This is a genomic window from Nocardia altamirensis NBRC 108246 (assembly GCF_001612685.1).
Classification (GTDB): Bacteria; Actinomycetota; Actinomycetes; order Mycobacteriales; family Mycobacteriaceae; genus Nocardia; species Nocardia altamirensis.
Window position 1 is genome coordinate 1 of the sequence record NZ_BDAY01000066.1, and the last position, 57,671, is coordinate 57,671.

A 57,671-nucleotide genomic window follows, 5' to 3' on the forward strand; every position below is an offset into this window, starting at 1 on the left:
CTCTACACCATGGCAAGTACTGTCAACAACGTTTACGCGGCGATGCCGAAGTCCACCGGCGCGGTGTTCCGCGCACCGCTGGGCACCGCGGGCCCTGCGACCGCCATCGATGCGCTGAACGCGGCGTTCACCGACTGCGGCTACATCGGCGAGGACGGTTTCACCGAGTCGAACACCCGGGAAACCGAGAAGAAGAAGGCCTTCGGTGGCTCCACCGTGAAGGTGCTGCAGACCGACTACACCGCGACCCTGAAGTTCGCGTTCCTGGAGTCGACCAGCGCCGATGTGCTCAAGGCCGTGTTCGGTGACGACAACGTCGTCCTCGACCCCGCCAAGGGCGATATCACCGTGAAGAAGAACAAGAAGGCGCTGCCGCACAACGCCTGGGTCATCGACACCGTCGACGACGCCGTCGGCGCGATCCGCACCTTCATCCCGAACGGCCAGATCACCGCGGTCGAGGACATCGTCAAGGTGCACTCCGACGTGATCATGTACACGGTCACCATGGAGTGCTTCGAGGACTCCAAGGGCAACAACATCTACGAGTACATCCACAAGAACGCGTAATTTCGCGCGCCACTGCGGATCTCGTTCCCGATCCCGCCCGGTGAGGTTCATTCAACCCTTGGACCGGGCCTGCCCTCACCGGGCGGGCTTCGAAAGGCCCTGTCCGCCAAAACAATCCGAAATCTCAGAAAGGTCCGGTCCATGATGGAAAAGTTCAGCTACACCGCCAAGAGCGGCAAGAAGATCACCCTGCCCCGCTTCGACAACATTCCGTTCGGCGTCATCCGCACCCTGCGCAAGGAGGGCGAGACCGAGCAGTTCTTCGGGCTCATCGAAGGCGTGTGCAGCGCAAAGGATCTGGCCGTCGTCGACGCGATGACCCAGGGTGAGGTGCGCGAGCTGATGACCGCATGGCAGCAGGAGTCGAGCACCGACCTGGGGGAATCCTCGGCCTCCTAGAGCTGTGCGATCAGCACGGGGAGGCGATCGAGGCCGATCTGATCCGAGCGGGCCTTCGGTTGCGTGATGTCGGCTCGAAGCGTTTCACCTGGCGTGATTTCGCGGTGCTCGTCCGCGAATCGAGTTCCGACAGCGCACTTTTGCGGGCCATGCATCCCGAGCGATACCGCTGGGGCCAGGTGGAGCACCTGCTCGCCGACCTGGTCGACGTGGCGAATCTGCTGCTGTGGAGCAAAACCAAGGACGGCAGCCACAACCGCAACCGCCCGGCGCCCTATCCGCGGCCCGGTGTCGAGGACAAGACCAAGCGACAGGTGAAAGGCACTGCGGTGCCGATGGATCAGGTGCGCACGCGGCTTGCCGCGCTGCAATCCGGAACAACTCAGACAAGCCACTGACCCCGTCGCGCAGCGCCGTCGCGGCCGCGCCGACCGAAGACCCGAATCGAGGTACCCATGACCGCGGAAGATACCGCAGGAGCAGCCGCCGAAGCCGCCGCAGCGGGCGAACAGATTGCCGCCACGTTCGAGGAGGTGCTGCGCACCTCGCTCACCGAGGCGCGGGCGGCGGTGGGCACCGCCTTCAGCGGGGCGGCGGAAGATGCGGCCCTAGCATTGAAGACCGGTCTCGAAGGCGTGGTCGTCAATGCCTTCACCAGCGCGGCGACGGTGGTCAAGACTTCGCTGCAGGGCGCCTTCACCGACATGAAACCCATTCTGCAGACCACCTTCACGGGCGCGGCGAAGGATGCCATCACCGGTGGCACCAAGGCGGGCGAACTGCTGTCGAAAGGTTTCGAGGAGGGGTTCACCGCAGGCCTGAACGGCTTCGCGGAACGGGCCGGGCTCGGCACCATCGTCGCGCCACTGCTGCAGCTCGGTACCGAGTTCAAGACCTCACTCGAGGAGGTCAAGACCGCGACCAGCGCGACAAGCGAGCAGATGAGGGAGGTGCGCAGCAAGGCCGAGGAGGTCGGGCTCGCCCTGCCGACCGCATCGGCCAAGGATGCCGCCGCCGCGATGGCCGAACTGGCCAAGAGTGGCTTCACCGTCAAGGACTCCATGGCCGCGGCCATGGGCACGGTGGAGCTGGCCGGTGCGGCCAGCATCAACGCCGCCGAGGCCGCTGGCCTGCAAGCGAATGTGCTGAAGTCGTTCGGCCTCGATGCGACTTCGGCAGGCACTGCCGCCGATGTGCTTGCCAGCGCGTCGGAGGTGATGGGCGCCAAGGTGACCGATGTCGCGAGCGCGCTCGCCGCCTCCGGCACGGGTGCTAGCGCGCTCGGCGTGAGCATGACCGATACGGCCGCGGCCATGGCGGTGCTCGGGCAGGCGGGTACACCCGCCGCCCAGGCGGGCAGCATGCTCGCCTCGATGTTCACGGGGCTCAGCTCGGGTACCGAGCCTGCCAAGGCCGCGATCGAGCAGCTCGGACTGACACTGACCGGGGTGGACGGCCAATTCGTCGGCATGCCTGCGCTGTTCGGTCAGCTGCAGACCGCGGCGCAGACGATGGCGCCGGGCATGTACGAGGCGGCGACCTCGGCACTGTTCGGCGCCGATGCCGTCGGCATCGCGTCACTGGCCGCAGAGCAGGGCGCTTCCGCGTTCGACTCGGTCGCCGGTGCGATCGGCAGGCAGGGCGCGGCGGCCGATCTGGCGGCCCAGAATGTCAGTGGCGCAAGTAAATTCATGAAGACGCTGGAAGACGGCGCGCTGTTCGTGACCATCGGGATCAGCAAGCTGTCCGATGCGCTGTCCGACTTGATCATCGCGGGCTTCGGCGGACTGAAGGCCGCCGGGCAGGGCCTGCTCAACTTCTATCGCGAATGGGCCGACATCATCAATTCGGTCGCCGTCGCGATCGGTACGTTCCTGCTGCCGGTGTTGGTCAAGCTCGGCGTCGAATACACCATGCTTGCCGCAAAAACGATCGCGACGACGGTGGCAACGACCGCCCAGACGATCGCGACGAACGTCCAGACGATCGCAACGAACATCGCCACGGCCGCAACGAACGCATGGAAATACGCGTTGACCATGCTCAAGGCGGCGGGCGGGCCGCTCATCTGGATCACCACGGCCATAGCCGCGCTGGCCGCCGGGCTGGTCTACTTCTTCACCCAGACCGAGACCGGCAAGAAGGCCTGGGCAGTGATCTGGGAGGGGATGAAGTCCGCCGTCGCCGCGGCCTGGGAGTTCATCAAACCCGTGTGGGACGGCTTCCTCAACGCCATGAAGTCGGTGGGCGAAACACTGATGTGGTTGTGGGGCACCGTGATCCAGCCGGTCTTCGGGCTGATCGGTGCACTGATCCAGCTGTGGTGGAACGGCTACGTGATGACGGTGTGGAGCGCCTTCACCGCCGCCGTCCAGTTGATCGGCACCGTGATCGAGTGGCTGTGGTCCAGCATCATTCAGCCGGTCTTCGGTCTCATCGGCGAGTTCATCTCGGCCTGGTGGAACGGCCTGGTCAAACCGATGTGGGACGGGTTCGTCGCGGTCATCCAGTTCGTCGGTGAGGCGATCAACTGGTGGTGGACGAGCATCGTCCAGCCGGTGTTCGGGCTGCTCGGTGAGCTCATCTCGGCGGTGTGGAACAACATCATCAAGCCGATGTGGGACAGCTTCGTCGCGTCGATCCAGCTGGTCGGCGACATCTTCACCTGGTTGTGGTCCAGCGTCATTCAGCCGCTGCTCGGTTTCATCGGCGAGACCATCTCGGCGGTGTGGAACAACATCATCAAGCCGATCTGGGACAGTTTCGTCGCTGCGCTGCAGTTGGTCGGCAGCGCCTTCCAGGCGATGTGGGACCAGTTCATCAGGCCGGCGTGGGAGCTGCTGCAGGCAGGCATCCAGGCTGGATGGGCGATCATCCAGACGGCCATCGAAACCGGCCAGAACGTGTTCAACACGTTGCGTGACACCGTGGTCAACGCGGTCAACACCATCCTGGAGTACTGGAACAAGATCAAGGACATCGTCGGAACTGTCGTCGATACGGTCGGCAAGATCGGCAGCACCGTCATCAACGGCGTCACCAGCGTCATCCCCGGCTTCGCGACGGGTGGGCACATCTCCGGACCGGGCACGGGCACAAGCGATTCCATTGTGGCGCGGCTGTCCGACGGCGAGTTCGTCGTCAACGCGAAGGCGACAAGCGAGCACCTCGGCCTGCTGCACGCCATCAACAGCGGCTCGATGTCCGGATCGCCCGAGGGCGGCGGACTACCCGGCTTCGCCCAGGGCGGTCTGGTCAGCGCCGATCAGCTCGTCGAATTCGCCAAGGGCGTCGAGGGTGCGGTGTACAACTGGGGCGGCGTCAACTGGGGCGACTGCTCCGGCGCCATCTCCGCACTGGCCAACTACGTTGCGGGACTGGAGCCTTTCGCTTCCCGATTCGCGACGGGGAACGAGGGCGACGCCCTGGTCGCCCGCGGATTCCAGCTCGGCAACGGTCCCGCGGGCAGCCTGCGGGTCGGCTGGTACAACGGCGGTCAGTTCGGCGGGCACACCGCGGCGACGCTGCCGAACGGGGTCAACTTCGAGATGGGCGGCCAGCGCGGCAACGGCCAATACGGCGGAATGGCCTCCGGCGCCAACGATTCGATGTTCACCGATCACGCCTTCTTCCAGTTCGCCGCCGCGCAGATGGCAGCGCCTACCGGTGTCGAACCGGTCAAGTCGAATCCGGCCACGGTGGCTCCCGCCACCACCACGCCGGCTGCGGCGGCGCCCACCGACAACCGCTCACCGATGGACAAACGGCAGGCTTCGACCTTCGATTCGATCCAATCGAACTTCACGAAGGCCGGAAACGCGTTCAAGAACGGGATGTTCGGCGACTTCCTCAACGTCTTCGGCATCCCCGATCTCGACAGCACGCCGCTGGCGAAGGCGGCGACCGCTTGGCAGAAGTCGAGTGAACAGTTCAACAAGGACCAAGCGTCGCAGGCTGAATGGCTGAAGACCAACAACACCGCAGACCCGGCAACCAGCACATCGATCTACTGGGACACCAGCCGTGGCCCCGAGCAGCTGCTCGATCTGCCCGGGCGACTTGCCAACGCGTTGATGGGCCGGATCTCGCCGACCCGATACGACAACGGCGGCTGGCTGCAGCCCGGTTTGACGTTGGTGGAGAACAAGACCGGGCAACCCGAGCCGGTATTCAACCCGCAGCAGTGGGCGCAGATGTCGGATCTGACGCAGAGCGGCAGCAACGACAACTCGATCAACATCGAGACCATGCACACGGGCATGACCGCCGAAGATTTCCGGCGGGAGATCAACCTGCTGCAGCGGGAACGTTCGCTGGGATTCGTGGGCCGGTGAAAAACCTAGCTGTACCTACTCTTTCGACAAGGACGGATCATGCCTGAGACGCTGATCGAATTGGAGGGCCACAACGGCCAGCGCTTCACGGTGGCGGGTCCCGGCGCGGGGGCCCGTGGGGTGTACCTCGCGCCGGAGAACGACGGCACCGAGTTCGACCTGCTGTACGACGCGCCCGTGAAGACGATCTGGAATTCGACCGCATTCCAGCTCGGCGCCAGCTACGGCGGCATGCGGGAGGAGAAGTACGAATTCACCCTCGCCTTCCACGTCATCGAATCCGCCACCGCCGCATGGCGGGACAACGACTCCGCACTGCGCAAAGCCTTCTCCTACGAGAAGCGCTCGAAACTGTGGGTGCAGGTGGACGATTCACGCCGCAGGCTCGATGTGCAGTTGGCATCGAACCCGCGGGTCAAGGTGGGGACCGATCCCAACGGCCGTCAGTACGGTCTGGTGCTCGTCCCGCTGGCCGCGGCGTATCCGCGCTGGATGGAAGCCGACGTGACCGCCACCTTCGTGACCACCAAGGACACCACGAACGGCAGCACCGAGCTGGGGTCGGTCAAGATCGCCAACCCCACCGACACCGAGATCTGGCTGAAATGGGTGCTCCAAGGCACCGGCGCCATCAAGTGGACACTGCCCGACTTCTCCTTCGGTGACGATCGTTTCGACCGCGCCACCAAGGACGCGGACCGGATGATCGTCATGCCGGAACTGCGGGCGAACGAGAACGTCCGGGTCGACACCGACGAGATGGCGATGGAAGGCCAGGTCGTTTCCTCGCTGGACACCGCGGTGTATCAGCGGATGAACGGCAAGATGTTCCTCTACCCTGTCCCGCCGTACACACCGGAAACCACACTGCCGGTGGCGGTTACGGGCGCACCTCAGGGCGCGGGGCTGCAGGTGCGCGTTCCGCGGTTGTGGACCAGGCCGTGGGGTCTGGAATGAGTACCGTATCGACGATAGATTTCGAGGCCGAGTACGCCGCGATCACCAGGCGGCTCGAGGCGAATCGGATCAAACGGCTACGGCCGCCGGTGGTTCGGATCTGGGATGGCAACTGGGTACTGCGCGGCCAGGTTTCGCACACCTATACCGGGTCGTTCCAGGAGGTCGACTCGGAGACCGGCGTCGGCAAGATCGAAATGCCAGAGGACTACTACCTGTCCAAGTGGATCATCGATCACGACACGCGCAAGACCAAGAACCTGCACGTCACCGTCGACAAGGACGGCGTGCGATGGTCGGGCCGGATGGATTCCTACGAGATCGAGAAGAACTCCACCGGCCAGACAGTCGTGCGGGTGTTCTTCAAGCACGACTACGAAGAGCTCAAGCACATCATCTGCTGGAGCAATCCGTTCCTGCCCGCCGAAATCCAGTTCCCCCGTTTGTGGTTGATGTTCGGACCGGCGAAATGGGCGCTGAAGCTGACGCTGCTGGTGAACATCTGGCGGCTGGAATCGTCGATCTGGATGCTGCCCGATGATCCGCTGGATCCCAAGCAGTGGTTCAACTTCGACCAGACGACCTGGTCGATGGTGGTCAAGCCGCTGAAGATCGAGGACGACAGATCCCCGTTCGCGGTGGTGCATTCCCGATTCAAGGACTTCCACACCGTCGCCAAGAACATTCTCGCCGACGGGCAGCTGACCCCGACGTTCCGGCGCTACCTCGACGGCGACGAGCCGCCGTGGCCAGGTGCCCGACTCAAGCACGGCTGCCTGGTCATCGATATCGAGGACAAGTCCGGGTGGACCTCAGGAACCTCCTTCGGCGGTGATCTTTTCGGCGGTCTGCTGCACGCGATCACCAACATCGGCAGTGACGGCAAGACCGAGAACGTGCAAAGCATCAGCGACCCAGCGTTTCCCGACGAGTACTACCAGCCGGGCTGGAAGGGCACAGTGCCGTCCGCGCCGGGCATCATCTACCGGGAGACCAAACGCAACGGCATCGTCTCCTCTGGGTTCGTCGGAAGGCCCGCCACCGATGTGCAGGTCGTCACCGGTGGCCACAGCATGCCGGGCGTCAACGAATTGATCAGCGCCGCAATCCAAATGGCGGGCGACTTGATCGCGATGATGATCGGCGTTCCGCCGGTCGGCGGTGCGGTCGACGCGATTCTCAAACCGCTCTACACCGACACTCTGTTGGCCTGGCAGGCGTGGAAATCGCCAGCAAGAGCACAGCAGCTCGGTTGGTCGCACTACAAGGAAGGGCTTGCGAGCTCCTCGAGCAAGGCGTACACGCTCTCGGCGCTGATCACGTTGCGCGCCAAGCTGTGGGCCACTCGCGAGCAGTTCTCCCATCAGGTGCAGGTCGCCGACGGCGCACCGTGGCTGATCGGTCAGCGCGGCAAGGGACATTTCTACGTCGGCGATCGGATCGGCACCACGGTCAAGGGCGCGCCCAAGGGAAAGATCTACGTGGAGCGGGTATCCGAGGCCACGTTGTCCTGGAGCCGGGACCGGTCACCGTCCTGGGCGATCACCGTCGGCCACCGCGAAGAACGCGATCCCGTGGTCAAGGCCCTGGAAAAGGTGCAGGAACTGTTCGGAATCGCGCACGACCTAGGAGTGATGTAACCATGCGTCTGCCTACCCAGCAGCTCTGCGATATGGAAAAGCCCGACGAGCACCTGCTCTGGGCGCTCGCACAGATTTCGATGTCGCCGACGCAGCCGATGCTGCTGCAGGAATCCATCGCGCGGGTCATGTCGAAACACCTGTACGAGTGCGGTTTTCGCCACCACCCCGAGTTCCAGGAGAAGAAGCTGCAGGTGCCGCACCGCGGTCAGCAGCACATGCTCAACGGCTCGGCCACCTGGGTGCCGGTCGATGACGATGAGCCAGAGCCGGTGGTGCTGCCGGATATCGCGGCGATGACGACGCACGAGCAGGAGCACATTATCAACCAGCTCAAGGAGCTCGGACGCATCGCCGATCCCGTCGAGGCCGTCGACGTCGCCGAGGAGACGAGCCTGCGTGCACTTCAGGAGGGGCAGCCATGACGACTCCTGGCCAGGGCGCACCCGACGGTGCGTTCGTGGTGCGCAGCCGGTACGGGCAGGACATCACCGAGCAGTCCGCGAAGGCGATCATGAGAGGTGGTGTGGTCAAGTCCTTCTCCGGTGCACAGGACGCTGCGCACAACACCTACAACAACGTGATCGACGATCATTCGCGCAGCATCACCGAATTGCGGGCCGCCTATGACAAATTGGTGTTGCAGGGCAAGGCGATCGTGTTCGCCTCGGACAACAGCTACACCCCGACGCCAGGCACCGTTTCGATCGACCTGATCATCATCGGTGCGGGCGCGGGCGGCGGTGCCGGGTGGGCAGGCGGGCTGCCTGCCTACGAGAACGGCGGGGGCGGCGGAGGCGGCGGAGGAGAGGTCCACGTCAAGATTCCCGCCGCCCTGCTGGCGAAAGACAGTGCAGGCAAGTTCGTACCCATTCCGATCATCGTTGGTAGGGGCGGCGACGGGGGCGTCGCCATCGGCGCTCCCGGACGTGGCGGCGGGAATACGATTTTCGGCAGCGGCGCCCAAGCACTGACCGTCACGGGCGGCACCGGCGGGGGCGGCGGTGCGGAAAACACTATGAATACCGGCCCGGGCGGTCCAGGTGGTGTCGGGATGATTTTCGGCGGCAACGGTGGTCGCGCGTCGGCGCAGTCGCCGTCCGGGGAGTCGTCCGTACCGACCAGGGCCGAGCGCGGCGGATCGTCCATCAGCTCGTATGACCTCTACGGCGGTGGTGGCGGTGGCGGCGGCGGTGGATCAGGTAATCCTCAGGACGCTGGGCGCTGGCTTGGCGCGGACGGCGGCGCGGGCGGCATCGCCGCCGGCGGCAAGGGTGGGGCGAACGGCGCGCCCGGAAATCCCGGAAGCGTGCCGAGCTCCATCCTTGCGACCGGTGGTGGCGGCGGTGGTGGTGGCGGCGTCAACGGTGGCGGCAAAGGTGGCGACGGTGCCGTTCCCGGTGGCGGTGGCGGCGGCGGCGGAGGCGGTCGCAACGACGCCGCGCGTGGCAAGGGGGGCAACGGCGGCAACGGCATTGTGTACGTGATCGAGCGCGGAGCCGAGCCCAAATGATCACCCGGCTGCTGGTGTTCACCGCCAACGCCAGCTGGACCAAGCCGGCCAGGCTGTCATACATCGATGTGTGGCTGCGCGGTGGCGGTGGCCAGGGCGGTGCGAAGACCGGTGGTGGGGGCGGTGCTGCGGTGGAGCGTCTGCGAATAAAGGCCGCCGATCTCCCTGCGACGGTGGCGATCTCGGTTGGTACGGGCGGCGGCGGCGATGGTGGTGCCTCCGTCTTCGGCGAGCCGCAACTGACCGCGCCGGGCGGGGCGGCCGGGACGGCGAGCAGCGGTGGGGCAGGGGGCATTTCGTTCATCGTCGGCGGCCGCGGCGGGGACTCCGGCAAGCCGGGCGAGTCCACCACGTCCAGCGCGGTCCGGCTGCTTGCCGGTGGCGGTGGCGGTGGCGGATCGGCGGCTGCCGGCGGAAAGTCCGGCCTGGCAACCGTTTCCAGCAATCCGCCGTACTGGCAGGCACTTCAGTCGGGAGCGGGCGGCAACAGCGGTCAGCCGGGCGGCTTTCCCGCAGGCGGTGGCGGCGCGGGTGCCAAGGGCGCGAACGGCGTCGTCACCGTCATCGAATATCTAGAGGAGAACTGAGATGACAACCAACAAAGCCATCCTGCACATCGATGCCGTTGGCGGATATATCGGTCCGGCCCGTTGCTACCGCCTCGAGCCTCCGAAGCAGTTCGAGAGCACGGCTGTCGAGTACGTGACGATCTGGCTGCAGCGGCCGTTCGCGCACCAGGCGCCCGAGGTCGGCCTCGTCGCGGCCACCGAAACCGGCGCCGCCGCAGGACAATCGGTGCATCGTATGCCGGGTTCGTTTGTCCTACACGACAACCCGGAGACTCCGGACTACATCGACGGCGCTTACCGTATGGCCCTCGGCCTGCTCGGCGGCTATGCGATCGCCGACTCGACCGAGGCATAGCCCGATCACTCGAGAACGAAGACGGCCCGGAGCAATCCGGGCCGTCTTTGTCGTTTCGGCTACATGCGGTTGAGCAGGTCGTGCTTCTTCGCGGCGAACTCGGCGTCGGTGAGGATGCCGGACGCGTGCAGGTCGGCCAGCTGGCGGATCTGGTCGGCGACGTTCGGTGCTGGTGCTGGTGCTGGTGCTGGTGCTGGTGTAGCGGTTGGCTGGGCCATGGACTGCCGGACCGCGTCGGCCAGCGGCGCCAGATCGTCGTTCTTGACCTTGGAGATCGTCGCGGTGTTGCCGGAGGCGAAGATCTTCAGCTCGCCGGTGCGCCGGCCGGAGCTGGTTTGTACCGAGGAGATGGTGCGCAGCGGGAAGTCTTCGAGGCGCTTGCGGATCATGCCGTGGAAGAAGAACAGCACGCGCTGGTCGGTGAGGACCACGATGCCTTCGTCGCCTTCATAGGTGCCCTGGGCGATGAAGCGGACCGTCTCCTCGGCGCGCAAGTGCTCGCCGAGGTTGCGGATCTCCTGGGTGCCACCCCAGGTGGTGCCCATCCGGACCGTCGCGGCGATGACGTCCGCACGGGCGTCCGGTCCGGCGTAGGTCTGCGCGGCGCGTTGCTTGCTCGCCGCCTCCCGTTCGCGCTGGCGGTCGACGCGATTGGTGCCGGATTCGTAATCGATGGTGCTGGAATCTATCCCCATCGCCTGGTTCTGCTGAACGACCGAGAGCAGCCACTCATACAGCTGCCGGAACTGCGCGGTTTGCTTGGGGCCGAACACAATCGCGTCGGGGTCACTAGCAGCATCGCGACCGTGGTCGACCGCTGGGTTGCCCCCCAATCCGAGTTGCAGATGACCGGCCTTCAATGCGCTCGGTTCTTGGAAGAACACACCTGAGACCGCGCCGAGTGGGACGCGCCGCGGTGCGACCTTGCCGAAGCCGACCCTGGCGTTGAACCCGTCCCTGCTGATGACGATGGCGTCGTTCTCCACTGTGATCTGACCGGTAGACCCCTCGTATCGCAACGCTGTCTTCCTTCGCTCCCGCGGGGACACCAGCCGCCCCCCATCCGCACGAATCATCACACGACCGAATCGCCCTCGCCACTGGCACATTCGTCGCTTTCCGAGTGCTGAGCGGCTGCGGCGTTGCCCACTACTCGCGATGCTGCTGCGGTGTGCCGACGCCGAAGAAATGACCTGGAGAGATGCGGTTAGCATCGATCGGGTGCGACGTCGCCGCTCGATCAGGATCGGGGTCGTTCTCGTGGTGCTCGGCGCCATGGTGATTGCCGCGCTCTGGCCGGTCTATGTTCGTCCACAGACCGATAGTCCGGCGGCCGCCGACGCGATTCTGGTTCTCGGTGGTGCGCACGACGGCCGTGAGCAGCTCGGGCTTCGGCTGGCCCACGAGGGATTCGCGCCCCGGGTCCTGCTTTCCGACCCCTATGCGAACAGCGCGATGATCAATCGAATCTGCCACGGCGGCTACACGTTTCAGGTCATCTGCTTCGACCCCGCGCCACGCACCACCCGTGGTGAAGGCCGGTATCTCGCGCAGCTCGCCCGTGCCAACGCGTGGCGCAGGGTCATCGTTGTCACTTTTACCCCGCATATTTCCCGTGCCCGCTACATTCTCGGAAAGTGCTGGTCGGGGGAGCTGTTGTTCGTCGATCCGCGGCCGCGGCTTTCGGTGGCGCGCTGGGCCTACGACTACGGCTATCAGACCGTCGGTTATGGCAAGGCCTTCTTCGAGGATTGCTAGCCGACGGCTGTTGCCGGAAATGGGAGTGCCCGAGGCTCCCCCCTTCGGAGCCCCGGGCCCGACCGCAACTGTGTTGCTCCAGGTGCGCTACAAAGTTGCGGCCGGTCTATCCCCTCCGTGCCGATCGCCATCGCGTCGGGTGGTCGATGGCGATCATTCCCTCGGTTCTTCCGCTGCTTCTGCCCGTTTCGGGTACGGGCCGGGCGGAAGTTCGGCAGCTCGAACTGCCTCGAACTGCCGGTACATAGTCGTACCACGTGGTGGGATGACGGGGTCGCAGGCGGTTTCAGTGTGAGACCGCGTAGCGGTAACTCATAGCTTGCTGTCATTTGGACAGTTGACCAAAACGTCGCAGTGACGGTTGGAGACCTCCGGTTGGAGCGCGTGTGGTTTCGAGGGCGGCAACGTGACGCTGTGGTTTATTGCAGGCCACCGCGAGGCAACGAGAATCGGATATCTCGGTGAAGGAGTTATTCGCCCGGTGTCGAGTCGATCGAATCAGGGTGGGGCACTTGTTGAAACGTAAGATGTCTGCTGCTGGCGAGCGGGTAAGCAGCTATCGGTGAGTAACTCCCGAGAGAAAAGTCACGAAAATGTTTAGTAACGATCACGGCGGAGTGACGATGCATTCCCGTGCCTCGCTCAATCATGTTCGAGTGCCCAAAGATTGGTGCTGTCAATTGTGCCGAATGTCGAACGTGTCTGTACTTGTCTTGCATGGCAATGCTTTTGGTCGTCACCGTGGCTCGAGGCCGCGGAACGGGTTGTAGCGCTGAAGTACCCGTTCGGATATCTCGCGAATCGAGTCCCCGGCATCCCTTGGTGGTGGCGTCGGCCGAGCTATCGGCCACGGGGTGATGGTCGAGGCAGCCGATCTGCCGCGCACTGATCAATTGCTGGCAGGTGACTTCAGTTTGCTAACCTGGGTGCGACGGGCATACATTCCGTCCCACATCGGCGGTTCGCCGGTGCTGAGGCAATGGCGCACACCCTCTGGGAGGGCTGATGGAATTCGACTGGTCAGCGGCCGATGTGGCGTTTCGGGACGAGGTGCGGGCGTTTCTGGACGCAAACCTGACTCCTGAGCTGCGCAGGGCCGGGCGCTTGGCGACGAGCGTCTACCCGGATCACGAGGCGAGCATGGCGTGGCAGCGCATCCTGCACGAGCGGGGGTGGGCGGCACCGGCCTGGCCGGTGGAACACGGCGGCTGCGCGTGGAGCTTGACTCAGCATTACATCTTCAGCCGGGAATCGACGCTGGCGGGCGCGCCTCCCTTGTCGCCGATGGGGATCAGGATGGTCGCGCACGCGATCATCGCCTACGGCACACCGGAGCAGCAGGCGTTCTATCTGCCGCGGATCCTGAGCGGGGAAATCTTCTTCTGCCAGGGCTATTCGGAACCGGAGGCCGGCTCGGATCTGGCGTCGCTGACCATGGCCGCCGTCGACGACGGCGACGACCTGGTGTGCACCGGCAGCAAAATCTGGACAACCCATGCGACCGAGGCGAATTGGATCTTCTGCCTGGTGCGCACCTCGCGGGCAGGCAAGAAGCAGCAAGGCATCACGTTCCTGCTGATCGACATGACCACGCCGGGCATCGAGATCCGGCCGCTGGTGATGACGTCCGGAGAACAGGTGCAGAACCAGGTCTTCTTCGACAATGTCCGAGTGCCGAAGAGCAACGTGCTCGGGCAGATCGACGACGGCTGGACCGTCGCCAAGTACCTGCTGGTGTTCGAGCGCGGCGGCGGTGCGATGGCCCCGTACCTGCAGGCGATGGCACAGGAAGTCGCCGTCGCGGCGGCCGAACAGCCTGGGCCGGACGGCAATCCGTTGCTCGATGACGCGGCGTTCGCGGCGCGGCTCGCGGACGCGCGGATTCGGTCCGACGTGCTCGAAATCCTGGAGTACCGCACGATTTCGGCGATGTCGCGCGGCCAGAACCCTGGTCCTGCCGCGTCCATGCTCAAGATCTTGGCGACCGAGCTGAGTCAGCAGCTGACCGAGCTGGCACTCGAGGCCGCCGGTCCGCGCGGTCGCGTGTACCAGCCGCATGCCACCGCGCCCGGCGGGCCGATCGCCGAGTTCGTGCCGCCCGCGGACGGCTACACCAGCGGCGCCGACTGGCAGGCTGTCGCGCCACTGCGCTACTTCAACGACCGAGCAGGCTCGATTTACGCGGGCAGCAACGAGATTCAGCGAAACATTCTCGCCAAAGCAGCATTGGGGCTCTGATGGACTTCACGCTTACCGATGAGCAGGAACTGCTCCGCTCCGCGCTCGCCGGATTCCTCGGCGCCCGCTACGAACTGGTGAAAAGCCGAACGGCGGCCAAGGTCGGTGCGGGCTGGCAGCCGGCCATCTGGCGCGGGTTCGCCGATGAGCTCGGCATTCTGGGTGCGACCCTGCCCGAACGGGTCGACGGGCTCGGTGGTGGACCGGTCGAATTGATGGTCATCGCCGAGGAACTCGGGCGGGCGCTCGTCGTCGAACCGTTCGTGGACACGGTCGTCATCGGCGCCGGTCTGCTCGACCGATCCGGTGGCGAGCGAGCCGATGCGGTGCTGCGCCAGATCGTGTCCGGCGACGCCCGCACCGCGTTCGCCGCACTCGAACCCACCTCCGGCCAGACACTGCACGACGTCTCGACCACAGCACGGCGCGACGGTGAGGCGTGGCTCCTCGACGGCGCCAAGACCGTCGTGACCAGCGCGCCGCTCGCGACCCACCTGCTCATCACCGCCCGTACCGCGGGCGACCGTCGCGATCAGCGCGGAATCTCGTTGTTCTGCACCGAGTTCGACGCCGATAACCCGCCCGCGGGCGTCGAGGTGCACTCCTACCGGACCATCGATGATCGAGTAGCGGCCGACCTCACCTTCACGGGCTACGCGCTACCGGCCGACGCCGTGCTCGGCGTCGAGGGCACCGCCTGGGTCGCCATCGAGCCCACCATCGATGAGGCCATCGCCGCCATCTGCGCCGAGGCCGTCGGCTGTATGCGCAAGGTTCTCGCCGACACCCTCGATTACGTCAAGCAGCGCAAGCAATTCGGCCAACCCATCGGCAGCTTCCAGGCCCTGCAACACCGCATGGTCGACATGTACATGGAACTCGAACAAGCCATCGCCGCCGTCTACCTGGCCATCTACTCCCTGCAAGCCGACCAGCCGACCCGCGCCCGCGCCGTCTCCGCCGCCAAGGTCACCGTCAGCCGCGCCGCCCGCTTCATCGGCCAAAACGCCGTCCAATTGCACGGCGCCATGGGCATGACCGAAGAACTGGCCATCGGCCACTACTTCAAACGCCTCACCGCCATCCACCAAGAATTCGGCACCCCCACCACCCACCTGACCCGCTACGCAACCCTGACCCGCCCGTAGAACACCCGAACTGGCGGGTCGAGCCTGTGCGTCCAGCGCGAACTCGACCCGTCTTGTACCTCCGAGACCCTGCCGCAACGACTTTGGTCGGCCGACTGCCGCGGACATCAGCCGCGCCTTTCTCGCGCGACCTCCTTCCGGATCGCACGCAGCTCAGCCAGTACGACGCTCGGGTCATCCTCATCATCCAGAGGCACCGACGTCGACATGAGTGCGTCGTATTGCTTCTGGCGCCGTTGTTCCTGCTGTGCTGATACGTCCGCCGAGGTTTGCGTGCTGACAGAATTGGAGTACGCGGGTGATGTGGAGTCGACTTTCGGTGGTGTATCCATGGAGCGATCTCCTTTCTGAGGCGGACCGTCGAGAGTTCGTCGCCGAAACCCTCTGCGCCCGATCTGATCTCGAGTCCGGCCAGTTCGACCGACTGACCGCAACGCTTGCTGCGTGGCGGGGTACTGCGGCGGCGTACACGGATTCGGCTATCCACATCGATGCCAGCGATCTGCACTACTTGGACGAGCCGGTTCCGGCGCCTGATCCCAGCGGTCGCTAGCTCGTCTTCAGTCGCTGGTGTGGCTGGCCGGTCACACCAGCGATCGTTTGATAGTCGTTGTCCACATGTAAGACGGTGGCGCCATGGATCTCGGCGGTCGCGGCGATGATCAAATCGGGGATCGGAAGGCGATGCGTGCCACCTTCAGCCAGAATCCCCTGGACCTGTAATGCCCGATCCATGACCTCTTCGGTGACCGGTAGCCACACAAGGGACTGCTGGCCTGCGAGCTTCGCGACGTAGTCGGCATGAGAGCGCGCAGAGTATCCGATCTCCAGCGCGGTGAGGTGGCAGGCGGCAACCAGCGCGCCTGGTGCGCCGGTCACCTTTGCGAAGTCGGCTGCAGACATCTCGTCACGAAGCACCCACTCCAGCGCTGACTTGTCCGCGAGCATGAACAGTGTCCTCAGTGCCAAGCTCCCCTCATGGCTTCGGGCGAAAGGTCGGTCTCGCTGTCACGCAACTGCTGGATCATCTTCGACACAGCTCGCCTGTTCGCGACCTCCCGCAAAGCGGCATTCACGGTCGCGACCTTTGTCTTTGTACCCAACTCCTCCGCTGCGAGAGCGAGGGCGTCGTCGTCGATGTCTATTAGTGTCCGTGACATCACGATCCTCCTGATATCAGAATCTCCATCTCGATGATATCAACACATCGGAGGTGGGGATACCTTCCAACTCTTCCTACCGTGCTGCAGAAACGGCTCGGCCCGGGTCTGGTGTACAGACCCGGGCCGAGAGGGCTCGTCCGCTAGTTCTTGCGGCCGGGGGCCTTGGCGTTTGACTTGAAGCCGAGTCCGCCTGGCTTGGCGGCGGGGGGTGCGGCTTCGGGGGCGCTGTTGCCGTTGGCGGGCTGGTCCGGGTCCGGGGTTTGGTCCGTCTCAGTGGATTCCGGGGCGGGTGCCGGATCGGCGGGGGCCGGGGTGCCTGGTGCTTTCGGGCCGGGGCGTTTGAAGCCGGACTTCATGGCCAGGCCCTTGGCGGGCAGCGTCGGCTTGGTTTCGGTGGGTTCCGAAACCGGTTCGGCGGCAGCTGCTTCCGGCGCGCTTACGGCGGGCGGCGTGGGAGCCTTCGCACCAGGAGCCTTGGCGCCGGGCGCTTTGGCCGCGCCCTTCATGCCGAGCCCGCCCGGTTTCTTGGCGGGGCCCTTCATGGCGAGACCCTTGACCGGGGGCGCCTCGGTAGCCTGCTCGGCTTCGGCCGGTGCCGATTCCGCCTGGGCGCCAGGTGCTTTGGCCGCGCCCTTCATGCCGAGCCCGCCCGGTTTCTTGGCGGGGCCCTTCATGGCGAGACCCTTGACCGGAGGCGCTTCGGTAGCCGACTCGTCTTCGGCCTTGGCGCCGGGCGCCTTTGCCGCGCCCTTCATGCCGAGCCCGCCGGGTTTCTTGGCAGGTCCCTTCATGGCGAGACCACCACCGGTCGGTGCAGCCTTGGCCGCAACCGGCGCCGCGGGCTCGGGTTCAGGCTCGGCAACCTCTTCCACCACAGGCGCTTTCGGCTCCTGGATGACGGTGAGGTTCGCGGTGAGCGTGCTCGAGTCGACGCGGTCGATCGCGTCGAGCATGAGCTGCGCGACGTCGACGACCTCGACCCCTTCGCCCTCGCCCTTTTCCTGGCGGGCGGTGACGCCGTCGGTGAGCATGACGCGGCAGAACGGGCAGCCGGTCGCGATCTTGCCCGGCGTGCTGCCGCCGGACGCGGTCAGGGTGTTGAGGCCCTCGTCGACGCGGTCGACGTTGATCCGCTTGCCGAGCTGTTCTTCCATCCACATGCGCGCACCACCGGCGCCGCAGCACATGGAACGCTCACCGTGCCTCGGCATTTCGACGAGGTTGGAGCCCGCCGCCGCCATCAGTTCCCGGGGCGCGTTGTAGACCTTGTTGTGCCTGCCCAGGTAGCAGGGGTCGTGGTAAGTGACGTTCTGGGTGACCGAGGCGACCGGGATCAGCTGCTTCTGGCGCACCAGGCGATTGAGCAGCTGCGTGTGGTGCACCACCTCGTAGGTGCCACCCACCTGCGGGTACTCGTTGTTCAGCGCGTTGAAGCAGTGCGCACAGGTGACGACGATCTTTTTCTTCTTGTCCTCGACGCCCTCGAAGACCGAGTTCAGCAGTTCGATGTTCTGCGCGGCCAACTGCTGGAACAGGAATTCGTTGCCTGCGCGCCTGGCCGAGTCGCCGGTGCAGGTTTCCTCGGCGCCGAGCACCATGAACTTCACGCCTGCGGTGGCGAGCAGCTCGGCGACGGCCTTGGTGGTCTTCTTCGCGCGGTCCTCGTACGCGCCTGCGCAGCCGACCCAGAACAGGTATTCGTAGCCGTCGAAGCTGTCGGCATCGCGACCGAAAACCGGGATCTGGAAGTCCATCTCGTTGATCCAGTTGAGCCGGTCCTTGGAGTTCTGACCCCACGGGTTGCCCTTGTTCTCCAGGTTCTTGAACAGACCGGCGAGCTCGGACGGGAACTCCGATTCGATGAGCACCTGGTAGCGGCGCATATCGATGATGTGGTCGACGTGTTCGATGTCGACGGGGCACTGCTCGACGCAGGCGCCACAGGTCGTGCACGACCACAGCACCTCGGGATCGATGATGCCGTGCACATCCTCGCCGCCGACCAGCGGACGTTCGGCTTCGGCCTTGGCGGCCTCGGAGATCTTGGCCAGCGCCGCCTCGTCCGGCTTGCCTTCGGCGTCGACGAGTCCGACCTCGTCGCCGCCCATGTCCTTGCGTCCGCCTGCCAGCAGGTACGGCGCTTTCGCGTACCCGTGGTCGCGCAGCGACATGATCAACAGCTTCGGCGACAACGGCTTTCCGGTGTTCCATGCCGGGCACTGCGACTGGCATCGACCGCACTCGGTGCAGGTGGTGAAGTCCAGCCAGCCCTTCCAGGAGAAGTCTTCGATCCGGCCTGCGCCGAAGGTGTCGTTGTCGGGGTCTGCGGTTTCCATGTCGACCGGCTGACCCTTGGACATCATCGGCTTGGCCGCGCCGAGCGCGACGTCGCCGTCGTCCTCACGCTTGAAGTAGATGTTCGGGAACGCGGAGAACCGGTGCCACGCCACGCCCCAGGTGATGTTGCGGCCGACGAGGTAGAGGAAGGCCATGCCGGACATCAGCTTCACGAACGCGAACAGCGCGACCATGGTGGTGTTGGCGGGCAGCAGCTTGGCGACCTGCATGGTGAAGAAGTCGGTCCACGGCTCGGAATGCCCGTAGGCGGCGATCTTGCCTGCCTTCACGAAGATCATGCCGAGGCCTTCGATGAGCACGATCAGCTCGATCACGTAGGCGGGGCCGAACTTCGAGCCGCTGAAGCGGGACAAGCGCTCCGGCAGTCGCGGGTGGTTCAGCTGGCGCAGGACGATCAGGGTGCCGATGCCGACGACGGTGCCGATGCCGAGGATCTCGTCCCACAGGTGGTAGATCGCCCAGTTGCCGATGATCGGCCAGTGGAATGCGGGGTCGAAGGTCTGGCCGTATGCCTCGAACCACAGCATCGCGCCGCCAAGGAAGCCGACCATGACGAGCCAGTGCGCCCAGCCGACGGTGCGGAACTTCGCCATGCGCGTGTGCGCGATGAATTCCACCAGCATCTGCTTGAAGCGCGGGAAGAACGGCCGCCAACGATCCGGTGCGGGCTGTCCGATCATGATGGCGCGCGCGATGTTCCGGACGCCGCCGATGAACGAAGCCCAACACAGGAGGCTGAGCGTCGCCCCAATCGTGCCCAGCGTCACTGTCAGGGCATTCATGTCGCGACCTTTCTCTAGAGGCAACACGAGCGTGGGCAGTTTCAGCACTGCCCGGTTGGCTCGTATCCTAACCGGCAGTAAGTTACCCACCGGTAACAACCACTGTCTACCGTACGATCTGCACCCGAGCTATGCCCCATCTTGCTGGGGCTTGACCGGCGATTTGGCTGTGGCGAACGTCACAGCTGCCCGTCCATCCAAGCGCGTGTTCCGTGATCAACACCGTAAACCTGGGTCCATCCAGACAAATCGGTAAGGCCAGGCTTAGTCCTGAACGGATGTAACGAATCTCGTATCCACGCCACTGGTCGATTACGCTCACGACGTTCTTGTCTGCTGTGCCCGTTTCCACACTGCTCGGGGAGGATCCGGGGCGACCGCCCGGATTTGATGAAGAGCTCTCGCGTGTCCAAAACCGGGCTGGTAGTTGACCTGATGATGGATTGGAAAACTGAATGAACCTCCGCAGAACCACCGCGGGTGCCGCGTTGGTCATCGGCGCGATGACCATCGGTCTCGGGACCGCGCACGCCGAGCCTGTCGCCACTCCGGCCGACTCCGGCGTTACTTACTCTGTCAAGCTGGTCGACAAGGTTGTCGTCGCGTCGCTCAAGGGGGGCACCTTCTCGTTGACCGAGAAGGACGGCGCGACCGCTGATGCGCCGAAGTCCACCTTCGCCAATGTGCGCGACAGCAAGGGCAACACGCTCATCTCGTTCCCCGTCGATGTCGACATCAACGGCACCACTGTCCCGGTCAAGCCGGTGATGAAGAAGGACGACACCGTCCTCGAGCTCACCGCGGAGAAGCCGGAAGGCCTCGTCGCGCAGCCGGTCAACTCGGTGGCCGTCCGGCCGGTGGCCGCCGCACAGGACATCGCGTCGCCGATGGAGAACCAGCGCGCGCAGAACGAGTTCGCGAGCAACTTCGGCATCGCGACCGCGGTGGGCGGATTCGTCGGCACCGCCATCGGATTCGTGGTCGGCTGCGTCGTCATTCCGGTGATCGGCTGCCTGCCCGGCGCCGGCATCGGTGGCATTCTCGGCACCATCGCCGTCGGTGGTCCGACGCTGATCGCGGCGGGCGTCGAGCTGATCAACACGCTGCAGGCGCCGGACGGCACCACCAAGTGGGCCGACAAGCCGGGCCAGCCTGCCAACTGATCCGTCGGATCCCTGCCTGGCTCGCGGCGCGGAAACCGTTTGATTCGGCTCGCTCACCGAGGTGGGCGAGCCGAATTGGTTGAGGCTCCGATGGCTCCGATCGTGATGCCCCCTCTTTTATGGGCTTCGGCCGTGATTCACATCACGGCCGAAGCGCCCAATAGTAGGCCTGACCATTGATCATGGTGCGGAACGCCGAGGCAACCGGTCGGTCGTCGAGTTCCGGCGTAGTCCCCAAGGCGGGGAATGCATCTCGCTTCTGCGTCGCGGTTCGATTACGCTCACGACGTTCTGTCTGCTGTGCCCGTCTTCGCACTGCTCGGGGAGGATCCGGGGCGACCACCCGGACTTGATGAAGAGCTCTCGCGTGACGGAGATGGCTGGGTGGACCACCTGATGATGGATTGGAAACTGAATGAACCTCCGCAGAACCACCGCGGGCGCCGCGATGGTCATCGGCGCGATGACCATCGGTCTCGGGACCGCGCATGCCGAGCCTGTCGCCACGCCGGCCGACTCGGGCATCAACTACTCCGTCAAGTTGGTGGACAAGACGATCGTCGCGTCGCTCAAGGGGGGCACCTTCTCGGTCACCGAGAAGGACGGGGCGACCGCCGCTGACCCGAAGCTCAGCATCGCCAACGTGCGCGATGCGCAGGGCAACACGCTCATTTCCTTCCCGCTGGATGTGGCCGCCGACGGTAAGCCTGTTCCGGTGAAGACCGAGGTGAAGCGCGACGGCACCGTCCTCGAGGTCACGCCGCAGAAGCCGGAAGGCCTGGTCATGTCCGCGGCGCCGGTCGCAGCACGGCCGGTCATGGCGCAGGAGATCGCGTCGCCGATCGAAAACCAGCGCGCGCAGAACGAATTCGCGAGCCAGTTCGGCATCGCCACCGCGATCGGTGGCTTCGTCGGCACGGCGATCGGTGCGATCATCGGCTGCGTCGTCACCATTCCGGTCGGCTGCATCCCCGGTCTGCTGACCGGTGCAGGCGTCGGTGGCATCCTCGGCACCATCGCGGTGGGCGGCCCGACGCTGGTCGCCGCAGGCGTCGAGCTGATCAACACGATCCAGGCTCCGGACGGCACCACGAAGTGGGCCGAGAAGCCGCTGCCCGTGAAGTAGCACTTGCTCCTGACCATTCGGCCCGCTCTCCACGGAGAGCGGGCCGAATGTCGTCTCAGGCAGGCAAGTCCAGCGTGCCGCGGAAGGACACCTCGCCCTTGCGCCGCCCGAACATCCCGAACGAGCGCTCCGCCATCTCGAACGACCCGTCCGTACGCACCAGCAGCACCGTGCTCGCCCGCGTCCCGTGCTCGACATCGGCGATGAACCGGGACGAGACCCGCTTCTCCATCAGATACGGCACCCCGGTGTTCGGCAATTCCGCGTCCGCGGCCCTTGTCCGATCGGCGAGCACCGCGAAATACCGTTCCACCGCACCGGGATCGGATTCGACAACAGCCCGCAAATCGGCGACGCCGCCGCGTACTTTGGGCCAGATGGGCTGTGGGGCGGTTAAATCCGTGTTACCGGGGGTCAACCCTGCCGAACTGACGAACGCGGCGTTGGAGAGCCCGTGGAAGCCCGGCGTCAGCTCGCGCGGCGGCGCGGCGCTGCGGTTGGAGTGCCACCACAGCGATTCCAGGTCGGACACCAGCAGGTTGTAGCCGTTGTAGTCGTCGGGGGCGGCCGCGACGTCGAGCACGTACTTCTCCGGGCTCGGAAAGTCGGCGCCGGGATGTCGATTCGAGGAGCCGCGCAGGAAGTCCATCAGCAGCGCGCCGCGCGACCTGGCGTCGGCGCGGTCGTCCTTCGGATTGCGGACATTGGTCACCGTGGCGAATCGGTTGCGGCCCTCAGGCTCTCGGGTCAGTCCGAGCCAGGTGCCGGGCGGATCCCCAGCTGCCCGGTGCATCGCCCCCTGATCCCGCCCGGCGAGCAGACCGGGCACCTCCGGCCACCACCGCATCGATTCGGTCGGCCGGGAGTACAGCTCATCCCGGTTGGCCGCGAGGATCAACCGATACTCCGGATGCGCGCGCCAACCGATCAACACCAAACACATGCAGTCCAGAATGCCGGAACATCGCAGGGCACAGCACGGCATTGGCCGTGTGAGCGGCTGCGCAAGGCCAGTGGAAAGTTGTAGGGACAGCGAAAAGGCCGACAGCGTGGACGCTGCCGGCCTTGACGATGGAACGACTAGCTGGTGCGGACGCGCAACCCGGGGTTGTCCGAGAGCACCACGCTGACCGGCTGTGCGAACAGCTGCGGCGCGTTGCCGGTGAGCGCACCGATCAGGTTGGGGATCTCGCAGATCGGGTAGTCGGCCACCGACGACGCGCTGGAGATGCCGAGGGCCAACCGGCCGGTCACGATCGGGCCGCCGCTGTCGCCGGGCAGTGCGCAGATGTTGGCGGAGAACGCCTGGGTGAGTTCACGGTCGCCGACCTGAACGGTCTGGTCGACCGCGTTGACCACACCGCAGCTGAAGCCGGTCCGCGAACCGGACTTGCAGACGGGCGCACCGACGACCGGGGTCGCGACGCCATCGATCGGGATCGACGCGGCGCCAGGCACCCGGACCTCGTTGTTGCCGAAGCGATCCTTGGCCTGGTCGTTGATCTTGATGATCGAGTAGTCCTGCGAGCCGAGCACCGACTTCTGGAACTGGCCGAGTTCGGGGCCGAGACGGTTGTCGCGCACCTCGTGCACCTTCGCGGCGTTGCCTGCGCCCGCGGACGGGATGTCCGGGTTGCAGTGACCCGCAGTGATGTTCACGACCGCGCCACTACGGTCGGTGCCGTTGAAGCCGAGCGAGCAGCGCAGCGAGGTGCGTCCGGCGACCGAGGCGTAGCCGTCGCCACCCGCGAGCACGCCGCCTGCCGCGCCTGCGATCGCGTCGGCCTGCGGCAGCGTCGCTGCCTCACCGGCGATCGGCGGCGCCATCACGATCACCCGCGTCGGGTCGATGAAGCTCGGCATCGGCAGGCCGACCTGGTCGACGCGCACCGCGATGCTGTTGTTGACGGTGTCGATCACCACGCCACGCACGAGTGCGGACACCGCCTCGGGCTGACCGTCGAGCCACCGCTCGAACGCGCTCTTCTCGCCACGCAGCGCGGACTCGCTCTTCGCGACGTTACGAACCTCGAAACCCGCTGAGTCGGCGGCCTTCTGGGCTGCGTCGGCGCCAGGCCCCTGCGCCAGCGCGACCACCGGCTTGCCCTTGTCGTCGAGCCACGCGCCACCGAAGACGTCCGGGTACTGCCGCTGCGCGGTGGTCGCGAACGCTGCCACCTGCTGGGCGACCTCGGCACGATGCAGGTACTCCGCCGGCGAGATCTTCAGATCACGGGCCACCGCGGCAACCAGTTCGGCGGGCAGGTTCGGTGCCGGATCCGGTTGTGCCGTCGCTACTGCCGCCGTAGGTCCGAACAGCAGGATCGCCGCGGAAGCGGCGATCATGGATTTTCGGACTCGGGTCTGTCGCGCGGCTGATCGGTGCTGACCTATACGTGGCAGGAGCATGCCCAGACTATATGGGGTTCCGCCCGGTATGCCTACTCATAACGAGCGTGTGGTTCGTTTGATAGTCACATCTTTGCATTATGTTCATTGCCACACTCGCGAACGCCTGTGCCGCAGGCACAACGAGGCGGCGTCCGTCGGCAGGAAGAAGGGCCGACGAACGCCGCCTGTCGAACTCAGCTGCCGCGACTCAGCCCGCGTTGGCCCTGGTGCGCACGGCGATGCCGCTGCCGACCCCGCCGCCCGAGGACGCGTCGATGTCGGCCAGGATCGGCCGGATCGGAATGCCGAGGCTCGCGGTGCCGCCGTACTGTGCCAAGCCGATATTGGCCTCGTTGCAGTCGGGCGCCTCGGCCGCGTTGGAACCACTGGTGATACCGAGGGCTAGGGTGCCGGACACGATCGCGCCGCCGCTGTCGCCGCCGAGCGTGCATGCCGAGCTGGCGAAGCCGCGCACGGTCTTGCTCTCGCCTTCAGCGGTGTACAGCTGGGTCTCGACCCGATCGGCCACCACGAAGCCGCAGGTGAAGGTCGACGACTGGCCGGACTTGCAGACCGGAGCGCCGGTGATCGGATCGGCGATGCCGGTGATCGCGATCGTGGTGCCGTTGGCGCCGCGCACCGTCGGCTGGTCCATGCCCGCCCGCACCGCGCGCTCGTTCAGCTTGATCACCGAATAGTCGAGCCCGGTCTGCCCGCCGAGCTTCGCCTGCACGAAGGTGCCGAGCTCAGGGCTGTTCGGGATGTCCTTGACGTTGGGGAAGTAGACCGAAGCCTCCTGGTTGCCCTTGCCGAGGTTTGGATCGCAGTGGCCCGCACTGATGTTCAGCGCGTTGCCTGCGGCGTCCACGCTGTTGAAGCCGAACGAGCACACATCGACACCCTTGAGCGCGGTGTCGTGCAGCGAGACGGGGGCGCTGATGTAGGTGTCGCCGCCCATCGGCCTGCGCTCGACCGGGCCGCCGCTGTTCGGCGAGAGGATGACCTTGACGTTGGCGATCAGCGTCGGCAAGTTCAGCAGGTGGCCCGCCGGGGTGTTGGCGACGTTGAGCACCAGCTGGCTGTTGAGGAAGTCGATGGCGACGGAGTTGATCGCCTGGGAGATGTCGCGCGGCAGGCCGGTGACCCACTGGTTCAGCTGCGTGAGCGAGTTCTCCAGACTGTCGGCGGACACCGGCGCGATCCGGGTCTGGTAGCCGTCGCCTGCCGCGATCTTGGCGGCGTCCAGCGAGGTGACTGCGACGACCGGCTTGCCGTCGTTGCCGATCCACGCGCCGGCGAAGGACTCGGGCCGTTCGGACCGGAAATCGCGGGCGTAGTCGCGCAGTTGCTGTGCGCGGGCCGCACGATCCAGGTATTCGATCGGGGTCATCTTGAGGTCGCGAGAGATCGCCTGCACCAATTCCGGGGGCAGGAGGTCGGCATTGAGCTGCGCGGGTGTCTCCGGGACCGCAGCGGCGGTGGTTGTGCCGAGCAGAGGAGCGAGGAGGACGGTCGAAGCGATAGCGACTGCTTTGACCGCGGCGCGGCGCGCCACCAACTTGCGCATGAAATCCCTTCGTGGCACGCACGTGCCAGCTCAATCCGCGGCAACGGGCGTGGAAACCGTTGGCTCACAGTCGTCCTGCAGCAACAGACCGAATGCCGGTAATTCATCCGACAACACCGGTCAGCGCATCACTTTAAGGCACAAACCGGGGAACGGCTCTCTCAATCACTCGTCATCTTCGGAGTTGCCGAAAGGAAAGCCCCGTCGCGTGGTGGTGGGCCCGGGAGGTTTGGTCGTCGTCGACGTCGATGTGGGCGGTGTCGGCGTCGGCTCAGTGGTCGGTGGGGGCGGCGGTGGTGGTGGCGGTTGCGTGGTCAGCGGCACCGTCGTGGTGATGGTCACCGGCGCATGGACTGTCGGCGGCACGGCGGGAAGATTCACCGGCGGCGCGGGCGGGGTCGGGCTCACCGACACCTGGTCGGACTTGGCGTCGCGCACCGGCGGCACCGGGGTTTCGGAGTTGTCGCGGAAAAACAATGCAACCGCGAAACCGCCGAGCACCAGACCGATCAGTGCCGCGGCGCCGATCAGCAGCGGAAATTGCTTGCGGTCCTTGGTCGGCACCGGCTTGGGCGCGGGCGCTGCCACCTCGACGACCGCGGTCGGCATGGGCGGCTCGGCCAGCGGCATGGCCGCCGAGTACGCCTGCGGCGTCAGATCGGACGCGGGCACCGCAGGGATGACGATGGTGTCCACCATCGAATTCTCGGCATGCGTCGGATCCGGCGGGGTGGTGCCCGCCGGGGTGGAGAGCACCGAGGCCAGTGCCGCGCGGGCGGCGTCATAGGCGAAGGTGCTCGGTGGCGCGGTGAACAGCTCGGCGCTCGGCAGATCGGCCTCGCTGACCAGCAAGACCGACCGCAGCCCGAGGTAATCCAGGGCATCGCGCAGCGCCTGCACATGCTCGCGCGGCCAGTCACCAGGGTGGGTCGCGTAGAACTCGGCCGGGCCGTTGAGATGTTCGGCAGCCAGGTTGATCAGGCAGAACAGCGCGGTGGCGACCAGATCCTCGGCGCGATACGCCTCGCCGTCATCGATGGAGATGCCCGCCGGATCGCCGACCGCAGGCACGAATCCGGTGATCGCACGGGCGTTCGCGTCCGGCGGCGGCCCGCCGAGCGTCGCGTCGCCGTCGTCGGACATGTACAGCACCGACTCGCGGACGATGAACAACGGCTCGTCGCCGCCGTCGGTGACGATGGCCGCCGTGCTCTCGGCCTCGGCGATGCGTAGGCCCACCCCAGTGGCCATCCTCAGTACCTCGCTTCGGCGTTCTGGCTCACGAATTCGTATCCTGCTGCACACCGACGCTTGGGTCACACCAGCAGTGAGCCGTGTCCCATGGCGCGGAGCATCGACAATAACTCCGATCGGGACCGCGCACCGATCCGACGCCGAATACGCGCGACATGATGCTCCACCGTCTTGGCGGAAATGTACAGGCGCGCGCCGATCTCACGGTACGTGAGCCCGAGCAGGACGAGTTCGGCCACCTCCCTTTCCCGTTCACTGAGCATCGTTGCGGGCTCCCCGTTCGCCGGATCCGCGGCGGGTTCGGTGCCCTCTTTCGCGGCTGGCTGCGCCGGTGGCAAGACCGGGTCCTGCGGTTTCGCGTCGGTGCGGACCGTGCGGGCGAGCTTGAGCAGTGCGGTCGCGGTCGCGGAATCGGCGGCGGCGAGTGCGGCCTCGCTGGCCAGCCTGGCGGCGTCCCAGCTCATGCCGATTTCGGTCAATCCGGCGACGGCCGCTTCGACCGGGCCGACGGACACTTCGCCGCGCAGCATCAGCACCCAGGTGCGGCCCGCATCGGCCAGCACCGCCGCGTGCCGGTCGCCCGCCTCGGCCGCGGCCTTCAGCGGCTTGGCATGGGGTAGTAGCTCGGTCGGGCTCTGGCGCGCGATCGCGGCCTGCACGCCATACCAGTGGAAGGCGTTCGACCAAGCCGGTGGTTGACCCATCCGGTCGAGCAGCGCGAGCGCGGCATCGACGAGCGGTGCGATCCGGCGCTCGTCGCGCAGCCGGATGGCCGCCAGCCAGAGCTCGCCGATCGGCAGCAGTGCGAGCAGGTCGGCCTCGACGTCGTCGAACAGGAGGTAGGCCGCCTGCCAGGCCCGAGCCAGCGCGGCATGGTCGCCGGAGCGCCTGGCCAGGCCGACCGTGACACCGTGTGCGAGCAGGCGATCCCGGACATCGAGCGAATCATGGTCCAGCGCGGCAACGGTCGCGGCGGCGGCGCGTTCATCGCCGCCGAGCATGGCGGTCCAGGCCGCGAGCGCTTGGAGTTGATGGCAGCGGAGGCCGCTCGCGGTGGCGCGGCGCAGCGCGTCGCCCGCGCGGCGGGGTTCGCCGGTGCTCAGGCACAGCAGGGTGGCGATGGAGACCGCGGTGCACGGGAGGAAACGATCCACCCCCGAGTCGGCGTGCGCGGCCTGTACTAGCGAGGAGACCGCGCCTGCCGCCGCGGGGCCTGCGAGCGAGTCGCCGAGTGCGGTGGCGATCAGGCGGGCATGGGCATTGGCTCCGGTCGGCGGCCACTGGGTCGCCGACGCGGACAGCTCCGCGGCGCCTGCCACGTCACCGGCGAGCGAGAGCACCGTGGCGCCGATGGCCCAGTCCGCGCCGACGCGGTGCGCGCCGAGCCACGAATACAGTTGTGCCGCACGGCCGACCAGGCCACGGCGGGTCAGCACGGCGGCGCAGATGCGCACCGCGTCGGCCAGTTCCGCGCCGGAGACCCCGGAGCGGGCCAGCACCGGCTCGGCAAGGCGCATGGCCGTTTCCCCGTCGCCGTTGCGGCCTGCCGCCTCGGCCCAGCGCAGCGCGATGAGGTCGGGATCGGCGCCGGTCGCCGCGGCGGCCGCGTAATAGCGCACCGCCTCGCGGCCCGCCTTTTCCGCTGCGGCCGAGAGGAATTCGGCAAGGCGTGGATCGTGCACGCCGGATTCGGCGAGCAGCAGTGCGGTGTGATCGCGCAGCAGACCCGCGTCCAGCCGGGCGCCGAGCAGTTTGCGCTGGACCGCGACGAACCGGCGGTCGCCGAGCAGGGTGCGCAACGGCCCGACGGCCGGGGCGAGCAGCAAATCCGCGTCGGTGACCAGCGCACTCGCCCGTGCTCGATCGATAAGGCGCTGTGCCGCAGCGGGTTCGACGCCGAGCACCTCGGTGAGTTCGCTGGCGTCGAGGCCGGTGCCGGTGGTGGCGATGACGAGGGTCTCGAGCAGGTCCGGCTCGAGATTGTCCAACAGCGCGCGGGCCCAGACGGTCACGGCCGCGTCGACCGCGAGGATGCCCGCGTCCAGCCGGGCCGAGCAGGCGGCGGTCAACGCGGCGACAACGCCGCCGCGAATGCCGTCGGTCTGCCGGTGGATGTGCTGGGCAACCTGGCGCGGCACCATCATGCCGATTTCCCTGGCGAAGGGGGCGATGTCGGCGACGCCGAGCGCGCGGAGATCGACGATGCGGCCGCGCCTGGCGACGGTCTCGGCCAGCGTGCGCAGCAGCTGATCGTGCGGGCGCGGCTGGGCCGCGACCACCACGGTGCCTCGACCGGATTCGATGGTGGCACACAGAGCTTCGAGATCCGACTCGCTCAACGTGTGGGCGTTGTCGATGACCAGCACCGGGTGCGGATCGATCGTGGACACCGCGGGCGGGCCGAAGTCGTTGGCGGAGTTCGCGATCGAGTCGGCGCCGGTGCGTGCTGGCGCGAGTTCCGCCGTCGGCGTGTCCTGTAGCGGGACCCCGCGGGCACGTAGGCGGGTGCGAATCTCGGTGAGCAGGGTGGTCTTACCGGTTTGCGAGCGGCCACGGATGAGGTAGACAACCGGTTCCTTGTCGGCGGTGTCGAGTTCCCTGAGGATCTCGCGCGCGGACGGCAAGGTGTCGAACGCGATGTCAGCCACCGTGTCCTCCGACGATCTGGCCCGGTGCCCGCAGTACGGTGCCGACGACGCCGCCGACGGTGTCGACCGGGTCGGTGAGGGCGCCGGTCGGCAGGCTCGGTGCGGTCGGCGGGGCGGGCAGGGGAGCGGGCACCGGTACCGGCACGGGCACCGGAACCGTCACCGGGGCCGGGACGGGAACCGGGGCTGCCGGCGGAGCCGGTTGCGGTGCACCGGGTTCCGCGGGCGGGGCAACGGGCTGTCCGGACGCCGGATCGCTCTGCACCACGGCCACCGTGGTTGCGGCGGGCGAACCGGGTTGTGCCGGATCGGATTTCGGGCGTACTGCCGCCTTCGGGTCCGTCGCGGCCACCGGGGCATTCGGGTCGGCGGGCTGTCCGGCGCCGGTCGTCGCGGCAATCTCGGCAGCGCGGGCCGGGCTGGAGTGCTCGGTCGAGGCGGGGCTCGACTGCGCGCCGGTGCCGATCGCGACGGTGCCGGTGGCCAGCGCGCCGAGCACGATCGCGGCGGCCGCGACGATGGCGGCACGCTGCTTGCCGGTCAGCCGAGGGCGGCGAGACTTGTCGACCGTCGGCAGCGGTGAAAGTGACGCCGACGGAAGCGCTTTGGTCGCAGCCGTGTCCGCAGCGGGCAGCGGAATCGCCACCTGGTCTACCGCGAGCGAGGCCAGATCCGCGGCGAGGATGGCGGCGCCGCGTGCGCTGGTCTGCGCAGGCCGGGGCGCCGCGACCACCGGGAGACCGAACTCGGCCGAGATCAGCTCGGCGACCAGCGGAATCGAGCCGCCGCCACCGGTGAGCAGGACGCTGCCGATATCGCCGATGTCGAGTCCGGCCCGGTGCACCGCATCACGGATCAGGTCGATCGAGGTGAGCAGCGGTGCCCGGAGCAGGTCCTCGAGTTCGCCGCGTACCAGGCGGATGTTGCTGCTCGGCGCGCCAGCCGGATTCAAGCGAACCCGGACGACCGTCGCCGTATTAATCGAGAGCTCTTCTTTCGCAGTTCTGCAACGTTCGCGCAATACCGACAATTCTTCTTCGACAACCGGGTCGAAGGGGTCGAAATCATTTGGTACCGCAGCGTTTGCCAGAACATAGCGCATGGTCAGCAGATCGAATTCCGCGCCGGCGACGTCCGTGGTGTGCACCGGTGCGCCGAGCAGGCTCGCGTGATCGCCGGTGCGCACCACCGACACCGTCAGTCCCGCGGCGCCGAGGTCGTAGACGAGTACCGCGCCGTCGCCGAGCGGGCCGTTGGTGGCCTCCAGCCAGCGGATCGCGGCGATCGGCTCCGGCACCAGGGTCACCTCGCGCAGGCCGACGCGATCGAGGGCGGTGCGTTGGATATCGACGGTATGCCGGGACCACCACGCCGGGTGGCAGGCCACTGTCGAGTCGTATTCCGTTGTCGCCGTGCTTGTCTCGTCGATCAGGCAGGAGATGGCGGTGGCGACGAGGTCGGCGGCGGAATGCGTGCTTCCGTCCTCGGCGAGGATGTCCACCGGATCGCCGACCCTAGCGAGGAAACCCTCCAGCACCACATCGCCGGATTTCCCGGTGGCGGCGCCGAGGGCGGGCGGCGTGGCCGCGGCCAGGCGGAGCACGCTGGGCTGGGTGAATACGCCGTCGCTGTCATCCCCCGCTGCCGCCACGGCGACTGAATTCGACGACCCGACAGTGATGCCGAGCGTCAGACGCTGTGTCATTCGTGAACCCCGTTCGAAAACTCTGTGGTCCGGTATCGCTGCTGTGTAGTCCGATGCGCGAAAGGCAGTGCGGGCACGCCGACGCAACACTTGTTTCGGTTGCTGGCCGTCAGCCGTTACTGGTTCCGGGGAAGCTTTGGGGAAATTCCCCTAATGCTGCGGCTGCCCCTAAGGGCCGGACGGGGTGAGGTGTAGGGATCGGCCCCGTTACGCGTAACGACTGGCGCCCCTAGCGTGAAATGTATTCCGACTACAGCGGATCGCGATGGTCCGCCTGCCTTCAGGAGATGTTTCTGATGACACCCAACGCGATTCTCGAGTTCATCCTCAATCTACTTCGCGATCACGAGGCCGCAGTAGCCTACTGCGCCAACCCGAACCAGGCGCTTGTCGACGCGGGGCTCACCGCCGTCAGCGCCGAGGACATTGCCGCCGTCGCCCCGATGGTCGCCGAATCGGCGCTGGTCGCCGGCGGTTCCCAGCTGTCGGCGATCGTCGCAGCAGGCGCACAGGCCGGCGCCTCCGCCGGGCTCGGTGCGCTCGGCGCCGTCGGCGCGGCGGCCGCCGCGAATGCCGGACTCAACCTCGCCGCAGGCCTCGGCATCGACCTCGGTGGCCAGGTCGGCACCGGCATCGACCTCGACGCGGGCCTGAACAGCACGATCGGCACCGGTCTGAACGCGGCGATCAACTCCGGCCTGCACGCAGGCGCGGATCTGGATGCCGGTCTGAACACGGCGATCAACACCGGCGCGCAGGTCGGTGCAGATCTGGGTGCCAGCCTGAATACGGCGGTCAACACCGGCCTGCACGCTGGCGCCGACCTCGGCGCCGGTCTGAACACGGCGATCAACACCGGCCTGCAGGCGGGTGCCGACCTCAGCGCCGGACTGAATACGGCGATCAACACCGGCTTGCAGACCGGGCTCGGCGCGGCCGCCGACATCGGCGCGAACCTGTCCACCGCGGTGGGCGGCGCGGTTGACGCGGGAGTCCACACCGGCGCCGACCTCACGAGCAACCTGCAAGGTGCCGTCAACGCCGGATTGCAGGCCGGGACAGGACTCGAGACGAGCCTGTCCACCGGCCTCGGCGGTGCACTCGGCGCAGCAGGACAGGTCACCACCGGTCTCGACGCCGCACTCGGCGGCGGCGCCCAACTGGGCGCCGACCTCGCCACCGGCCTAACCGGCGCAGTGCACACCGGCGCCGACCTCACCACAGGCTTGTCCACAAACCTCGAGGCCGGCCTCCAGGGCGCCGCAAACGCAGCCACCGGTCTGACCACCGGTCTCGACGCCGCAGCCAGCGCGGGCGCAGATCTCGGTGCCGATGTGAGTACCGGGCTGCAGGGTGCTGTGGATGCCGGGACTCAAGTGGTCGGCAATCTCGGCGGCGATTTGTCTGCTTCTGTTGGCGGCGTTGTGGATTCGGCGGCGCAGGCGAGTGCTGGCCTGGAGGCCGGTCTGGGTGCTGCGGCTGGCGTTGGCGCGGATCTCGGTGCTGGTGTGAGTACCGGGCTGCAGGGTGCTGTGGATGCTGGGACTCAAGTGGTCGGCAATCTCGGCGGCGATTTGTCTGCTTCTGTTGGTGGCGTTGTGGATTCGGTGGCGCAGGCGAGCGCGGGCCTGGAGACCGGGTTGACGGCCGGGCTCGGTGCTGCGGCTGGTGCGGGCGCTGAGATCGGTGGTGATGTGTCTGCTGCCGTGGGTGGTGCAGTCAACACCAGTGCGCAGGTTGGTGCGGGCCTGGAGACCGGTCTCACTGCCGGGCTGGGTGCTGCGGCCGGTGCGGGCGCGGATCTCGGCGTTGGCGTGAGCACTGGACTGCAGGGTGCTGTGGATGCCGGAGCACATGCGGCTGGCAACCTTGGCGGCGATTTGTCCGCTTCTGTTGGCGGCGTTGTGGATTCGGCGGCGCAGGTTGGTGCGGGCCTGGAGACGGGTCTGTCGGCCGGTCTGGGTGCTGCGGCTGATGCGGGCGCAGGTTTGGAGACCGGTTTGACGACCGGGCTCGGCGCTGCGGCTGGTGCGGGTGCGGATCTCAGTGGTGATCTGGCTGCTGCCGTGGGTGGTGCGGTCAACACCGGTGCGCAGGTTGGTGCTGGTCTGGAGACGGGCTTGGCCGGTAGTGCGGACGCAGTGCTCGGTACCGGTATCGGTGTTGGTGGTGATTTGTCCACATCTGTTGGTGGCGCGGTGAGTTCGGCGGCGCAGGCGACTGCTGGTTTGGAGACCGGTCTCACTGCTGGGCTCGGTGCTGCTGTTGGTGCGGGTGCTGATCTCGGCGGTGGTTTGGCTACCGGTGTGGGTGGTGCGCTGAACACCGGTGCGCAGGTTGGTGCCGAACTGGGGACCAGTGTGGATAGTTCGCTCAGTGCCGGAGCGCAGCTCGGTTCCGGCTTGGAGACCGGGTTGTCCAGCGGTGTCGGTGGCGGGATCAGCGCAGGCGTTGGTGCTGCTGCGGATGCCGGTGCCGGTCTGAGCGGTGGGCTGTCGACCGGGCTCCAAGGCGCGGCCGATCTCGGTGCGCAGGTGGGGACCGGTTTGGAGACCGGTCTCGGCGGTGCCGTCGATGCCGGGGCGCACGCGACAACCGGGCTCGAGACCGGGCTGTCGACCGGGATCGGTGCCGCTACCGGGATCGGTGGCGGGTTGTCCACAGGTATCGGTGGAGCGGTGGATACCGGTGCGGGACTTGGCGGTTCGTTCGGTGGTACCGGGCACGGCAGTGTCGACACCGGTCTCTCGGGCTCGCTCGGCGGTGCGACGCACGGTGCGGTAGATGCTGCGGCGAACCTCGGCGGCACCGCCAGCGGTGCGGTGGATACGTCGGGCAGCCTCGGCGGTGCAACGCATGGTGCGGTGGATACGTCGGCCAGCCTCGGCGGTGCGACCCACGGTGCGGTGGATGCTGCGGCCGGCCTCGGTGGCGCCGCGCACGGAGCGGTGGACACCGGGGCCGGGATCGGCGGTGATATTGGATCCACTGCCAGCACCTGGTCGTCACTGGATGTTTCCAGTGCGTTCGGATCGGGCCTGGACAGTACTGCCGGACTGCACGGCGACACCGGGCTGTTCGCCGATACGCACGCGGACACGAGCCTGGCAGGCACGGCTGGCACGGACCTCACCGGCGACGCGATGCTGCACTGACACAGCGACGCCGCATCGAACACCGTCCCTGCTTCACGGAAAGAGGTTCCCGCCGCGATGGAGAGCCCCGCATCGACTGCCACGCCCAAGGGTGTCCCCCTGCTCTCGGTGCTGGGCGAAACCATCGCGGCGGCGCAAGCCGCTGGTCGCAACGATCTGGTCGGCCGCCTGGAAGCGGCGGCCGACCGGGTCCGTGACCCGCGGCGGCGCATTGTCATCGCCGGTCAGCTCGATCAGGGCAAGAGCCGTTTCGTCAACGCGCTGCTGAACCTCGATATCTGCCCGGTGGGTGACGACGTGACCACCACGATCACCACCCTGCTTGCCTACGGCCATGAACCGAAGGCCGAGCTGGTGCTCGCTGGTCCGGGCGATGCCGTCGGCGAGGGCACCCGAGTTCCGGTGCCGATCAACGAGATCGGCACGATCACCGCACGATCCCCGCTGGCGCAGGGCAGACGGATCGTGCGGCTGGAAATCGAGCTGCCCAACCCTTTGCTCGCCGACGGCATCGTCCTTGTCGACACCCCGGGTGTCGGCGGGCACGGAAGCTCTTATGCGTCAACTGTGTTGGGGATGGTGCCGACCGCGGACGCGGTGCTGGTCGTCTCCGACGCGTCCACCGAACTCACCGAGCCGGAGCTGGCCTTCCTTCGCCAGATCCGCGAATTGTGCCCCACCGTCGCACTCTTGGTGACCAAGACCGATCTGTATCCGCACTGGCGGCAGGTGTACGAAGCGGATCGTCGCCACTTGGCCGCCGCAGGTTTGGACCTGCCGATGATCGCGGTGTCCGCGCTGCTGCGCAGCCACGCGCTGCGGCTGCAGGATCAGCAGCTCGGCGCGGAGTCCGGGTTCGGCGTGCTCTACCAATTCCTGCGTGATCAGGTGGTGGCGCGCGATCAGCTCGCCACCCGCGCCGCGGTGGCCCGCGATATCCGTTCCGTCGCCGAACATTTGGCGTTGGCGCTGGGCAGCGAGTTGGTCGCGGTGCGCGATCCGGCGCGCGGCGCCGCTGCGGTCGGAGAACTCCAGGCTGCCCGCGCGTCGGCCGAGGAACTGCACCGGCGCACCGCCGCCTGGCAGCAGACCCTGGCCGACGGCATCACCGACCTGGCAGGCGATGTCGACCACGATCTGCGAGATAGGTTGCGCGGCATCGCCAGAACCACCGAGGAGTGGATCGACGAGCATGATCCCGGCCGGCATTGGGACCGGATCGCCGACTATCTCACCGGCACCATCGACACCGCGATCGGCGACAACCTGCTGTGGACGCACGCTCGCGCCCTCCAGCTCGCTGAGCGGGTGGCCGAACATTTCACGGAGGTCGGCGCGGTCGAGCTGCCGGATGTCCGGTCGGACGCCGACGGCAGTCCGGCCGCCGCGACCACCCTTGCCGAGCTGGAACCCGATATCGGCTTCGGCAGCAAGCTCCTGGTCGGCATGCGCGGGTCGTACGGCGGCGTGCTGATGGTCGGGCTTGCCAGCACCTTCGCCGGACTCGCGCTGCTCAACCCCATCTCGCTCGGTGCCGGACTTGTGGTGGGCAGCAAGGCTTTCCGCGACGACAAGCAGGCCAGGCTGGCCCGGCGCCGGAACGAGGCGAAGGTCGCGGTCCGCCGGTTCGTCGACGATGTCGCGTTCCAGACGGGCAAGGAGTCCAAGGACCGGCTGCACCGGATCCATCGCGCGCTGCGCGACCACTACGCGGGCGTTGCCGAACGAAGCCTGCGGTCCATCGACGAGTCGTTGCGGGCGGCGCAGGAGGCGGCGACCATGGCGAACGCGCGCCGCGCCGAACGGGGCACGGTGTTGGAGCGGCAGGTGCGGGTGGTCGCGGAATTGGCCAGATACGCCGAGGCGATGCAGGCGGCACTGCCTGGCGGCACCGTCGGTACGGTGGTTTCGTGAATCGTGAGGTCGGCGCGGCGCCAGGGATTGTTGCCGAGGCACATCGGCTGGTCGGCGCGGCACGGGCGGCGTTGGCGAGCGAGCCGAGGCCGCGGGCGTTGCTCGCCGACTGCGCGAGCCGGTTGGATCAACCGCTGCGCGTCGCGTTGGCCGGATCACTGAAGGCAGGCAAGTCGACGCTGCTGAATTCCCTTGTCGGACAGGACATCGCACCGACCGACGCGACCGAGTGCACCAGGGTGGTCACCTGGTACCGCTACGGATCGACGCCGAGCGTGACGGCGCACGCGCCGGACGGCGCACGCGCGAATGTGGCGGTGCGTCGCGGCAGTGGCACGCACGGGCTCACCTTCGATCTGGACCGGTTGCGGTGGAATGCGCCTGCGGCGCGCGAGGTCGACCATCTCGAAGTCGAGTGGCCTGCCGCGGCACTCGCGCACACGACGATCATCGATACGCCGGGCACCTCCTCGTTGTCGCGCGAGGTATCGCAGCGCACCGCCCGATTGCTCACTCCCGGTGTAGATGTCGAGCAGGCCGAGGAGAACATCGCGATCCCCGGCGCGGATGCCGTGGTGTATTTGCTGCGTAGGCTCGACGCGGCCGATGTCCGCTTCCTCGAACGGGTCGGCGCGGCGCCGGGTGCTTCGGATCTGTCCGGACCGCTCGGCGTGGTCGGCGTGGTGTCCAGGGCCGATGAGATCGGCGCCGGTCGCATCGACGCCTTGCATTCGGCGCGTGACGTCGCGACCCGTTTCGCCGGCGAGTTGGAGCGAACAGGGTTGTGCCAGGCGGTGATTCCGGTGGCTGGGCTGCTCGCCTATGCGGCGGCGACGCTGCGTCAGCAGGAGTATGCGGCGTTCGAGGCGCTGGCCGGTGTCCCGGTCGACGAGTTGAGCACGGCGCTGCTTTCCGCGGATCGCTTTGCGCGACCCGATATCGCGCTGCCGGTGGCGCCTGAGACCAGGTCGCAGCTCGCGGAGCGATTCGGCTTGTTCGGTATCCGGATGGCGGTCACGTTGATTCGGCTCGGCGTGCGCGATTCCGCCACGCTTGCCGCGGAATTGACCAACCGGAGCGGGGTGGACGAGCTCCGCTCGGTGCTCGACGTCCAATTCGGCCAGCGCGCTGATCAACTCAAGGCGCACTCTGCCCTCACCGCGCTTGCGCGGGTGCTGACCGCGTATCGCGGCAGCGAGGCGGATGCACTGCTGCCGAGGGTGCGCACCCTGCTCGCCGACGTGCACGGGTTTGTCGAACTTCGCCTGCTCGGCAGGCTGCGCACCGATGAATTGGCGCTGCCGCCCGCGGATCTCGCGGAGCTGCACCGGATCATCGGTGGGTCGGGCATTGCGCCGCATCTGCGTCTCGGGCTTCCTGTCGAGGCCGCACCCTCGGTGCAGCGGGCCGAAGCCCTTGCCGCGGTGCGCAAGTGGCGGGCACGCGCGCGCCATCCGCTCGCCGACCAGTTCACCGCGACGGCCTGCCTGACTGCGGCCCGCAGCGCGGAAGGCACGCTCGAATTGTTGCCCGAGTAGGTCGATTACCCGGTGATCGTGCGTAGTGCCGCCGCCAACTCGGCGCCGGTCGGCGCATGGTCGGGGTCGATCAAGTACTGGGCGGCCACTCCGGTCAGCAACGCCTGGTAGAGGGCGCCGACCGCGCGGCCTTGCGCGGTATCCGCTTCATCGAGGTGCTCGAAGAGGCGGGCCAGGCCGCCACGCGCCTCAGTGAGCTTGTCCGCCAACTGGTCTCGTGTTTTGGGATCGTGGCCTGCTTGCGCGAGGGTGTCGAAGGTGGCGGCCCACAGACCGCGATGGGCGCCGATCGAATCGATGACCGCCTGCCAGTTCGTGGCAAACCGGTCCAGCGGGGTCGCGCCGGGTTGCGCCGCATCGTCCAGCGCGCGTTCGAGTTCCGCCCCCCATTCCCGATTCGCCTCGGCGAGCGCCTCATTCAACAACGCCTCTTTGGACCCGAAGTGATACCCGATGGCCGCCATACTGACCCCGCCCGCCGCCGCCGCGATATCGCGCACCGTGGTCCGCGCATAACCCTTCTCGAACAAACAACGCCGCGCCCCCGCCAGCAGATCCTCCCGATTTCCCATGCGCAAGATCCTAGCGCGCTCGCCTAAGTCACCCGTCTTACGCATCCGCCCAACCCAGACCTGCCCGTCACCCTGCCTGACCACGCCGACGGCGACCGCTATGCGATCGGGTGGTGGGGTGGGTTAGGGGGTTGTGGTGGGGCTGGTGGGGTCTATGAGGATTTTGGCGTGGTGGGTGGGGGTGGCGAGGGTGGTGAAGGCGTTGTCGATGCCGTCCAGGCCCACGGTGGCGGTGATCAAGGGGGCGGGGTCGACCTTGCCGTTGGCGAGCATGTGGAGGGTGTCGCGGAATTCGCCTGGGTCGTAGCCGAGGACGAAGCGGAGGTCGATTTCCTTGTTGATGGCGGTGGCGGGGTGGATGCGGTCGGGTTCCATGCAGACGCCGACGACGATCACCTGGGAGCGTGGGGGCGCCGCGGTCAGGATCTGATCGAGAATGCCTGGCACGCCGACGCATTCGAAGATGGCCGGGCCTGCGGGGCCCGCGTTCAGCGTGTGCGCGAGACGGAAGACGTACCACCACGGCAGGTTCGGGACGCGGCGAAGCCGGTCCATGGTCTCGAAGCCGAGGTCGAGAATGTCGGTGACTGTGGTGATCCGGCCGGGTTTCGGGTTTGCGGTCCACGGCGAATCAGTGGCGGGATCGACGACGACGTCGGCGCCGCACGCGGTGGCGAGTTCGCGGCGGCGTGGGGAGAAGTCACTGGCGATGACGGTGCGCACGCCCGCGGCCTTCAGCATGCTGATCACGGCCAAACCGATGGGGCCGCAACCGATCACGAAGGCGGTCTGCCCCTTGCCGACCCGGCCGCGGCGGATCGCGTGCCAGGCCACCGCCATGGGTTCGGTGAGCGCGGCGTGCTCGGCGGACAGCCCGTTGGGGACCGGCATGGTCATTGATTCCTGAACAACGACCTGCTCGGCGTATGCGCCGGGCGCCGCGGTGGACAGGCCGGTCATCTCCGACTTCTTGCCGTTCCGCAGGATCGGCAGCGCTACCACCGGGGTGCCCGGCTTCCAGCGCCTGCGGCAGCCGGGTCCGTAATCGACTACTTCGCCGCTGAATTCGTGTCCGAGCACCACGCTCTGGTCCGACCGCATGAATCCGTCGTATCCGGCGGCGGTGGCGAGGTCGGCGAGCTGGTCCGCGTGCAGGCGGGCATGCAGGTCGGAACCGCAGATGCCGCACCGGGTTACGTTGATCAGCACCTGCCCGCGGCCGGGCACCGGCGTCGGCAGGTCGGCGACCTCGAATTTCGTGTTGGTGACGACGGCTGCCCGCATGGCGAACTCCTCGACTCGGCGGCACGCGGCGGGCGCCTACGCCTGCCCGCCGCTCCGGGCCAACCCTACTGCGCGTGCCGAGCGGGAGACCCGAAACCCGGGTGCGGAGTCAGGCGTTCGCGGCGGCCAACGCCGCTTCCTCGGCCGTGCGCCGATCGTAGGCAAAACGCGCGGAAGCGATTTCGTTCTGATGATTCTCGGTCCAGGTGACCAGGGCCTTGATGGTGGTGTGCAGGCTGGCGCCGAGTGGGGTCAGCGCGTAGTCCACCCGCGGCGGCACCGTCGGATATACGGTCCGCTCGACCAGTCCGTCGCGTTCGAGCTGGCGCAGCGTGCGGGTGAGCATCCGCTGGCTCACGCCGTCGATCTCGCGCTTCAGCTCGGTGAACCGCATGCTGCATTGATCGAGCAGCGCGATCGCCAGCAGCGACCATTTGTCGGCGATGCGATCGAGGATCTGGCGCACCTCGCAGTCTGCGCGGGCGTCCCACTGACGAATGTCGTAGTCGGAGTCGGTATCCCCGCAGTACCCGGGTGACTCCAAAGTGCCGTCTTCCATAGCCGTTGATTCTGCCGGAAACTTTCCCTCGGTATCAAGTAGTAACCGACCCCACTATGGGGAACCTATCTGTTTGGGGAGTCGTAATGGTGAAATCCAGAGCCGCCGCCGAGGTCTTCACGGAGATGTCCGGCCGCGCCTGGGCGGTGCTCGCGGTGTTGTGCGGCGCGATATTCCTGGAGGGCATCGACGTCGCGATGCTCAATGTGGCGCTGCCCTCGATCCGCGCCGAGTTCGGCTTGTCCACCGGGATGCTCAGCGGCGTGGTGTCGGCCTACGTGCTCGGCTACGGCGGTTTCGTGCTGCTCGGCGGTCGCGCCGCCGACCTGCTCGGTCGCAGGCGGATGTTCCTGTTCTGGATGACGGTGTTCCTGCTGTTCTCCGGACTCGGCGGCTTCGCCACCAATGGGTGGATGCTGTTGACCGCCCGTTTCGTCACCGGCGTCGCTGCCGCATTCCTTGCGCCGGCGGGACTTTCGTTGATCACCACCAACTTCGCCGAGGGCAGGGTGCGCGACCGGGCGCTGATGTTCTACGCGGGTATCGGGGCGGGCGGCTTCTCGCTCGGCATGGTGGTCGGCGGCTTGCTGACCGCGCTCGGCTGGCGCTGGGTGTTCTTCGTTCCGGTGCTGGTCTCCGCGGTGCTGCTGGCGGCCGCGATCGCGCTGGTCCGGGATTCCGGTGTGCCGGAACGTGTTCGGGGCGGCTTCGACGTGCTCGGCGCGCTCGGGGTGACCGGCGCGATGCTGCTGCTCGTCTACGGTGTCGTGCGGCTGGAACATCCTGGCAACGGTCCGGCGCTGACCGCGGCGACCTTCGCCGGTGGTCTCGCGCTGCTGGCCTTGTTCGTGCTGAACGAACGGCGCGCCGCGGCACCGCTGGTCCGGCTCGGCATCCTGCGCTCGGCGGCACTGGTGCGCACCAATCTGGTTGCGGTGCTGTTCATCGGCTCGTTCATGGGCTTCCAGTTCCTTGTCACGCTGTACTTCCAGGAACTGCGCGGTTGGAGCACGGTGGCAACCGGTCTCGCCATGGCGGTGATGGGTTTGGACGCCATCCTCGCGCCGTTGGTGACGCCGTGGCTGGTGCGCAAGTTCGGCAATGTGCGGGTGATTCTCGGCGGTGCGATCTTCGCTGCGCTCGCCTACGTGCTGTTCCTGCCGTCCGGGCTCGACCGGGCCTACATCGCGATCCTGCCGACGATGCTGCTGCTCGCCGTGGCATTCGCCCTCGTCTACGGCCCGCTGACCATCGCGGCGACCGACGGCGTCGCCGAGGCAGAGCACGGTCTGGCGGGCGGGTTGCTCTACACGGCAATCCAATTCGGCGCGGCCCTCGGCATCTCGGTCGTGACGGCCGTGAACGTCGCCGCGGTCGACGCGGGCAAGCTGGGGATCGACGGTCTGCGCGTCGCTTTGATCGTGCCGGTCGTTGCCGCGGTCCTGGCGGCCGCTGTCGCGGCGGCGGGCCTGCGCCGCACCGTGATTCCCGTGTCCGAGCCGAGGGTGGAGCAGCTCGCGCGAGTGTGATCCGAGCGGGGCGGGCCGGAGCGGTGGCTCCGGCCCGCCTCGTCATGGTCGCTCGCGCAACGCCGGGTAGACGACTTCCTGAAGATAGGTGTCGATGTCGCGCCCATGGCGCCTGGCCTCGATCACCGCGACGCCGTTCCGTGCTGCCCGCTGCTTCAACAGTTCACGCGAAACCCGTTCCACCCCACCGCCGATCAGCAGGGTGCCGAACTCCCCGGTATCGAGCGCCGCGAGCGCGTCCTGGTCGGCGATGACGCCTTCGGCGGTGAACCCGTGCGCCCGGATCTGCGCGGTGGCGGTGTCGACGGTGTTGCGGCTGCGGCCGATGATCAGAATGTCCATTTAAGCCGTCGCGTCTGTCACAGGAGTACTCCCGGGTTCAGGATTCCTGCGGGGTCGAGTGCGGATTTGCTCGCGCGCAGCGCCAGTGCGAAGGGCTCCGGACGTTGGCGGTCGTACCAGGGCCGATGGTCCCTGCCGACCGCGTGATGATGGGTGATCGTGCCGCCATTGGCCGAGAGCGCTTCGGAGACAGCGGATTTGATCTCGTCCCACTGCGCGACGGTGCTGCCCCAGCGTCCCGCGGCGTAGATGCCGAAGTAAGGCGCAGGACCGTCCGGATAGACATGGGTGAAGCGGCAGGTGACGACGCCCTGCGCGCCCACCGCACGGATCGCGTCGTTGGCCGCGGTGGTCACCGCGGACTTGAGCGCATCGAATGTGTCCCAGGTGCAGGCGGTTTCGAACGTCTCGGTGATCATCGATTGCGCGGCAAGAGCATCGCGCTGGTACGGCATGCGCAGGAACGACGAGCGCCACGTGTCGGCGGTGCCGCCGGTGTGCACGCTGGTCTCGGAATCGGTGTAGCGCACGGGTTCCGGCAGCTTGCCACCGTATTCGACGGCGATCTCGACGGCCCGCTCCAGCCAGACCCGCGTCGGATGGTCCGCGGACTCGAACCCGAGCACCAGCACGCCACCCGAGGTCGCGGCCCCCGCGTTGAGAAACGCCTCGGCCGGGTCGAGCAGACGGCAGTTGGTCGGATACAGCCCGGACTGGGCGATCGTGCGGGTCGCGGTCACCGCACGGTCGTAGTCGTCGAAGTGCACGGAAGCCGTTGCGCGCCAGCGCGGCCGATCCTGCAGCCGCATCCAGGCTTCGGTGATCACGCCGAGCGTGCCTTCGGAACCGAGGAACATCCGGTCCGGCGATGGCCCGGCACCCGAGCCGGGCAGCCTGCGCGATGCACTGACACCTGCGGGGGTAACCACCCGCATCGACTCGACCAGATCATCGATGTGGGTATAGAGCGTCGCGAAGTGCCCACCGGCCCGCGTGGCCAGCCACCCACCGAGCGTGGAGAACTCGAACGACTGCGGAAAATGCCGCAGGGTCAGCCCGGATTCCCGCAGTTGGTCTTCCAGCGCTGGCCCGAACACACCCGCTTGGATCCGCGCCGCCCGACTGGTGCGATCGACCTCGAGTACCTGATCGAGCGCACCGAGATCGAGGCTCACCGCACCGGCGAAGTCGCCGTCGAGACGCGGCTCTATCCCGCCGACCACGGAAGTGCCACCACCGAACGGGATCACGGCGATGTTCGCGCGGCTCGCCCAATCGAGCACATCGACGACATCGGCTTCGGTGCGCGGCCGGACGACGAGGTCCGGTGGAGTCTGCACGTCTCCGAGGAGGTTGCGCACCACATCACGGAAGGCCTGCCCGTGAGCGTGCGCCGCCCGATCGGCGGGATCGGTGGACACCACTGCGGCAAGCGCGTCCGGCGCGGCGATCCGAGGTTCCGGCAACGCCAGCGAGCCGATCGAGGGCGGCTCGTGGGCGGTCAGATCGGCTCCGGGCAGGATCGCCGCGACCCTGGTCGTCAGTGCCGCCCGCTCCGCGCCGTCGACGGCGTCCTCGACATTGCCCCAACCCCACCACGACCGCGTCTTCGCCGACACTGCAACTCCTCTCGATCGGGCTCGCGCCCGCGCGTGCCATTGCATCATGGAAGCAGCACCGGTATCGGTGATCGGCCACACCGCAGCACGGCCCGGAACGCGGTGTGCTCGACAGTCGCTTGCTCCTGCCGGATCCATCCGAAACCGGTCCATGCGCCGCGCGGAGCGCGATCGCCGAGATTCTTTCGGCGTTCGGGAATCATTCGCGCCGCACGTCCGTTGAGCTGGAAGACAAGATTGAGCGTGGATCACTCAAGTTTGAGTTGACGCCCGGAGGTATCTGGGGGCAGGATTGAGCCGACCACGCTCAGCGTTGCTGGGACCGTGCTCCGTGAGGTGCTTGGGGCGAGGTCTCGCGGCACAGGATGGAAGACGCATCCTGGGCAGCCGGGCGGCATTCGCCCAGCATCGACACATGTAGGTACGTCAAATTAGGAGGAACAACAATGGCTCGTGCGGTCGGAATCGACCTCGGGACCACGAACTCGGTCGTCGCCGTACTCGAAGGCGGAGAGCCGGTCGTCGTCGCCAACTCGGAAGGATCGCGCACTACCCCGTCGATCGTCGCATTCGCGAAGAACGGCGAAGTGCTGGTCGGTCAGCCGGCCAAGAACCAGGCCGTCACCAACGTCGACCGCACCATCCGCTCGGTCAAGCGCCACATCGGCACCGACTGGAACGTCGAGATCGACGGCAAGAAGTACACCCCGCAGGAGATCAGCGCGCGCACGCTGATGAAGCTGAAGCGCGACGCCGAGGCCTACCTCGGTGAGGAGATCACCGACGCGGTCATCACCGTGCCCGCGTACTTCGAGGATGCCCAGCGGCAGGCCACGAAGGAAGCCGGTCAGATCGCGGGCCTGAACGTGCTGCGCATCGTCAACGAGCCCACCGCGGCGGCGCTGGCGTACGGCCTGGACAAGGGCGACAAGGAACAGACCATCCTGGTCTTCGACCTCGGTGGCGGCACCTTCGACGTCTCGCTGCTGGAAATCGGCGAGGGCGTCGTCGAGGTCCGCGCGACCTCCGGTGACAACCACCTCGGTGGTGACGACTGGGACGAGCGCGTCGTCTCCTGGCTGGTCGACAAGTTCAAGGCCAGCGCTGGTATCGACCTGACCAAGGACAAGATGGCCATGCAGCGCCTGCGTGAGGCTGCGGAGAAGGCCAAGATCGAGCTGAGCTCCTCGCAGAGCACCTCGATCAACCTGCCCTACATCACCGTCGACGCCGACAAGAACCCGCTGTTCCTCGACGAGCAGCTGACCCGCGCCGAGTTCCAGAAGATCACCTCGGACCTGCTCGACCGCACCCGCGCGCCGTTCCAGTCCGTGATCAAGGACGCGGGCATCAACGTGGCCGACATCGACCACGTCGTGCTCGTCGGTGGCTCCACCCGCATGCCCGCCGTCTCCGACCTGGTCAAGGAACTGACCGGTGGCCGCGAGCCGAACAAGGGCGTGAACCCGGACGAGGTCGTCGCCGTCGGCGCCGCGCTGCAGGCCGGCGTGCTCAAGGGTGAGGTCAAGGACGTCCTGCTGCTCGATGTCACCCCGCTGTCGCTGGGCATCGAGACCAAGGGCGGCGTGATGACCAAGCTCATCGAGCGCAACACCACCATCCCGACCAAGCGGTCGGAGACCTTCACCACGGCCGACGACAACCAGCCGTCCGTGCAGATCCAGGTCTTCCAGGGTGAGCGCGAAATCGCCTCGCACAACAAGCTGCTCGGTTCGTTCGAGCTGACCGGCATCCCGCCTGCCCCGCGTGGCGTGCCGCAGATCGAGGTCACCTTCGACATCGATGCCAACGGCATCGTGCACGTGACCGCGAAGGACAAGGGCACCGGCAAGGAGAACACGATCAAGATCCAGGACGGCTCCGGCCTGTCCAAGGAGGAGATCGACCGGATGGTGAAGGACGCCGAGGCGCACGCCGCCGAGGACAAGGCCCGCCGCGAGGAGGCCGAGACCCGCAACCAGGCCGAGTCGCTGGTGCACCAGACCGAGAAGTTCATCAAGGAGAACGAGGACAAGGTCCCCGCGGACATCAAGTCCAAGGTGGAGGCGGCCATCGCCGAGGCGAACGAGGCGCTCAAGGGCACCGACATCGCCGCGGTCAAGGCGGCCGTCGAGAAGCTGGCGACCGAGTCGCAGGCCCTCGGTCAGGCGATCTACGAGTCGTCGGCCAACGATGCCGCCGCGTCGAGCAACGGATCCGCCGCGTCCGACGCCGACGACCAGGTCGTCGACGCCGAGGTTGTGGACGAGCCGGTCGACACGGAGAAGAAGTGAGCAACTCCGAACAAGAGCCGATCACCTTCGTGGACAATCGCAAGATCGATCCGGAGACCGGCGAGATCAGGGAGCCCGCGGCGGCCGACGCCGCCGCGGGGCCTGATGCCGGGAACGGTGCCGAAGCCGCCGCGGCGGCGCCAGCCGACACCGCAAGCGTCGAGCTGGCCGAGCGCACCGCCGACCTGCAGCGACTGACCGCGGAGTACGCGAACTACCGGCGTCGGGTCGAACGCGACCGCAAGACCGCGATCGACACCGCCAAGGCCGCCGTTGTCACCGAATTGCTCGGCGTGCTCGACGATCTCGATCGGGCACGGGCACACGGCGACCTGGATGCGGGCCCGCTGAAGTCGGTGGCCGACAAGCTGGCCGCCGCGCTGCAGAAGCAGGGACTGGAGGAATTCGGTTCCGCGGGTGAGCCTTTCGACCCGACGCTGCACGAGGCCGTGCAGCACGAGGGCTCCGGGCACGACCCGGTGATCGGCATCGTCATGCGCAAGGGCTATCGGTTCGGCGATCGGGTGCTTCGGCACGCGCTCGTCGGGGTAACCGATGGCGTGGCCGACCTGGTCGGCGACGAGCGGAAGCCGGCCGAGCAGGCGGGTGCGGACCAGCCAGAGGCATCGGATGCTGATGCCGGCGCGAACAAACACTAATACTGCGAGAGGAGGAGATATCCGGTGAGTCAGCGGGAGTGGATCGAAAAGGACTTCTACAAGGAGCTGGGTGTCTCCTCCAGCGCCTCGCAAGACGAGATCAAGAAGGCGTACCGCAAGCTCGCTCGCGACTTGCATCCGGACGCCAACCCCGGCGATGCCAAGGCCGAGGAGCGGTTCAAGACCGTCAGCGAAGCGCACGCGGTGCTGTCGGATCCGGCCAAGCGCAAGGAATACGACGACACCCGAAAGCTGTTCGCGGGTGGCGGATATCCGCGTGGCGGCTTCACGCCCGGTGCCGGCGGCGGCTTTTCGCAGGACTTCAACATCGGTGACATCTTCGGCGGCGCCAATGCCGGCGACGGTGGCCTCGGTGACCTGCTCGGTGGGCTGTTCAACCGGGGCGGCACGCGCACCGCGAGCCGCCCGCGGCGCGGGGCCGATGTGGAGACCGAGACGACCCTCGGTTTCCGGGAGGCCGCGCAGGGCGTCACCGTTCCGCTGCGGATGACCAGTCCGTCGCCGTGCACCACGTGTCACGGCAGCGGCGCGAAGCCGGGCACCAGCCCTCGGGTCTGCCCGAACTGCAACGGCACCGGCATCATCAGCCGCAACCAGGGCGCGTTCGGCTTCAGCGAGCCGTGCGATGACTGCCGGGGCACCGGCTCGATCATCGACGACCCGTGCGTCGACTGCCACGGCAGCGGCATCCAGAACCGCACGCGCACCATCACCGTGCGGATTCCGCCGGGAGTCAGCGACGGACAGCGGATTCGGCTGGCCGGTCAGGGTGAGGCGGGCCTGCGTGGCGCGCCGTCGGGCGACCTGTTCGTCAGCGTGCACGTCAGCCAGGACAAGGTTTTCGGCCGCAACGGCGACGACCTGACCCTGGTGCTGCCGGTCAGTTACAGCGAATTAGTGCTCGGGACAACGGTTTCCGTGCCTACCCTGGAGGGGCGCGTCGGCGTCAAGGTGCCGCCTGGCACCGCGGACGGCCGCATCCTGCGGGTGCGCGGTCGCGGCGTGCCCAAGCGCGGCGGCGGCGCCGGTGACCTGCTGGTCACCGTCAAGGTCGCGGTGCCACAGAAGTTGGATGACAATGCCGCCGACGCGCTGCGACGCTACGCGGAGGCGGAGAAGGCCAGCGGATTCGATCCACGGGCAGGATGGGCAGGTGCTTGATGTCCAATGATCCGAAGCAGTCGCGTGCCGAGTTCTTCATGATCTCGGTGGCGGCCCAACTCGCGGGCATGCACGCGCAGACACTGCGCACCTATGACCGACTGGGACTGGTTACGCCACAACGCACTTCGGGCGGCGGGCGACGCTACTCGACCAGGGACGTCGAGCTGCTGCGCGAGGTGCAGCGGCTGTCTCAGGACGAGGGCGTCAACCTGGCGGGCATCAAGCGCATCATCGAACTCACCAATCAGGTCGAGGAACTGCAGCAGCGGGTGGCCGAGCTGGCGGCCGAGCTGGACCGGATGCGGGCGGGCTATCGGCCCGATCTTTCCCCGCCGCAGCGCAGCACCGCGCTGGTGGTCTGGCAACCGCGCAATCGCCGGAATATGTGATCGATCGGCACTCGCGCAACACAATTGAATACAGCTGGCTATTCCTCGGGCCCCTGGCCTCGGCATTGTTGATCATGATCCGAGATCGGGGGCCCGAAGTCGTCTCCAGCAGACCGTTCGGCACGTTTGCTGACGGTATGCCGGTACTTAGTGTGTGACAACACTTATCGCGGCTGCTTTTCCGGACCGCTGACTTGTCATATTTTGTTGCGCGCCCCTGCTGCTCGATCGCTGTCGATTGTCCGGCGGAGTCCGCTTGCGATCATGGGATGTTGCCCTGTGGTCGCTCCAGAGCCCTTGGTAGCGTGAGAATTTCAGAACGAGTCTTGCAAAATCAGTGTTCTTGCGACTGATTTCGTCGATTTTTACCGTCTTTCAGTCTGTTTCGTCGGCGTTTCGCGCTGAGTGCCCTCGTTTTGAGGGAATTACAGGCTTGTTGTTTAAACGGAGGATTCCACTCCTGGCTAACCTCGCCTACACTTCTCGGCAACGGCTGCTGACGAGTGTCCCGCAGCACCTCACTCGCCGGCACGGTTTGTGTTCGAGTGCGAAATGGGGTTGTGACACAAATGGATTCGCGGACTGTCGCTTTGATCAGAACCACGTTCAAGGCGGTTGCTGCGGAGGAAGGGGGGCCGGAGAAATTAGCGAGATCGTTCTACTCGATCCTATTCACCGACTACCCCCAAGTCCGCGATTTTTTTCCAGCAGCCATGGACGCACAGCGAGATCGCCTGGTCAAAGCCATCTCCTACGCATTGGACCGGCTCGAGGAGCCGAACAAGCTTCTACCGTTCCTTGCGCAACTCGGGCGTGACCATCGCAAATACGGTGTGCAGCCTGCGCATTACACGGCGGTCGCGGTCTCGCTGAAGGCCGCGATGCGGAACTACGCGGGCACCGAGATGTGGACCGACGAGGTCGACCGAGCCTGGGACGACGGCCTGAAGATCATCGGGGAGACCATGATCGGCGCCGCGGAGAAGGAAACGACGCCGGCGGTGTGGACCGGGACCGTGGTGGAACGCCGTGCGGTGCTACGCAATCTGACCGTGGTGCGGTTGCAACTCGATCAGCCGATGCAGTACGCCGCAGGCCAGTACCTGAGCGTGCAGATACCGTCCCGGCCGCGGATGTGGCGCTACCTGTCGCCCGCCGTGCCCGCAAATGCCAACGGGGAGATCGAGTTTCACATCCGTAGCGTGCTCGGCGGCTGGGTCAGCTCCGCCATCGTCGGCCACACCGTCGTCGGCGATCAGTGGCTGCTCGGTGCGCCGCTCGGCGGCCTCGGCATCCCGCGCAACGCCAAGCGCAAGATGTTGATGGTCGGCTGCGGCACCGGCATAGCGCCGCTGCGCGCTCAGCTGATGGCGATGGCGCAGCGACGGACCAACCCGAAGGTGCACCTGTTCGTCGGCGGGCATCACCCGTGCGATCTGTACGACCTGGAAACGCTGTCCACCCTGGCCGTTGCGCACCGCTGGTTGACCGTGACACCGGTCACCGAGCACGACGAAAACCCTTGGTGGTACACCGATTCCGGCGAACCCGAGCAGGTCTGGCGCGGCCTGGAGCCGCGGCTGACCGGGCAGATCGGCAAGGTGGTCGCCAGCTTCGGCGCCTGGGCCGACCGGGACGTCCAGATCGTCGGCTCGCCATCGATGGTGCAGACCACCAAGTTCCGCCTGATGGCCGCGGGGACGCTCACCAAGAACATCCGCCACGACCCGCTGTTCTGACCGACGGTCCGGGATGTCGACCCCTCCCGTTATCCCGGACACCCGGAATCCGGCCGCGCCCTGCATCGCGGCCGGATTTCCGGTCAGCGGATCAGCTCACATACCTTCGAATTGGATGCGCTCCGGTGGAGTTCCGTTGGCGAGCAACCGATCGACGGTCGCGCGGACCATGGCGGGGGAGCCGCACACCAGCACCTGATGGCTGTCGAACGCGCCGTGCGACGCCATCACATCGGCGAGGGTGCCGAACAGCACCTCGTCCGGCGGGAAGGTGATGTCCACGCGGCTGCGCTCGTACCACTCATCGATCCAGCCGGGATCGTCCGGACTCTCGACGACCGGAATCACCGTCAGCCACGGCAGTTCCCCGGACAGCAGGTAGAGCATGTCCTCGGCGTACAGATCGCGCGGGGTCTTGCCGCCGAAGAAGAGATAGGTGTGCGGCGGATCCGGCACGCGCGTCAGGTCGAGGATCTGCGCCCGCAGCGGGGCAAGGCCGGTGCCGCCCGCGACCATCACCACGTCGTCGCCCGCCGGGTCGATCGCGAAGGTGCCTTGCGGCGCGCGGATCGTCCACTCGTCGCCGGGCCTGGTGTCGGCGACGATGGACCCGCTGCACCACCCGCCTGGCACCGTGCGCACATGGAATTCCAGCTTGCCGTCCAGCGACGGCGGCAGCGCCGGGGACAGCCTGCGCCGCATGCTCGCCTGCTGCGGCACCGTCACCTCGACGGACTGCCCGGCGAGAAACGGGACGAACTCGCCGATCAGGCGGATCACCGCAAGGTCATGACGGATTCGGTGGTGTCCGACTACCGTCGCGGTCCACTCGGGCTGGTGTTGTGCACCATTGCCGAGTGCACTCGGGTCCCCCATCGTGGGCCTCCTTCGTCACACAGGGTCGGAGCTGATGATGTGCTCCGGAGTACCGACCGCGATCAACGCACGGCGGGTGTCCGCGATCATCTTCGCCGACCCGGCGATCTGGATCTGTCGGTCCGCCCAGGCGCCGAAGCTCGCGACCACCGCGCCCAGGTTACCGATCAACCGGCGATGCATGCCGTACGGCTCTTCCTGCGGCGGATGCGGATACCACCACGGATTGGTCTTCTGTTCGCAGACCGGGACGATGGTGAGCCACGGGTTGCTCTGCGAGAGCTGCCACATGTTCTCCACGTCGTAGAGATCGCAGGGGTAGCGGCCGCCGATGAAGAAGTGCACGCGCGGGTTGATGCCGCGCTGCCCCATCTCGATCAGCTGGGCGCGCAGCGGCGCGATGCCGGTGCCTGCGCCGATCATCAGGACGTCGCGCCCGCTGTCCCGGTCGACGTGCAGACCGCCGAGCGGTCCCGCGATCTGCCAGCGGTCACCGACCCTGGTCTCGTTGACGATGGCGGGGCTCACCCAGCCGCCGCGGATCTTGCGGATGTGGAACTCGATCTCGCCGTACGGGTTCGCGGGGATCGCCGGCGAGAAGTAGCGCCACATCTTGGGCCGCTGCGGCACCGTGAGCGGCACGTACTGCCCGGCCTGATAGGGGATCGGGCTCTCCGATTGCAGCCGAACGATGGCCAGGTCTTCCAGCACCCTGCGGTGGCCGACCACGGTCGCCTCCCAGTACGGCTGGGACTTATCGGAATTCGCGCCGATCGCCATGGACGCGGAGATCAGGATGGTGATGTCGCGCCAGCCTTCCTCCAGGCCGCGATGCCAGGCCGCGCCGTTGTAGGCGCGGAAGGCAGCGAGCAGCGCCCGGCCTGCGGCGTCGTAGTGCGCCGCGTCGACCCCGTACTTGCGGTGGTCGCGAGCCAGTTGCTCGAGGAACTTCTGCGCCCGTCCCCAGTCCTCGAGATGATCGAGCACATACTGGATCGCCGTGGCGATCCGTTTCGCCTGCATGTCCATCGCAGGCGGAAAGAGTTCGCGCAGTTGTGGGTTCTCGGCGAACAAATGACCGTAGAACGCACTGACCAACCGCTCGGGTCCGTTCGGTGCCTCGATCACCGACCGGAAGTTGGCGCGGACCAGCGCAGCCGAACGCGCATCCACGACGTGGAGCTTCCTTTCCCTCAGTTCTGCCCGGGGACGTACCCGTAACCGGCGGTCCTCCGCCGACCAGTATCCCCGAAAATCCCGTGGTCGTGTGGGTATGTCCCTGAAGACCGGGCCAAACGGTAATCGGTGGGCAAACACCAGGTGTTGCGGCCATGCCGCCGAGGTCACCTGGCGATGTCGGAGCGGGCTCGCGGCCCGGGTTCGGCTCAGATGGCGAGGACGGTTTTGCCGCGGGCGCCGGGGGCGCCGATGACTGCCGGCCCGTCGGCGAGGGGGACGGTGGCGTCGATCGGAACCACCACATCACCCTCGGCGACCCGGTCGAGGAGGCGGGCCAACTCCGATGCGCCGCCCTTGGATTCGATGTTGCCGCCGCGCAGGCCCCGCGCCTGCAGCGCCGCTTCGTCCGCGGCCCAGATGGTGGAGTAGACGGTGCCGCCGTCGCGGACGAGGCCGGTCAGCTCCGCGAGCACCTCCGGCGGACTGACCAGGTCGAAGAGGACGTCGATGCCGTCGGGATGCGCGGCAGCGACCTGCTCGCGAATCGGGCCCGAGGTGTAGTCGACGGTCTCGGCCGCGCCGAGCCTGGTCATCTGATCGGCGACCGAGCCGCGGGCGGTCGCGATGACCTGTGCGCCCGCGATATTCGCGAGTTGGACGAGGAACGAGCCGACGCCGCCGGTGGCGCCGACGATGAGCACGGTCTGCCCCGGCTCGATCCCGGTGGCGTCGACGAGGTCCTGTGCGGTGATGCCCGCGATGGGTAGCGCCGCGGCCGTCACGGTCGGCACGCCTTCGGGGATGTGCACCAGCGTGCCGTCCTCCGGGATCACCGCGAATTCGGCGAAGCTGCCGTGGCCGACGGGCGAGCCGAGGAACTTCCCGACCACCCGATCGCCGACGGCGAACCGGTTGACGCCAGGCCCGACCGAGGCGATGGTGCCCGCGCCGTCCACCCCGAGGATCATCGGAAAGTCGTGCGGCAGTTTGCCGTCCAGGATGCCGTCGGCCAGCTTCGCGTCGAACGGATTGACCCCTGCCGCTTCGAGTTGCACCCGGACGGTGCCTGGGCCTACCTCGGGGACCGGCATGTCGATCAACTCGGGGGTGGCTCCGAACTTCCGAACGACAATCGCGCGCATCCATTCGCTCCTTGAATCGGGCTGAAGAGTGATGCATCAACTAACGGCATGGGCCATCGTATGCATCCATACCTCATGGACGCCGTGATTCATCGCATTGGCAGGGTGTCGCGGCGGTAGCGTTCACGGGGACAGCGAGCCCACCCGTCACCCGGCCACCACCCCCCATCGAATCGCTACGCGATACTGTTATCTAGACTTGAGTGGAACAGACTCAACCTTTCGGACGTTGGACGTAGAGAACGGCACGGAACCGCGCGGGACTTCGCGCGGAACCAGGCTCCGGCGCCGTCGACATCGACAAGTAGGAAGGTGATTCGTGGACTCGTTCAATCCCACCACCAAGACCCAGGCGGCCCTGGCCGCCGCCCAGCAGGCGGCCTCCGCCGCGGGCAACCCTGAGGTTCGTCCTGCGCATTTGCTGGTGGCGTTGCTGGATCAAACCGACGGCATCGCCGCCCCGCTGCTCAAGGCCGTCGGCGTCGACCCGGTATCCGTGCGAGGCGAGGCCAACGACATCGTCGAGCGGCTGCCGCGCGCGACCGGCGCCACCACCGCACCGCAATTCGGCCGCGAGGTGCTGGCCGCCCTCAACACCGCACAGCGCCTTGCCGCCGAGTTGGGTGACGAATACATCTCGACCGAGCATGTGCTCGTCGGCCTGGCCAGCGGCGATTCCGATGTGTCGCAGCTGCTGCTGAAGTACGGCGCGACCGCTGAGGCATTGCGCGAGGCGTTCACCACCGTGCGCGGCAGTGCGCGGGTGACCAGCCCCGATCCCGAGGCCAGCTACCAGGCGTTGGAGAAGTACTCCACCAACCTCACCGAACTCGCCCGTGCGGGCACGCTCGACCCGGTGATCGGCCGGGACACCGAAATCCGGCGCGTCGTCCAGGTTTTGAGCCGCCGCACCAAGAACAACCCGGTGCTCATCGGCGAGCCCGGCGTCGGCAAGACCGCGATCGTCGAGGGTCTCGCCCAGCGCATCGTCGCAGGCGACGTCCCGGAATCGTTGCGCGGCAAGTCCGTTGTCTCGCTCGACCTCGGCGCGATGGTCGCGGGCGCGAAGTATCGCGGTGAGTTCGAAGAGCGGCTCAAGGCCGTGCTGGAAGACATCAAAAACAGTGCGGGACAGATCATCACGTTCATCGATGAGCTGCACACCATCGTCGGCGCCGGTGCCACCGGCGAATCCGCGATGGACGCGGGCAACATGATCAAGCCCATGCTCGCCCGCGGTGAGCTGCGCCTGGTCGGCGCGACCACGCTGGAGGAATACCGCAAACACATCGAGAAGGACGCCGCCCTGGAACGCCGGTTCCAGCAGGTGTTCGTCGGTGAGCCGTCGGTGGAGGACACCATCGGCATCCTGCGTGGCCTCAAGGAGCGCTACGAGAACCACCACGGCGTGCGCATCACCGACTCCGCGCTGGTCGCCGCGGCGACCCTCAGCGACCGCTACATCACCTCTCGGTTCCTGCCGGACAAGGCGATCGACCTGGTCGACGAGTCGGCATCGCGGTTGAAGATGGAAATCGACTCCCGCCCAGTGGAAATCGATCAGATCGAGCGCGCGGTGCGCCGCCTGGAGATCGAAGAGCTCGCGCTGAGCAAGGAGACCGACGACGCCTCCAAGCAGCGGCTGGAGAAGCTGCGCGCCGAATTGGCCGACGCCAGAGAGAAACTCAACCAGCTGACCACCCGCTGGCAGAACGAGAAGAAGGCGATCGACCAGGTCCAGGTCCTCAAGAAGGAACTGGAATCTCTGCGCGGCGAGGAGGAAAGGGCCGACCGGGACGGCGACCTGGAGACGGTCTCCAAGCTGCGGTACAAGGACATCCCCGATTTGGAGAAGCAGCTCAGCGAGGCCGAGCAGGTGTCGAAGGTCGCCGGTGACGGCGACGTGATGCTGAAGGAGGAGGTCGGACCCGACGACATCGCCGAGGTGGTCGGTTCGTGGACCGGCATCCCGGTCGGCAGGCTGCTCGAGGGCGAAACCCAGAAGCTGCTGCGGATGGAAGACGAGCTCGGCAAGCGCGTGGTCGGCCAGACCGAGGCGGTGCAGGCGGTGTCCGACGCGGTGCGCCGGGCGCGGGCCGGCGTCGCGGACCCGAACCGGCCGACCGGCTCGTTCCTGTTCGTCGGCCCGACCGGTGTCGGTAAGACGGAGCTGGCAAAAGCGTTGGCGGACTTCCTGTTCGACGACGAACGCGCCATGGTCCGGATCGACATGAGCGAGTACAGCGAGAAGCACGCGGTGGCTCGCCTGGTCGGTGCCCCGCCCGGCTACATCGGCTACGACCAGGGCGGCCAGCTCACCGAGGCGGTGCGGCGCAGGCCGTACACGGTGGTGCTGTTCGACGAGATCGAGAAGGCGCACCCGGATGTGTTCGACATCCTGCTCGCCGTGCTCGACGAGGGACGGCTCACCGACGGCCAGGGCCGCACGGTGGACTTCCGCAACACCATCCTCATCCTGACCTCGAATCTGGGTGCCGGTGGCGAGCGCGAGTTCGTGATGAACGCGGTGCGTTCGGCCTTCAAGCCGGAGTTCCTCAACCGCCTCGACGACGTGGTGATGTTCCACCCGCTCGACGAGGAGCAGCTGGAAAGCATCGTCGACATCCAGCTCGACCAGCTGCAGAAGCGGCTGTCGCAACGCAGGCTGAAGCTGGACGTCAGCGATTCGGCGCGGTTCTGGCTTGCGGTGCGCGGGTACGACCCGGTCTACGGTGCGCGCCCGCTGCGCAGGCTGATCCAGCAGGCGATCGGTGACACGCTGGCCAAAGAGATACTGGCAGGCGAGATTACCGACGGCGACACGGTCAAGGTGAGCACCGTGCCGGACGGTGACGGGCTCATCGTCGGCAAGTAAGTCGGGCCAGACGCGGCGCGTCGGCGTTCGATCCCTTCGCGGGAACGATGCGTCGGCGCGCTGCGCTGCGTCGGCTGCCGACACCGCGTCGGCGGCGTCCGGGCGCGGCCCCGTGCGGCGTTTATGCGACAGAGCACCGAGGTGGACCATGGCGCGCGCGGTATCCGGCGCAGAGCGTCGTCTACCTGACCGCAGCGCCCGGGCCGCCTAACCTGGAGTCCATGACCAACCCGAACGATCCGTGGGGACAGCGGCCGGAGGATGCGCCGACCGAGTACCTGGCGGGCAAGTCCGGGTTCGAGCAGCCGCCGCACACCACGGAGTATTCCGAGGCGTACGGGTCGGGCGCGCCCTCGGCGTATCCGGCGACCGAGCAGTTCGAGCCGTGGTCACCGCCGTTGAACGCGACCCGCGAGTTTCCGCCCGCTGACCATCAATGGGGTGCGTACGAGGGCGCCTACGGCAATGAGTGGCAAGGGGCTGCGCCGGGCGGTCCGGTCCCACCCGGCATGCCACAGGACGCGCCGCCGGAGCGGCCGCGGCGCAACACCGGGTTGTGGATCGCGCTCGGCCTAGCCAGCGTCGCACTGGTCGCGGTGGTTGGTGTGATTGCGGGAGTCCTGCTCAGCGGCAATGATTCGTCGTCGACCACGGCCGCGAGCACCTCGGCATTCCCGACCGCGCGCCAACCGACCCCCGGCACCCCGCGCACCGGCCAGCCCCGCCCGAGCGGCACGCCGAGCATCCCCGGCCTCGGCGACATCGACAGTCTCGGTGCGACCATGGGCACCATCACCGCCAACAACGGCGGAACGCTCACCATCAACACGCTGCTCGGTGCGACGGTCACCGTGCACACCGACGCGAACACCCAGGTGATCTCGGTGTCCGGCACCAAGGTTTCCGATCTGCCCGCAGGCGACATCGTGCTGGTCCAGGGCGACAAGGCACCCGATGGCTCGGTGCAGGCCAAGGTCATCATCAGCACGTCGCTGCCGAGTGGCCCGCGATGAACGACTCGATCCGCGAACATCGTGCGGGCCCCGCCCTGCGTTGCCCGGGCGGTGCGCGGCCCGGCGCGGGGTCAATGTCGGGCTCCGTCCCGCCGCTCCCATTAAGCTAGACGGCGATGACGGCAATGTGGTTCGGCCTGGCGGCGATCGCACTCGTGGGTGCGATCGTA

46 protein-coding genes (1 of these 46 running past the window's edge) are annotated in these 57,671 nt (G+C 67.0%); 27 read left to right on the top strand and 19 right to left on the bottom strand.

Going from position 1 to position 57,671, the window contains the following annotated elements:
• From NA11_RS45895 to NA11_RS30380, 10 genes are all read left to right on the top strand, one after another.
• Positions 1–570 (top strand): phage tail tube protein (locus tag NA11_RS45895; RefSeq protein WP_218023405.1); only part of this gene is annotated, 570 nt, incomplete at its 5' end.
• 141 nt (positions 571–711) lie between these two features.
• Positions 712–969, top strand: a complete 258-nt coding sequence (locus tag NA11_RS30340) for a hypothetical protein (protein ID WP_069165463.1) — start codon at positions 712–714, stop codon at positions 967–969.
• Positions 921–1,367 carry a DUF5361 domain-containing protein gene (locus tag NA11_RS45070; RefSeq protein ID WP_141717925.1) on the top strand — a complete coding sequence of 149 codons (447 nt, stop codon included), beginning with the start codon at positions 921–923 and terminating at the stop codon, positions 1,365–1,367. The genes NA11_RS30340 and NA11_RS45070 overlap by 49 nt, the downstream gene beginning before the upstream one ends.
• A gap of 57 nt (positions 1,368–1,424) precedes the next feature.
• On the top strand, positions 1,425–5,303 hold the full coding sequence (locus NA11_RS30350) for a phage tail tape measure protein (protein ID WP_069165465.1): 3,879 nt from the start codon (positions 1,425–1,427) through the stop codon (positions 5,301–5,303).
• A 39-nt stretch (positions 5,304–5,342) separates the two neighbouring features.
• Positions 5,343–6,260, top strand: a complete 918-nt coding sequence (locus tag NA11_RS30355; protein WP_069165466.1) for a hypothetical protein — start codon at positions 5,343–5,345, stop codon at positions 6,258–6,260.
• Positions 6,257–7,900, top strand: coding sequence for a Gp37-like protein (locus NA11_RS30360; protein ID WP_069165467.1), 1,644 nt, complete (start codon positions 6,257–6,259; stop codon positions 7,898–7,900). The genes NA11_RS30355 and NA11_RS30360 overlap by 4 nt, the downstream gene beginning before the upstream one ends.
• A 2-nt stretch (positions 7,901–7,902) precedes the next feature.
• Positions 7,903–8,325: a phage gene 29 protein family protein gene (locus NA11_RS30365; RefSeq protein ID WP_069165468.1), complete on the top strand. Its 423-nt coding sequence runs from the start codon at positions 7,903–7,905 to the stop codon at positions 8,323–8,325.
• Positions 8,322–9,413 (top strand): glycine-rich domain-containing protein, encoded by a 1,092-nt coding sequence (locus NA11_RS46220; protein WP_069165469.1) that lies wholly within the window; start codon positions 8,322–8,324, stop codon positions 9,411–9,413. The genes NA11_RS30365 and NA11_RS46220 overlap by 4 nt, the downstream gene beginning before the upstream one ends.
• Complete coding sequence (locus NA11_RS45080) at positions 9,410–10,000, top strand: hypothetical protein (RefSeq protein ID WP_069165470.1); 591 nt, start codon at positions 9,410–9,412, stop codon at positions 9,998–10,000. The genes NA11_RS46220 and NA11_RS45080 overlap by 4 nt, the downstream gene beginning before the upstream one ends.
• A 1-nt stretch (position 10,001) precedes the next feature.
• Positions 10,002–10,337 (top strand): hypothetical protein, encoded by a 336-nt coding sequence (locus tag NA11_RS30380; protein ID WP_069165471.1) that lies wholly within the window; start codon positions 10,002–10,004, stop codon positions 10,335–10,337.
• Positions 10,338–10,396: 59 nt separating this feature from the next.
• Here the strand turns inward: NA11_RS30380 and NA11_RS44205 are convergent, their stop codons facing one another.
• Positions 10,397–11,356, bottom strand: coding sequence for a PH domain-containing protein (locus NA11_RS44205; RefSeq protein ID WP_167837763.1), 960 nt, complete (start codon positions 11,354–11,356; stop codon positions 10,397–10,399).
• Between the two features lie 202 nt (positions 11,357–11,558).
• Here NA11_RS44205 and NA11_RS30390 point away from each other — a divergent pair, with 202 nt between their 5' ends.
• The 3 genes from NA11_RS30390 (at position 11,559) to NA11_RS30400 (ending at position 15,481) form a co-directional block, all read left to right on the top strand.
• Entirely contained in the window at positions 11,559–12,095 is a 537-nt protein-coding gene (locus NA11_RS30390) for a YdcF family protein (protein WP_245746265.1), read from the top strand.
• Positions 12,096–13,100: 1,005 nt separating this feature from the next.
• The gene (locus tag NA11_RS30395; protein ID WP_069165472.1) at positions 13,101–14,333 is read left to right on the top strand and encodes an acyl-CoA dehydrogenase family protein; all 1,233 of its coding nucleotides are present in this window, start codon (positions 13,101–13,103) and stop codon (positions 14,331–14,333) included.
• Positions 14,333–15,481, top strand: a complete 1,149-nt coding sequence (locus NA11_RS30400; protein ID WP_069165473.1) for an acyl-CoA dehydrogenase family protein — start codon at positions 14,333–14,335, stop codon at positions 15,479–15,481. The genes NA11_RS30395 and NA11_RS30400 overlap by 1 nt, the downstream gene beginning before the upstream one ends.
• A gap of 107 nt (positions 15,482–15,588) precedes the next feature.
• Here the strand turns inward: NA11_RS30400 and NA11_RS45085 are convergent, their stop codons facing one another.
• The 4 genes from NA11_RS45085 to NA11_RS30420 all read right to left on the bottom strand — a co-directional run bounded on the left by NA11_RS45085 (position 15,589) and on the right by NA11_RS30420 (position 19,784).
• The gene (locus tag NA11_RS45085; protein WP_141717926.1) at positions 15,589–15,813 is read right to left on the bottom strand and encodes a hypothetical protein; all 225 of its coding nucleotides are present in this window, start codon (positions 15,811–15,813) and stop codon (positions 15,589–15,591) included.
• A gap of 217 nt (positions 15,814–16,030) precedes the next feature.
• Positions 16,031–16,450: a PIN domain nuclease gene (locus NA11_RS30410; protein ID WP_174567757.1), complete on the bottom strand. Its 420-nt coding sequence runs from the start codon at positions 16,448–16,450 to the stop codon at positions 16,031–16,033.
• Positions 16,441–16,641, bottom strand: coding sequence for a type II toxin-antitoxin system VapB family antitoxin (locus NA11_RS30415; protein WP_043670465.1), 201 nt, complete (start codon positions 16,639–16,641; stop codon positions 16,441–16,443). The genes NA11_RS30410 and NA11_RS30415 overlap by 10 nt, the downstream gene beginning before the upstream one ends.
• A gap of 143 nt (positions 16,642–16,784) precedes the next feature.
• Positions 16,785–19,784 carry a (Fe-S)-binding protein gene (locus NA11_RS30420; RefSeq protein ID WP_069165521.1) on the bottom strand — a complete coding sequence of 1,000 codons (3,000 nt, stop codon included), beginning with the start codon at positions 19,782–19,784 and terminating at the stop codon, positions 16,785–16,787.
• A gap of 455 nt (positions 19,785–20,239) precedes the next feature.
• Between NA11_RS30420 and NA11_RS30425 the strand changes: the two genes are divergently transcribed.
• Both NA11_RS30425 and NA11_RS30430 read left to right on the top strand, forming a co-directional pair.
• Complete coding sequence (locus NA11_RS30425) at positions 20,240–20,947, top strand: DUF8020 domain-containing protein (RefSeq protein WP_069165475.1); 708 nt, start codon at positions 20,240–20,242, stop codon at positions 20,945–20,947.
• Between the two features lie 415 nt (positions 20,948–21,362).
• A complete protein-coding gene (locus NA11_RS30430) occupies positions 21,363–22,073 on the top strand; it encodes a DUF8020 domain-containing protein (RefSeq protein WP_069165476.1) in 711 nt (236 codons plus the stop codon).
• Positions 22,074–22,128: 55 nt separating this feature from the next.
• Here NA11_RS30430 and NA11_RS30435 read toward each other — a convergent pair whose 3' ends face one another.
• The 6 genes from NA11_RS30435 to NA11_RS30460 form a co-directional block, all read right to left on the bottom strand.
• Positions 22,129–23,016, bottom strand: a complete 888-nt coding sequence (locus NA11_RS30435) for an NRDE family protein (RefSeq protein WP_069165477.1) — start codon at positions 23,014–23,016, stop codon at positions 22,129–22,131.
• Between the two features lie 137 nt (positions 23,017–23,153).
• Positions 23,154–24,419 carry a S1 family peptidase gene (locus tag NA11_RS30440; RefSeq protein WP_084655202.1) on the bottom strand — a complete coding sequence of 422 codons (1,266 nt, stop codon included), beginning with the start codon at positions 24,417–24,419 and terminating at the stop codon, positions 23,154–23,156.
• Positions 24,420–24,672: 253 nt separating this feature from the next.
• Entirely contained in the window at positions 24,673–26,031 is a 1,359-nt protein-coding gene (locus NA11_RS30445; RefSeq protein ID WP_069165479.1) for a S1 family peptidase, read from the bottom strand.
• 165 nt (positions 26,032–26,196) lie between these two features.
• Positions 26,197–27,282: a hypothetical protein gene (locus NA11_RS30450; RefSeq protein WP_069165480.1), complete on the bottom strand. Its 1,086-nt coding sequence runs from the start codon at positions 27,280–27,282 to the stop codon at positions 26,197–26,199.
• A 65-nt stretch (positions 27,283–27,347) separates the two neighbouring features.
• The gene (locus NA11_RS30455) at positions 27,348–29,933 is read right to left on the bottom strand and encodes a LuxR C-terminal-related transcriptional regulator (RefSeq protein WP_069165481.1); all 2,586 of its coding nucleotides are present in this window, start codon (positions 29,931–29,933) and stop codon (positions 27,348–27,350) included.
• Positions 29,926–31,638, bottom strand: coding sequence for an Hsp70 family protein (locus NA11_RS30460; protein ID WP_069165482.1), 1,713 nt, complete (start codon positions 31,636–31,638; stop codon positions 29,926–29,928). The genes NA11_RS30455 and NA11_RS30460 overlap by 8 nt, the downstream gene beginning before the upstream one ends.
• Positions 31,639–31,934: 296 nt before the next feature.
• On the opposite strand from NA11_RS30460, the gene NA11_RS30465 reads away from it, so the two are divergent.
• The 3 genes from NA11_RS30465 to NA11_RS30475 are packed head-to-tail and all read left to right on the top strand — an operon-like array spanning position 31,935 to position 38,245.
• Positions 31,935–34,793, top strand: a complete 2,859-nt coding sequence (locus NA11_RS30465; RefSeq protein WP_141717927.1) for an IniB N-terminal domain-containing protein — start codon at positions 31,935–31,937, stop codon at positions 34,791–34,793.
• A gap of 57 nt (positions 34,794–34,850) precedes the next feature.
• On the top strand, positions 34,851–36,707 hold the full coding sequence (locus tag NA11_RS30470) for a dynamin family protein (protein ID WP_069165484.1): 1,857 nt from the start codon (positions 34,851–34,853) through the stop codon (positions 36,705–36,707).
• Positions 36,704–38,245 (top strand): dynamin family protein, encoded by a 1,542-nt coding sequence (locus NA11_RS30475; protein WP_069165485.1) that lies wholly within the window; start codon positions 36,704–36,706, stop codon positions 38,243–38,245. The genes NA11_RS30470 and NA11_RS30475 overlap by 4 nt, the downstream gene beginning before the upstream one ends.
• Before the next feature lie 5 nt (positions 38,246–38,250).
• Here NA11_RS30475 and NA11_RS30480 read toward each other — a convergent pair whose 3' ends face one another.
• The 3 genes from NA11_RS30480 to NA11_RS30490 form a co-directional block, all read right to left on the bottom strand.
• On the bottom strand, positions 38,251–38,817 hold the full coding sequence (locus NA11_RS30480) for a TetR/AcrR family transcriptional regulator (RefSeq protein WP_069165486.1): 567 nt from the start codon (positions 38,815–38,817) through the stop codon (positions 38,251–38,253).
• A 123-nt stretch (positions 38,818–38,940) separates the two neighbouring features.
• A complete protein-coding gene (locus NA11_RS30485) occupies positions 38,941–40,101 on the bottom strand; it encodes a zinc-binding dehydrogenase (RefSeq protein WP_069165487.1) in 1,161 nt (386 codons plus the stop codon).
• A 109-nt stretch (positions 40,102–40,210) separates the two neighbouring features.
• The gene (locus NA11_RS30490; protein WP_069165488.1) at positions 40,211–40,660 is read right to left on the bottom strand and encodes a winged helix-turn-helix transcriptional regulator; all 450 of its coding nucleotides are present in this window, start codon (positions 40,658–40,660) and stop codon (positions 40,211–40,213) included.
• 86 nt (positions 40,661–40,746) lie between these two features.
• Between NA11_RS30490 and NA11_RS30495 the strand changes: the two genes are divergently transcribed.
• Positions 40,747–42,189, top strand: coding sequence for an MFS transporter (locus NA11_RS30495; protein ID WP_245746266.1), 1,443 nt, complete (start codon positions 40,747–40,749; stop codon positions 42,187–42,189).
• A 42-nt stretch (positions 42,190–42,231) separates the two neighbouring features.
• On the opposite strand, the gene NA11_RS30500 is transcribed toward NA11_RS30495, so the two are convergent.
• Positions 42,232–42,531: a hypothetical protein gene (locus tag NA11_RS30500; RefSeq protein WP_069165489.1), complete on the bottom strand. Its 300-nt coding sequence runs from the start codon at positions 42,529–42,531 to the stop codon at positions 42,232–42,234.
• A gap of 17 nt (positions 42,532–42,548) precedes the next feature.
• Positions 42,549–44,150: an FAD-binding oxidoreductase gene (locus NA11_RS30505; protein WP_069165490.1), complete on the bottom strand. Its 1,602-nt coding sequence runs from the start codon at positions 44,148–44,150 to the stop codon at positions 42,549–42,551.
• A 446-nt stretch (positions 44,151–44,596) separates the two neighbouring features.
• Between NA11_RS30505 and dnaK the strand changes: the two genes are divergently transcribed.
• From dnaK to NA11_RS30530, 5 genes are all read left to right on the top strand, one after another.
• Positions 44,597–46,444 (top strand): molecular chaperone DnaK, encoded by a 1,848-nt coding sequence (gene dnaK / locus NA11_RS30510; protein WP_069165491.1) that lies wholly within the window; start codon positions 44,597–44,599, stop codon positions 46,442–46,444.
• A complete protein-coding gene (gene grpE / locus NA11_RS30515) occupies positions 46,441–47,103 on the top strand; it encodes a nucleotide exchange factor GrpE (RefSeq protein ID WP_069165492.1) in 663 nt (220 codons plus the stop codon). The genes dnaK and grpE overlap by 4 nt, the downstream gene beginning before the upstream one ends.
• A 24-nt stretch (positions 47,104–47,127) precedes the next feature.
• Complete coding sequence (gene dnaJ / locus NA11_RS30520; protein ID WP_069165493.1) at positions 47,128–48,285, top strand: molecular chaperone DnaJ; 1,158 nt, start codon at positions 47,128–47,130, stop codon at positions 48,283–48,285.
• Positions 48,285–48,677 carry a heat shock protein transcriptional repressor HspR gene (locus NA11_RS30525; RefSeq protein ID WP_069165494.1) on the top strand — a complete coding sequence of 131 codons (393 nt, stop codon included), beginning with the start codon at positions 48,285–48,287 and terminating at the stop codon, positions 48,675–48,677. The genes dnaJ and NA11_RS30525 overlap by 1 nt, the downstream gene beginning before the upstream one ends.
• A 569-nt stretch (positions 48,678–49,246) precedes the next feature.
• Positions 49,247–50,416, top strand: a complete 1,170-nt coding sequence (locus NA11_RS30530; protein ID WP_069165495.1) for a globin domain-containing protein — start codon at positions 49,247–49,249, stop codon at positions 50,414–50,416.
• Between the two features lie 96 nt (positions 50,417–50,512).
• Here the strand turns inward: NA11_RS30530 and NA11_RS30535 are convergent, their stop codons facing one another.
• From NA11_RS30535 to NA11_RS30545, 3 genes are all read right to left on the bottom strand, one after another.
• Complete coding sequence (locus NA11_RS30535) at positions 50,513–51,292, bottom strand: FAD-binding oxidoreductase (protein ID WP_069165496.1); 780 nt, start codon at positions 51,290–51,292, stop codon at positions 50,513–50,515.
• Between the two features lie 15 nt (positions 51,293–51,307).
• A complete protein-coding gene (locus NA11_RS30540) occupies positions 51,308–52,465 on the bottom strand; it encodes an FAD-binding oxidoreductase (RefSeq protein ID WP_069165497.1) in 1,158 nt (385 codons plus the stop codon).
• A 212-nt stretch (positions 52,466–52,677) separates the two neighbouring features.
• Positions 52,678–53,613 carry an NADP-dependent oxidoreductase gene (locus NA11_RS30545; RefSeq protein WP_069165498.1) on the bottom strand — a complete coding sequence of 312 codons (936 nt, stop codon included), beginning with the start codon at positions 53,611–53,613 and terminating at the stop codon, positions 52,678–52,680.
• A gap of 319 nt (positions 53,614–53,932) precedes the next feature.
• Between NA11_RS30545 and clpB the strand changes: the two genes are divergently transcribed.
• The 3 genes from clpB to NA11_RS30560 form a co-directional block, all read left to right on the top strand.
• Positions 53,933–56,488, top strand: coding sequence for an ATP-dependent chaperone ClpB (gene clpB, locus NA11_RS30550; RefSeq protein WP_069165499.1), 2,556 nt, complete (start codon positions 53,933–53,935; stop codon positions 56,486–56,488).
• 221 nt (positions 56,489–56,709) lie between these two features.
• Positions 56,710–57,501: a DUF5666 domain-containing protein gene (locus NA11_RS30555; RefSeq protein ID WP_069165500.1), complete on the top strand. Its 792-nt coding sequence runs from the start codon at positions 56,710–56,712 to the stop codon at positions 57,499–57,501.
• 116 nt (positions 57,502–57,617) lie between these two features.
• Positions 57,618–57,671 carry the 5' end (the start) of a TtfA family protein gene (locus NA11_RS30560; protein ID WP_245746268.1) on the top strand. 1,092 nt of this gene lie beyond the right edge of the window, so the window shows 54 of its 1,146 coding nt (coding positions 1–54); it begins with the start codon at positions 57,618–57,620; its stop codon lies off the right edge, out of view.

Bases quoted from the DNA above. Each gene is read 5' to 3' on its own strand.
- NA11_RS30340 (WP_069165463.1), top strand. From the start codon at position 712: ATGATGGAAAAGTTCAGCTACACCGCCAAGAGCGGCAAGAAGATCACC.
- NA11_RS45070 (WP_141717925.1), top strand. From the start codon at position 921: ATGGCAGCAGGAGTCGAGCACCGACCTGGGGGAATCCTCGGCCTCCTA.
- NA11_RS30350 (WP_069165465.1), top strand. From the start codon at position 1,425: ATGACCGCGGAAGATACCGCAGGAGCAGCCGCCGAAGCCGCCGCAGCG.
- NA11_RS30355 (WP_069165466.1), top strand. From the start codon at position 5,343: ATGCCTGAGACGCTGATCGAATTGGAGGGCCACAACGGCCAGCGCTTC.
- NA11_RS30360 (WP_069165467.1), top strand. From the start codon at position 6,257: ATGAGTACCGTATCGACGATAGATTTCGAGGCCGAGTACGCCGCGATC.
- NA11_RS30365 (WP_069165468.1), top strand. From the start codon at position 7,903: ATGCGTCTGCCTACCCAGCAGCTCTGCGATATGGAAAAGCCCGACGAG.
- NA11_RS46220 (WP_069165469.1), top strand. From the start codon at position 8,322: ATGACGACTCCTGGCCAGGGCGCACCCGACGGTGCGTTCGTGGTGCGC.
- NA11_RS45080 (WP_069165470.1), top strand. From the start codon at position 9,410: ATGATCACCCGGCTGCTGGTGTTCACCGCCAACGCCAGCTGGACCAAG.
- NA11_RS30380 (WP_069165471.1), top strand. From the start codon at position 10,002: ATGACAACCAACAAAGCCATCCTGCACATCGATGCCGTTGGCGGATAT.
- NA11_RS30395 (WP_069165472.1), top strand. From the start codon at position 13,101: ATGGAATTCGACTGGTCAGCGGCCGATGTGGCGTTTCGGGACGAGGTG.
- NA11_RS30400 (WP_069165473.1), top strand. From the start codon at position 14,333: ATGGACTTCACGCTTACCGATGAGCAGGAACTGCTCCGCTCCGCGCTC.
- NA11_RS45085 (WP_141717926.1), bottom strand. From the start codon at position 15,813: ATGGATACACCACCGAAAGTCGACTCCACATCACCCGCGTACTCCAAT.
- NA11_RS30415 (WP_043670465.1), bottom strand. From the start codon at position 16,641: ATGTCACGGACACTAATAGACATCGACGACGACGCCCTCGCTCTCGCA.
- NA11_RS30420 (WP_069165521.1), bottom strand. From the start codon at position 19,784: ATGAATGCCCTGACAGTGACGCTGGGCACGATTGGGGCGACGCTCAGC.
- NA11_RS30425 (WP_069165475.1), top strand. From the start codon at position 20,240: ATGAACCTCCGCAGAACCACCGCGGGTGCCGCGTTGGTCATCGGCGCG.
- NA11_RS30430 (WP_069165476.1), top strand. From the start codon at position 21,363: ATGAACCTCCGCAGAACCACCGCGGGCGCCGCGATGGTCATCGGCGCG.
- NA11_RS30435 (WP_069165477.1), bottom strand. From the start codon at position 23,016: ATGTGTTTGGTGTTGATCGGTTGGCGCGCGCATCCGGAGTATCGGTTG.
- NA11_RS30440 (WP_084655202.1), bottom strand. From the start codon at position 24,419: ATGATCGCCGCTTCCGCGGCGATCCTGCTGTTCGGACCTACGGCGGCA.
- NA11_RS30445 (WP_069165479.1), bottom strand. From the start codon at position 26,031: ATGCGCAAGTTGGTGGCGCGCCGCGCCGCGGTCAAAGCAGTCGCTATC.
- NA11_RS30450 (WP_069165480.1), bottom strand. From the start codon at position 27,282: ATGGCCACTGGGGTGGGCCTACGCATCGCCGAGGCCGAGAGCACGGCG.
- NA11_RS30460 (WP_069165482.1), bottom strand. From the start codon at position 31,638: ATGACACAGCGTCTGACGCTCGGCATCACTGTCGGGTCGTCGAATTCA.
- NA11_RS30465 (WP_141717927.1), top strand. From the start codon at position 31,935: ATGACACCCAACGCGATTCTCGAGTTCATCCTCAATCTACTTCGCGAT.
- NA11_RS30470 (WP_069165484.1), top strand. From the start codon at position 34,851: ATGGAGAGCCCCGCATCGACTGCCACGCCCAAGGGTGTCCCCCTGCTC.
- NA11_RS30480 (WP_069165486.1), bottom strand. From the start codon at position 38,817: ATGGGAAATCGGGAGGATCTGCTGGCGGGGGCGCGGCGTTGTTTGTTC.
- NA11_RS30485 (WP_069165487.1), bottom strand. From the start codon at position 40,101: ATGCGGGCAGCCGTCGTCACCAACACGAAATTCGAGGTCGCCGACCTG.
- NA11_RS30490 (WP_069165488.1), bottom strand. From the start codon at position 40,660: ATGGAAGACGGCACTTTGGAGTCACCCGGGTACTGCGGGGATACCGAC.
- NA11_RS30495 (WP_245746266.1), top strand. From the start codon at position 40,747: ATGGTGAAATCCAGAGCCGCCGCCGAGGTCTTCACGGAGATGTCCGGC.
- NA11_RS30500 (WP_069165489.1), bottom strand. From the start codon at position 42,531: ATGGACATTCTGATCATCGGCCGCAGCCGCAACACCGTCGACACCGCC.
- dnaK (WP_069165491.1), top strand. From the start codon at position 44,597: ATGGCTCGTGCGGTCGGAATCGACCTCGGGACCACGAACTCGGTCGTC.
- NA11_RS30525 (WP_069165494.1), top strand. From the start codon at position 48,285: ATGTCCAATGATCCGAAGCAGTCGCGTGCCGAGTTCTTCATGATCTCG.
- NA11_RS30530 (WP_069165495.1), top strand. From the start codon at position 49,247: ATGGATTCGCGGACTGTCGCTTTGATCAGAACCACGTTCAAGGCGGTT.
- NA11_RS30535 (WP_069165496.1), bottom strand. From the start codon at position 51,292: ATGGGGGACCCGAGTGCACTCGGCAATGGTGCACAACACCAGCCCGAG.
- NA11_RS30545 (WP_069165498.1), bottom strand. From the start codon at position 53,613: ATGCGCGCGATTGTCGTTCGGAAGTTCGGAGCCACCCCCGAGTTGATC.
- NA11_RS30555 (WP_069165500.1), top strand. From the start codon at position 56,710: ATGACCAACCCGAACGATCCGTGGGGACAGCGGCCGGAGGATGCGCCG.